At 63.3% G+C, this 55,779-nt stretch carries 55 protein-coding genes, 1 tRNA gene, 1 other RNA gene and 1 pseudogene (3 of these 58 cut by a window edge); 27 read left to right on the forward strand and 31 right to left on the reverse strand.

Annotated features, from left to right (window positions below):
- A pseudogene (gene purN / locus J3474_RS13245) lies at positions 1–438 on the forward strand (phosphoribosylglycinamide formyltransferase); its annotated part reaches 135 nt to the left of the window's first position; the annotation flags it as partial.
- 293 nt (positions 439–731) lie between these two features.
- Here the strand turns inward: purN and ndk are convergent.
- The 3 genes from ndk to J3474_RS13260 form a co-directional block, all read right to left on the reverse strand.
- Complete coding sequence (ndk, locus tag J3474_RS13250) at positions 732–1,154, reverse strand: nucleoside-diphosphate kinase (RefSeq protein WP_013833239.1); 423 nt, start codon at positions 1,152–1,154, stop codon at positions 732–734.
- 81 nt (positions 1,155–1,235) lie between these two features.
- Positions 1,236–1,673 carry a DNA polymerase III subunit chi gene (locus tag J3474_RS13255; RefSeq protein WP_207094505.1) on the reverse strand — a complete coding sequence of 146 codons (438 nt, stop codon included), beginning with the start codon at positions 1,671–1,673 and terminating at the stop codon, positions 1,236–1,238.
- A gap of 24 nt (positions 1,674–1,697) precedes the next feature.
- Positions 1,698–3,161: a leucyl aminopeptidase gene (locus J3474_RS13260; RefSeq protein WP_207094506.1), complete on the reverse strand. Its 1,464-nt coding sequence runs from the start codon at positions 3,159–3,161 to the stop codon at positions 1,698–1,700.
- A gap of 107 nt (positions 3,162–3,268) precedes the next feature.
- On the opposite strand from J3474_RS13260, the gene J3474_RS13265 reads away from it, so the two are divergent.
- The 4 genes from J3474_RS13265 (at position 3,269) to rsmA (ending at position 8,990) form a co-directional block, all read left to right on the forward strand.
- The gene (locus J3474_RS13265) at positions 3,269–5,548 is read left to right on the forward strand and encodes an LPS-assembly protein LptD (RefSeq protein WP_207094790.1); all 2,280 of its coding nucleotides are present in this window, start codon (positions 3,269–3,271) and stop codon (positions 5,546–5,548) included.
- A 240-nt stretch (positions 5,549–5,788) separates the two neighbouring features.
- Positions 5,789–7,147 carry a peptidylprolyl isomerase gene (locus J3474_RS13270; protein ID WP_013833235.1) on the forward strand — a complete coding sequence of 453 codons (1,359 nt, stop codon included), beginning with the start codon at positions 5,789–5,791 and terminating at the stop codon, positions 7,145–7,147.
- Between the two features lie 20 nt (positions 7,148–7,167).
- The gene (gene pdxA / locus J3474_RS13275; protein WP_207094507.1) at positions 7,168–8,172 is read left to right on the forward strand and encodes a 4-hydroxythreonine-4-phosphate dehydrogenase PdxA; all 1,005 of its coding nucleotides are present in this window, start codon (positions 7,168–7,170) and stop codon (positions 8,170–8,172) included.
- Positions 8,169–8,990, forward strand: a complete 822-nt coding sequence (gene rsmA, locus J3474_RS13280; RefSeq protein WP_013833233.1) for a 16S rRNA (adenine(1518)-N(6)/adenine(1519)-N(6))-dimethyltransferase RsmA — start codon at positions 8,169–8,171, stop codon at positions 8,988–8,990. Before pdxA ends, rsmA begins: the two co-directional genes overlap by 4 nt.
- Before the next feature lie 93 nt (positions 8,991–9,083).
- On the opposite strand, the gene J3474_RS13285 is transcribed toward rsmA, so the two are convergent.
- Both J3474_RS13285 and J3474_RS13290 read right to left on the reverse strand, forming a co-directional pair.
- Positions 9,084–9,566: a hypothetical protein gene (locus J3474_RS13285; protein WP_242528398.1), complete on the reverse strand. Its 483-nt coding sequence runs from the start codon at positions 9,564–9,566 to the stop codon at positions 9,084–9,086.
- 67 nt (positions 9,567–9,633) lie between these two features.
- A complete protein-coding gene (locus tag J3474_RS13290) occupies positions 9,634–11,748 on the reverse strand; it encodes a malate synthase G (protein WP_207094509.1) in 2,115 nt (704 codons plus the stop codon).
- Positions 11,749–12,028: 280 nt separating this feature from the next.
- On the opposite strand from J3474_RS13290, the gene J3474_RS13295 reads away from it, so the two are divergent.
- Positions 12,029–12,313 (forward strand): hypothetical protein, encoded by a 285-nt coding sequence (locus J3474_RS13295; RefSeq protein ID WP_013833230.1) that lies wholly within the window; start codon positions 12,029–12,031, stop codon positions 12,311–12,313.
- 49 nt (positions 12,314–12,362) lie between these two features.
- Here the strand turns inward: J3474_RS13295 and ssrA are convergent.
- Both ssrA and mscL read right to left on the reverse strand, forming a co-directional pair.
- Positions 12,363–12,745: a transfer-messenger RNA gene (gene ssrA, locus J3474_RS13300) on the reverse strand.
- 33 nt (positions 12,746–12,778) lie between these two features.
- On the reverse strand, positions 12,779–13,222 hold the full coding sequence (gene mscL, locus J3474_RS13305) for a large conductance mechanosensitive channel protein MscL (protein WP_041559361.1): 444 nt from the start codon (positions 13,220–13,222) through the stop codon (positions 12,779–12,781).
- Positions 13,223–13,368: 146 nt separating this feature from the next.
- Between mscL and J3474_RS13310 the strand changes: the two genes are divergently transcribed.
- Genes J3474_RS13310 through J3474_RS13330 form a run of 5 tightly spaced genes read left to right on the forward strand, consistent with a single transcriptional unit; the run spans position 13,369 to position 16,243 of the window.
- Positions 13,369–13,989, forward strand: a complete 621-nt coding sequence (locus J3474_RS13310) for a LemA family protein (RefSeq protein ID WP_007011322.1) — start codon at positions 13,369–13,371, stop codon at positions 13,987–13,989.
- Positions 13,990–14,038: 49 nt separating this feature from the next.
- Complete coding sequence (locus J3474_RS13315) at positions 14,039–14,815, forward strand: YgcG family protein (protein WP_013833227.1); 777 nt, start codon at positions 14,039–14,041, stop codon at positions 14,813–14,815.
- An 11-nt stretch (positions 14,816–14,826) separates the two neighbouring features.
- Positions 14,827–15,510, forward strand: a complete 684-nt coding sequence (locus J3474_RS13320; RefSeq protein WP_207094511.1) for a TPM domain-containing protein — start codon at positions 14,827–14,829, stop codon at positions 15,508–15,510.
- Positions 15,507–16,043, forward strand: a complete 537-nt coding sequence (locus J3474_RS13325; protein WP_207094512.1) for an NUDIX hydrolase — start codon at positions 15,507–15,509, stop codon at positions 16,041–16,043. The genes J3474_RS13320 and J3474_RS13325 overlap by 4 nt, the downstream gene beginning before the upstream one ends.
- Positions 16,044–16,048: 5 nt before the next feature.
- Positions 16,049–16,243 (forward strand): hypothetical protein, encoded by a 195-nt coding sequence (locus tag J3474_RS13330; protein WP_007011326.1) that lies wholly within the window; start codon positions 16,049–16,051, stop codon positions 16,241–16,243.
- A gap of 6 nt (positions 16,244–16,249) precedes the next feature.
- Here J3474_RS13330 and mmsB read toward each other — a convergent pair whose 3' ends face one another.
- The 6 genes from mmsB to J3474_RS13360 form a co-directional block, all read right to left on the reverse strand.
- A complete protein-coding gene (gene mmsB, locus J3474_RS13335) occupies positions 16,250–17,119 on the reverse strand; it encodes a 3-hydroxyisobutyrate dehydrogenase (RefSeq protein WP_013833224.1) in 870 nt (289 codons plus the stop codon).
- Positions 17,120–17,225: 106 nt separating this feature from the next.
- Positions 17,226–18,008, reverse strand: a complete 783-nt coding sequence (locus J3474_RS13340) for an enoyl-CoA hydratase-related protein (RefSeq protein WP_207094513.1) — start codon at positions 18,006–18,008, stop codon at positions 17,226–17,228.
- Entirely contained in the window at positions 18,005–19,048 is a 1,044-nt protein-coding gene (locus tag J3474_RS13345) for an enoyl-CoA hydratase/isomerase family protein (RefSeq protein ID WP_013833223.1), read from the reverse strand. The genes J3474_RS13340 and J3474_RS13345 overlap by 4 nt, the downstream gene beginning before the upstream one ends.
- Positions 19,048–20,190, reverse strand: coding sequence for an acyl-CoA dehydrogenase family protein (locus J3474_RS13350; RefSeq protein WP_207094514.1), 1,143 nt, complete (start codon positions 20,188–20,190; stop codon positions 19,048–19,050). Before J3474_RS13350 ends, J3474_RS13345 begins: the two co-directional genes overlap by 1 nt.
- A gap of 48 nt (positions 20,191–20,238) precedes the next feature.
- Positions 20,239–20,673 (reverse strand): hypothetical protein, encoded by a 435-nt coding sequence (locus J3474_RS13355; protein WP_041558931.1) that lies wholly within the window; start codon positions 20,671–20,673, stop codon positions 20,239–20,241.
- Positions 20,674–20,744: 71 nt separating this feature from the next.
- Positions 20,745–22,169: an aldehyde dehydrogenase family protein gene (locus J3474_RS13360; protein ID WP_207094515.1), complete on the reverse strand. Its 1,425-nt coding sequence runs from the start codon at positions 22,167–22,169 to the stop codon at positions 20,745–20,747.
- Between the two features lie 388 nt (positions 22,170–22,557).
- On the opposite strand from J3474_RS13360, the gene J3474_RS13365 reads away from it, so the two are divergent.
- Entirely contained in the window at positions 22,558–23,049 is a 492-nt protein-coding gene (locus tag J3474_RS13365; protein WP_207094516.1) for a flavin reductase family protein, read from the forward strand.
- 26 nt (positions 23,050–23,075) lie between these two features.
- On the forward strand, positions 23,076–23,870 hold the full coding sequence (locus J3474_RS13370; protein ID WP_013833218.1) for an alpha/beta fold hydrolase: 795 nt from the start codon (positions 23,076–23,078) through the stop codon (positions 23,868–23,870).
- Here the strand turns inward: J3474_RS13370 and J3474_RS13375 are convergent.
- On the reverse strand, positions 23,867–25,057 hold the full coding sequence (locus J3474_RS13375) for an acyltransferase (protein ID WP_013833217.1): 1,191 nt from the start codon (positions 25,055–25,057) through the stop codon (positions 23,867–23,869). The two genes, J3474_RS13370 and J3474_RS13375, sit on opposite strands and share 4 nt — an antisense overlap.
- Before the next feature lie 152 nt (positions 25,058–25,209).
- Here J3474_RS13375 and J3474_RS13380 point away from each other — a divergent pair, with 152 nt between their 5' ends.
- Positions 25,210–26,226, forward strand: a complete 1,017-nt coding sequence (locus J3474_RS13380; RefSeq protein WP_207094517.1) for a LacI family DNA-binding transcriptional regulator — start codon at positions 25,210–25,212, stop codon at positions 26,224–26,226.
- Between the two features lie 12 nt (positions 26,227–26,238).
- Here J3474_RS13380 and J3474_RS13385 read toward each other — a convergent pair whose 3' ends face one another.
- Positions 26,239–27,021 (reverse strand): enoyl-CoA hydratase-related protein, encoded by a 783-nt coding sequence (locus J3474_RS13385; RefSeq protein WP_207094518.1) that lies wholly within the window; start codon positions 27,019–27,021, stop codon positions 26,239–26,241.
- Positions 27,022–27,242: 221 nt separating this feature from the next.
- Between J3474_RS13385 and htpX the strand changes: the two genes are divergently transcribed.
- A complete protein-coding gene (gene htpX / locus J3474_RS13390; protein WP_173364731.1) occupies positions 27,243–28,139 on the forward strand; it encodes a zinc metalloprotease HtpX in 897 nt (298 codons plus the stop codon).
- A gap of 29 nt (positions 28,140–28,168) precedes the next feature.
- Here htpX and J3474_RS13395 read toward each other — a convergent pair whose 3' ends face one another.
- From J3474_RS13395 to J3474_RS13410, 4 genes are all read right to left on the reverse strand, one after another.
- Positions 28,169–28,984 (reverse strand): LysR family transcriptional regulator, encoded by an 816-nt coding sequence (locus J3474_RS13395; protein ID WP_013833213.1) that lies wholly within the window; start codon positions 28,982–28,984, stop codon positions 28,169–28,171.
- A gap of 117 nt (positions 28,985–29,101) precedes the next feature.
- Positions 29,102–29,500, reverse strand: coding sequence for a Co2+/Mg2+ efflux protein ApaG (apaG, locus tag J3474_RS13400; RefSeq protein WP_007011340.1), 399 nt, complete (start codon positions 29,498–29,500; stop codon positions 29,102–29,104).
- Positions 29,501–29,603: 103 nt separating this feature from the next.
- A complete protein-coding gene (locus tag J3474_RS13405) occupies positions 29,604–30,959 on the reverse strand; it encodes a PAS domain S-box protein (protein ID WP_308632911.1) in 1,356 nt (451 codons plus the stop codon).
- Positions 30,956–32,164, reverse strand: a complete 1,209-nt coding sequence (locus J3474_RS13410) for a PLP-dependent aspartate aminotransferase family protein (protein ID WP_038576495.1) — start codon at positions 32,162–32,164, stop codon at positions 30,956–30,958. The genes J3474_RS13405 and J3474_RS13410 overlap by 4 nt, the downstream gene beginning before the upstream one ends.
- A gap of 131 nt (positions 32,165–32,295) precedes the next feature.
- On the opposite strand from J3474_RS13410, the gene J3474_RS13415 reads away from it, so the two are divergent.
- Positions 32,296–33,576 (forward strand): phospholipid carrier-dependent glycosyltransferase, encoded by a 1,281-nt coding sequence (locus J3474_RS13415; RefSeq protein WP_207094519.1) that lies wholly within the window; start codon positions 32,296–32,298, stop codon positions 33,574–33,576.
- Between the two features lie 103 nt (positions 33,577–33,679).
- Here the strand turns inward: J3474_RS13415 and J3474_RS13420 are convergent, their stop codons facing one another.
- From J3474_RS13420 to J3474_RS13450, 7 genes are all read right to left on the reverse strand, one after another.
- Positions 33,680–34,855, reverse strand: coding sequence for a glycosyltransferase family 2 protein (locus J3474_RS13420; protein ID WP_013833208.1), 1,176 nt, complete (start codon positions 34,853–34,855; stop codon positions 33,680–33,682).
- A 46-nt stretch (positions 34,856–34,901) separates the two neighbouring features.
- Entirely contained in the window at positions 34,902–35,945 is a 1,044-nt protein-coding gene (leuB, locus tag J3474_RS13425; protein WP_013833207.1) for a 3-isopropylmalate dehydrogenase, read from the reverse strand.
- A gap of 26 nt (positions 35,946–35,971) precedes the next feature.
- The gene (locus tag J3474_RS13430) at positions 35,972–36,571 is read right to left on the reverse strand and encodes a DNA repair protein RecO (protein WP_207094520.1); all 600 of its coding nucleotides are present in this window, start codon (positions 36,569–36,571) and stop codon (positions 35,972–35,974) included.
- Positions 36,572–36,617: 46 nt separating this feature from the next.
- Positions 36,618–37,166 (reverse strand): hypothetical protein, encoded by a 549-nt coding sequence (locus J3474_RS13435; protein ID WP_207094521.1) that lies wholly within the window; start codon positions 37,164–37,166, stop codon positions 36,618–36,620.
- Positions 37,163–37,417, reverse strand: a complete 255-nt coding sequence (locus J3474_RS13440) for an accessory factor UbiK family protein (RefSeq protein WP_013833204.1) — start codon at positions 37,415–37,417, stop codon at positions 37,163–37,165. Before J3474_RS13440 ends, J3474_RS13435 begins: the two co-directional genes overlap by 4 nt.
- Before the next feature lie 41 nt (positions 37,418–37,458).
- Entirely contained in the window at positions 37,459–38,013 is a 555-nt protein-coding gene (locus J3474_RS13445) for a TspO/MBR family protein (RefSeq protein WP_207094522.1), read from the reverse strand.
- Between the two features lie 79 nt (positions 38,014–38,092).
- The gene (locus J3474_RS13450; RefSeq protein WP_013833202.1) at positions 38,093–38,875 is read right to left on the reverse strand and encodes a TlyA family RNA methyltransferase; all 783 of its coding nucleotides are present in this window, start codon (positions 38,873–38,875) and stop codon (positions 38,093–38,095) included.
- Between the two features lie 48 nt (positions 38,876–38,923).
- On the opposite strand from J3474_RS13450, the gene J3474_RS13455 reads away from it, so the two are divergent.
- The 4 genes from J3474_RS13455 to J3474_RS13470 all read left to right on the forward strand — a co-directional run bounded on the left by J3474_RS13455 (position 38,924) and on the right by J3474_RS13470 (position 42,897).
- Positions 38,924–39,472 carry a hypothetical protein gene (locus J3474_RS13455; RefSeq protein WP_207094523.1) on the forward strand — a complete coding sequence of 183 codons (549 nt, stop codon included), beginning with the start codon at positions 38,924–38,926 and terminating at the stop codon, positions 39,470–39,472.
- A gap of 1,118 nt (positions 39,473–40,590) precedes the next feature.
- Complete coding sequence (locus J3474_RS13460; protein WP_207094524.1) at positions 40,591–41,691, forward strand: branched-chain amino acid aminotransferase; 1,101 nt, start codon at positions 40,591–40,593, stop codon at positions 41,689–41,691.
- Between the two features lie 197 nt (positions 41,692–41,888).
- Positions 41,889–42,737, forward strand: coding sequence for a glutathione-dependent disulfide-bond oxidoreductase (gene yghU, locus J3474_RS13465; protein WP_207094525.1), 849 nt, complete (start codon positions 41,889–41,891; stop codon positions 42,735–42,737).
- An 85-nt stretch (positions 42,738–42,822) separates the two neighbouring features.
- Positions 42,823–42,897 (forward strand) — tRNA-Gln (locus J3474_RS13470).
- 200 nt (positions 42,898–43,097) lie between these two features.
- On the opposite strand, the gene J3474_RS13475 is transcribed toward J3474_RS13470, so the two are convergent.
- The 4 genes from J3474_RS13475 to J3474_RS13490 form a co-directional block, all read right to left on the reverse strand.
- Positions 43,098–43,349: a hypothetical protein gene (locus tag J3474_RS13475; protein ID WP_041558926.1), complete on the reverse strand. Its 252-nt coding sequence runs from the start codon at positions 43,347–43,349 to the stop codon at positions 43,098–43,100.
- Positions 43,350–43,743: 394 nt separating this feature from the next.
- Complete coding sequence (locus J3474_RS13480) at positions 43,744–45,942, reverse strand: TonB-dependent receptor (protein WP_207094526.1); 2,199 nt, start codon at positions 45,940–45,942, stop codon at positions 43,744–43,746.
- A gap of 328 nt (positions 45,943–46,270) precedes the next feature.
- Positions 46,271–47,062, reverse strand: coding sequence for a helix-turn-helix domain-containing protein (locus tag J3474_RS13485; RefSeq protein ID WP_242528399.1), 792 nt, complete (start codon positions 47,060–47,062; stop codon positions 46,271–46,273).
- Between the two features lie 157 nt (positions 47,063–47,219).
- Entirely contained in the window at positions 47,220–47,882 is a 663-nt protein-coding gene (locus tag J3474_RS13490; protein ID WP_242528400.1) for an isochorismatase family protein, read from the reverse strand.
- A 174-nt stretch (positions 47,883–48,056) separates the two neighbouring features.
- Between J3474_RS13490 and J3474_RS13495 the strand changes: the two genes are divergently transcribed.
- Positions 48,057–49,094, forward strand: coding sequence for an SMP-30/gluconolactonase/LRE family protein (locus J3474_RS13495; RefSeq protein WP_207094529.1), 1,038 nt, complete (start codon positions 48,057–48,059; stop codon positions 49,092–49,094).
- Here the strand turns inward: J3474_RS13495 and J3474_RS13500 are convergent.
- On the reverse strand, positions 49,091–50,377 hold the full coding sequence (locus J3474_RS13500; RefSeq protein ID WP_013833194.1) for a Xaa-Pro peptidase family protein: 1,287 nt from the start codon (positions 50,375–50,377) through the stop codon (positions 49,091–49,093). The genes J3474_RS13495 and J3474_RS13500 overlap by 4 nt on opposite strands.
- Before the next feature lie 162 nt (positions 50,378–50,539).
- Between J3474_RS13500 and J3474_RS13505 the strand changes: the two genes are divergently transcribed.
- Positions 50,540–51,925 carry an MFS transporter gene (locus tag J3474_RS13505; RefSeq protein WP_013833193.1) on the forward strand — a complete coding sequence of 462 codons (1,386 nt, stop codon included), beginning with the start codon at positions 50,540–50,542 and terminating at the stop codon, positions 51,923–51,925.
- 5 nt (positions 51,926–51,930) lie between these two features.
- On the forward strand, positions 51,931–52,242 hold the full coding sequence (locus tag J3474_RS13510; RefSeq protein WP_083835213.1) for a hypothetical protein: 312 nt from the start codon (positions 51,931–51,933) through the stop codon (positions 52,240–52,242).
- A complete protein-coding gene (locus tag J3474_RS13515; RefSeq protein WP_207094530.1) occupies positions 52,235–53,353 on the forward strand; it encodes a class I SAM-dependent methyltransferase in 1,119 nt (372 codons plus the stop codon). Before J3474_RS13510 ends, J3474_RS13515 begins: the two co-directional genes overlap by 8 nt.
- Positions 53,353–54,186: an alpha/beta fold hydrolase gene (locus tag J3474_RS13520; RefSeq protein WP_013833190.1), complete on the forward strand. Its 834-nt coding sequence runs from the start codon at positions 53,353–53,355 to the stop codon at positions 54,184–54,186. Before J3474_RS13515 ends, J3474_RS13520 begins: the two co-directional genes overlap by 1 nt.
- Before the next feature lie 320 nt (positions 54,187–54,506).
- Positions 54,507–55,779, forward strand: the 5' portion of a protein-coding gene (locus tag J3474_RS13525) for a M24 family metallopeptidase (RefSeq protein ID WP_207094531.1). Its footprint extends 8 nt past the window's final position; only the first 1,273 of its 1,281 coding nucleotides appear in the window; the start codon lies at positions 54,507–54,509; its stop codon lies beyond the right edge, outside the window.
- A protein-coding gene (locus tag J3474_RS13530) for an alpha/beta fold hydrolase (RefSeq protein ID WP_207094532.1) crosses the window boundary here: on the forward strand, positions 55,771–55,779 show its 5' end (the start). Its footprint extends 810 nt past the window's final position; the window shows 9 of its 819 coding nt (coding positions 1–9); the start codon lies at positions 55,771–55,773; its stop codon lies beyond the right edge, outside the window. The genes J3474_RS13525 and J3474_RS13530 overlap by 17 nt, the downstream gene beginning before the upstream one ends.

Raw genomic sequence — 55,779 nt, forward strand, 5'->3', positions numbered from 1 at the left:
CTCGTCCTCGCCGAAGCAGAAGGCGTGCCCACCTTCGCCCTTTCGCACAAGGGCATGGCGCGCGCGGAACATGACAAGGCAATGGACGCCGCGATCCGCGAATCGGGTGCGCAGTGGGTTGCCCTGGCCGGCTACATGCGCATCCTCACCCCGGAATTCGTCGCGGGGTGGGAGGGCCGCATGGTCAACATCCACCCGTCCCTGCTGCCCAAGTACACCGGGCTGCACACCCATGAGCGCGCCATCGAGGCGGGCGATTCGCATGGCGGCGTTACCGTGCACCTTGTCACCGCCGAACTCGACGACGGCCCGATCCTGGGCCAGACCCCGGTTGCGATCATTCCCGGGGATACGCCCGACAGTCTGGCCGCCCGCGTCCTGATCGCCGAGCACCAGCTCTACTCACGCTGCCTCGCGCGCCTCGTGACGGTCGAGCAGAGCGCGCAATAACCGCCTTTTGCGGCTCGGCATGAGCCTAACGCATGGCGACAAGTTGAAGCAATTGCACCGGCGCTGTGCCCGCGCTGATCTGCGCGGCGCCCGAGGTTATCACTGCTGCGATGAACGATGCGCCGGCTACAATGATGAATGTCCTGCCGATCAAAGCAAACCTCCTACAATTCGAATTCAATTAGCTAACACTTGATTAACCGAACGACAGGACGTGCCGCAAAGAAAAAGGCCGCCCAATTGGGCGGCCTTCATCCATCTTGCGAAGAATTAACCGTCGATCAGCCGACGATCTCTTCCGGCTTGAAGAAGTAGGCGATCTCGATCGCGGCGTTCTCATCCGAATCCGAACCGTGGACCGAGTTGGCTTCGATCGATTCGGCGTAGGTCTTGCGGATGGTGCCTTCGGCGGCATCGGCCGGGTTGGTGGCGCCCATGACGTCGCGGTTGCGCTTCACGGCATCTTCACCCTCGAGGACCTGGACCACGACCGGGCCCGAGATCATGAACGAGACGAGGTCGTTGAAGAACGGGCGTTCCTTGTGGACGGCGTAGAAGCCCTCGGCCTGTTCCTGGGTCATCTGGATGCGCTTGGAAGCGACGACGCGCAGGCCCGCTTCTTCCAGCATCTTGGTGACGCCGCCGGTCAGGTTGCGACGGGTGGCATCGGGCTTGATGATCGAAAAGGTGCGGGTAACCGCCATGTCTGGTTCCTTGCGAAGTATGGTATTTGGGAAAGTTGCGCGCGCCCCTAGCGGGGTTTCGGTTGCGCCGCAAGCACGCCTTTATCCGGCCTGGACCCAGCGGCCGCCTTCCTGCTTCCAGTAATAGTGCTCCACGCCTTCGCGAGAGCGCAGTTCGCGCCAGACGCCGCGGGCCTGCTGAACCGTCGATTCGTCGAAGAGGTAGAAGGTGCGCGCAAACGGTTCGCTGCCTTCACGCCACTGCCCGTCGGCGATGGCCATGAACTTCGCCCCGTTAGCCGGTTGCGGCGCATCGGACAGGAGGATCGGCTGGCGTTCCTCCTGTCCATCGCCAACCTCGCCATTGGCAAGGAACGTGTCGGGCGCGGCAGACCACAGGGCCTGCCGGATCCGCTTGCGCTGCTCGCCGTCAGCGGAGACCACCAGGAGGCGCTCGCCCGACCCGATGACCTTGCCCGCGATCAGCGGCAGTGCGACTTCGGCTGGATCGCGGCTGAGCTGGTAGAAATCGACCCGCATCGGCCGCCTCCCTCCCCTTGCCTATCAGGCTTCGAGCGTGTCGCGAACGAATCGGTCGAGCAGGCGCACACCGTAGCCGGTCGCACCCTTGTCCCAGGTCGCGCCGGGCTTGTCGGTCCAGACGGTACCGGCAATGTCGAGGTGTGCCCAGGGCGTATCGTTCTCGATGAAGCGCTTGAGGAACTGCGCCGCAGTGATCGAGCCGCCGAAGCGCGGGCCGACGTTCTTCATGTCGGCGATCTGGCTGTCGAGCATCTTGTCGTAGCTGGGGCCCATCGGCATGCGCCACAGGCGGTCGCCCGAGGCATCGCCGGCTGCGGTCAGCTCGGCGGCAAGCTCGTCGTTGTTGGAGAACAGGCCCGCATACTCATGAGCCAGCGAGAGGATGATCGCGCCGGTCAGCGTGGCAAGATCGACGATCCTGGCCGGGCTGTACTCACGCTGCACCCAGGTCAGCGCATCGCACAGCACGAGGCGACCTTCGGCGTCGGTGTTGATGACTTCGATGGTCTGGCCCGAAAGCGAAGTGACCACGTCGCCGGGGCGCTGGGCATTGCCGTCTGGCATGTTCTCGACAAGGCCGCAGATACCCACGACATTGGCCCTGGCCTTGCGCAGCGCGAGTGCGAGCATGGTGCCCGCAACCGCGCCTGCTCCGCCCATGTCCCACTTCATGTCTTCCATGCCGGCCGCAGGCTTGATGCTGATACCGCCGGTATCGAAGGTCACGCCCTTGCCGACGAAGGCGACGGGCTTGTCGCCCTTGGCGCCGCCCATCCATTCCATCACCAGCAGGCGCGCGGGGCGAACAGAGCCCTGCGCCACTCCGAGCAGCGAACCCATGCCAAGCTCGGCCATTTCCTTGTCGTCGAGCACGCGGATCTTGATCCCGGTGCCGGCCATGCGCTTTTCGCAGCGGGCAACGAAGCTTTCCGGATAGATCGTGTTGGCAGGCTCGGTCACCAGTTCGCGGGTGAAGGCAACGCCGTCCGCCACGGCGGTTTCCACGTCCCAGTTGGCAGCAGTGCCATCGGGAGCGCCGATCACCGAGATCGCTGCCAGAGTGGGCTTCGCTTCGTCGGACAGCTTGGTGCGATAGACGTCATGACGCCAGGAACGCAGCACCGCGCCGAGCAGCGCGCCAGAAGTTTCCTCGGCGGAGAGCCCTGCCCCGGTTACATCGAGCGCCAGTGCGGTCTCGCCACTGGTCAGGTACTTGGCAACGACGGCCGCACCGGCCTTTTCGATGGCAGCGCGGCGATCCTTGGCCGACGCGGCGCCAATGCCCGCCAGCACAACACGCACGACCTTGCCGTCACGCTCCACGAAACCTTCGAAGACCTGCCCGGGCTTGCCGGTGAAACGCGACTGCTTCGCTCCCTCTGCAAGCACCGGTTCGAGATCGGCAGGCATCGCATCTTGGTTGACGAGGCGGGCCACGAGGCGTTCATCACTGGGAGTAGCCGCATCGAGGAACTGGATATTCATGGATTCTCCTGAATTTTCTCATGCGATGGCGCCGTTGGTTTCACAACTTGTGCGGTTCACCGCATCACTGGATTGCAGTTAGGCACCGGCGATGCGATAGGCAAGTGATGCTCCCCGCCGCGCAGATACCGCAGCAAGCCAGTCATCGCCGCTTGCGTCCCGTTTCGCTGGGCATCCTCGCCGCAGGAATCGCCACGTTCACGCTTGCCCCAGGGGCATATGCACAGGATGCGGCAACGGCAGCCGATGCCGTGGCGCCGGCCAGTACCGAAGAAAAGCTTCCGATCGCCTTCGAGGCCGATACGGTAGAGTACGACCAGAACGCGGATTCGGTGACCGCCAGCGGCAATGTCGTGTTGCGACGCGAGCAGCAATCGGTCCGCGCCGATACGGTCACCTGGAACCGCCAATCCGGGCAGATCGTCGCGAGCGGGAATGTCCGCCTCGTGGATCAGGACGGCAACCAACTCTATACCGACCGCATCGAGTTGACCGACGAACTCAAGACCGGTGCCATGCAGAACCTGCTGCTTGCCATGCGCGAAGGCGGCCGGCTCGCCGCGGCAGATGGTGAGCGCCTGCCCAATGGCGACGTCATTCTCAACAAGGCCGCCTACACCGGCTGCGACGTCGTGGGCAGCGACGGCTGCCCCAGGAAGCCCAGCTGGCGCATCGTCGCCAAGCAGGTGATCTACTCCGAGGACCGCCAGCGCATCCGCTTCAACGATGCGCGTCTCGAACTGTTCGGCGCAGTCCAGCTGCCCCTGCTTGGCCTGACCGTCAGCACCAATGGCCAGGCCGTCTCCGGCTTCCTTGTCCCCGATTTCCGCCTTTCGCCCTCGAACGGCGTCGAGATCAGCGAATCGTACTACTGGAAGATCTCCGAGAACCGCGACCTCACCGCGACGGCCTATGCCTATACCAAGGCCGCGCCGATGGCCTCGATCGAGTATCGCGCCCTTACCGAGAGCGGCGCCTACCAGATCACCGGTTATGCCACGTCCAGCAACCGGATACCTATCATCGGAACGACAGTAGGCACCGAGGGCGAAAGCGCCTTTCGCGGCTACATCTTTGCCAACGGCAGGTTTCAGCTCGACGATAACTGGAGCGTCACAGCTTCGATCAGGCGCGCGAGCGACCGCACTTTCCTGCGCCGCTACGATATCAGCCGTGACGACCGTCTGCGCTCCATCGTCAACGTGGAGCGGATCGATCAGGACAGCTATCTCTCCTTCGCGGGATATGCGACGCAAACCATGCAGTCGAGCCGCGACCAGGGACAGATCCCCGTCGCCTTCCCCGTCCTCGATTATCGCCGGCGCTTCGACGATCCCGTTCTGGGCGGCAAGTTCGAGACCCAGATCAACACCCTGGGCATCACCCGCACCAACGGCCAGGACACCCAGCGCGCCTTCGCCAGCGCGCAGTGGTCGCTGCGCAAGCTGACTTCGATGGGTCAGGAAGTCACGCTGACCGGCCTCGCGCGCGGCGACGTCTACCACTCGGACGAGAACGACAAGACAAGCACCGCGATCTATCGCGGCGATCCGGGTTGGCAGACCCGAGGTATCGCCACCGCCGCGCTCGACGTGAAATGGCCGCTGGTCGGCAAGGTCTTTGGCGGAACGCAGGTCCTCACCCCGCGCGTGCAGCTCGTCGCCACGCCGAAGGTGAAGAACCTCTCGATCCCCAACGAAGATGCGCGAGCGATCGAGCTGGAAGACAGCAACCTGTTCTCGCTCAACCGTTTTCCCGGCTACGACCGGATCGAAGACAGCGTGCGCTTCACTTACGGCCTCGACTGGCAGTTCGAAATGCCGCGCTGGCGGATCAGTTCGACGGTCGGCCAGTCGATCCGCCTGAGCAACAAGCCGACCCTGCTGCCCGATGGCACCGGCCTGACCAACAAGACTTCGGACATCGTCGGCCGCACCGAAGTGCGCTACCGCAACTTCCTCAAGGTGATCCACCGCTTTCGCGTCGACAAGGACAGCCTCGCGGTTCGCCGCAACGAGTTCGATGCGGTGGTGGGCAACAACGAGACTTATCTCGAACTGGGCTACACCAAGCTCAACCGCGACATATCCAGCGACATCGAGGATCTTCAGGATCGCGAGGAAGTGCGCGCAGCGGGGCGCGTCGCCTTTGCCAACTACTGGTCGGTGTTCGGCTCCGCAGTCGTCAACCTGACCGATCGATCGGAAGACCCGATCTACGGGTCCAACGGCTTCCAGCCCCTGCGTACCCGCCTTGGCGCCGCCTACGAGGACGACTGCATGCAGATCGCCTTCACCTGGCGCCGCGACTACGAGGCCACCGGCGACGCCCGGAGGGGCAACTCCTTCCAGCTTCGCTTCAGCCTCAAGAACATCGGCTTTCGATGAAGCAGACCTGCCCTTGCCCGTCGGGGAAGACGTCCCTAAGCGGAACTACGGGGAATTCCTCTGAATTGCGGGTGTACAGGCGTTGGCAGGCCCGAGCAAAGCCGCTATCGGGTTGGCTCATATTCGGTTAAGCCGCAGCACGGCAGGAGCAAATTCTGGTGCGGCGGGCACGTGCGACACCTGTCCCTGCCCCCGGAACACATCCGGTTAGGTCCGGTCGAAAACGGGATTGAGATTACGGTGCAAGCAATCAATCGCAGCAAGTTCATCAAGCAGGCGCTCCGTTCGATCGGCGCTGCCATCGTCATCTCGGGAAGTCTCGCCGCCTCTGCGGCCAATGCTCAGTCGGCACCGCAAGGCCAGATCGTCATTCCCGATGACGTGAAGATGTTCGGGAACGACAATCCCAACATGCGCCGCGCGACTGCGGTGGTGAACGGCTCGGTGATCACGGGGACCGACGTCGACCAGCGTCTCGCGCTCGTTCTCGCCGCCAACCAGGGCAAGGTTAGCGACGAGGAAAAGAAGCGCCTGCGCCTACAGGTACTGCGCAACCTGATCGATGAAACCCTGCAGATCCAGGAGGCCAAGGCTTCGGATATCGACATCGCGCAGGCCGAGATCGACCAGTCCTATGCACGCGTCGCCGCGCAGAACTTCAACCAGAACACCGATGCGATGGATGCCTATCTCAAGCGCATCGGCTCTTCGCCGGAATCGCTCAAGCGCCAGATCCGCGGCGAGCTGTCCTGGCAGCGCCTGCTCCAGCGCAACGTCGCGCCGTTCATCAACATCTCCGAGGACGAAGTGAACGAAGTGCTCGACCGGCTGAAGGCCTCGAAGGGCACCGAAGAATACCGGCTCGGCGAAATCTACCTCGCAGCGACGCCCGAATCGCACGACCAGGTCGCCCAGAACGCGATGCAGATCGTGCAGCAGCTGCGCGAAGGCGGCAGCTTCGTCGCTTACGCCCGCCAGTACTCGCAGGCTTCGACTGCGGCAGTCGGCGGCGACCTGGGCTGGATTCGCCTTGCCCAGCTGCCCAACCCGCTCGCTGCTGCCGCCCGCGAGATGCAGACCGGCCAGCTGGTCGGCCCGATCGAGGTGCCCGGCGGTTTCTCGATCATCTACCTGATCGACAAGCGCCAGGTCCTGACCGCGGACCCGCGTGACGCGGTTCTCGCGCTCAAGCAGATCTCGATGGACTTCCCCAAGGGCATCAGCGAAGCGCAGGCCGGCGCGAAGGCCGAGGCCTTTGCCAAGGCGATCAGCGCGGCCAAGGGCTGCGGCGATGTCGACAAGGTCGCCGCCGGGGTCGGCGCTCAGGTCGTCGCCAACGACCAGGTGCGCGCCCGCGACCTGCCCGGACCGATTCAGAACGCCATTCTCCAGCTTTCGCCCGGCGAAACGCTGCCGCCCTTCGGGTCGGTCGAGGACGGCGTGCGAATCCTCATGCTTTGCGGCCGCGACGATCCGCAGGTCGACAGCGGCCCAAGCTTCGACCAGCTCATGTCGCAGATGGAAGACGAGCGCATCAACAAGCGCGCGCAGATGTACCTGCGCGACCTTCGGCGTGACGCGATCATCGAGTACAACTGACCTGCAACGGAGCGGCTGACATGGCCCTTGCGGCCCCGCTCGCGATATCGCTGGGCGACCCTGCCGGCATCGGCCCCGAGCTGATCGCCGAAGCCTGGATCAGGCGCGAGACCGCGGGCCTCGCCCCGTTCTTCGTCGTCGGCGGAGCCGAAGTGCTGGCGGCCGCTGCACGCACGCGCGGCATCGACTTGCCCGTGTCACGCATCGCAGAACCTTCGCAGGCCGATGCGGCATTCGCCCTCGGCCTGCCGGTTCTGGGCGATGAAGACTGCAAGCCGACCTTCGGCTCGCCCGACATGGCGGGCGCGCGCCTCGCCCTCCATTCGCTGGGGGCGGCGACCGCGCTCGCCCGTTCGGGCAAAGCAGGCGGCGTCGTGACCGGCCCGATCGCCAAGTCGAAGCTGGCCGAAGTCGGCTTCACACAGCCCGGACAGACCGAATTTCTCGCCGATGCTTGCAGCCTGCCGCATGAGGACGCGGTGATGATGCTCGCCGGTCCGTCGCTGCGCACGGTGCCGCTTACCGTCCATACCGCCCTCTCGCAGGTTCCCGCCCTGCTGACGCAGGAGCTGATCGTACACCGCGCCCGGATCGTGGCCAGCTCACTGGCCCGCGATTTCGGCCTTGCCCGCCCTCGCCTGGCGATCACCGGCCTCAATCCCCACGCAGGGGAAGACGGCCGCATGGGCGACGAAGAGCAGCGGATCATCCGCCCCGCCATAGAGACGCTCAAGGCCGCGGGGCTCGCCGTAACCGGCCCCCACCCGGCCGACGCGCTCTTCGCCGCACACGAACGCGGTGGCTATGACGTGGCCTTGTGCATGTACCACGACCAGGCACTGATCCCGATCAAGACGCTCGACTTCGACCAGGGCGTCAACGTCACGCTCGGCCTGCCGATCATCCGCACCTCGCCCGATCACGGCACGGCCTTTGCCATTGCCGGAGACAACACCGCCAGTGCGGGTGCGATGATCGCGGCGATCCGCATGGCCGGCGAATGTGCGGCGAGGCGCGCGGCATGACCACCCTGCCTCCCTTGCGCGAAGTCATCGCCAGGCACGGCCTCTCCGCCTCCAAGGCATTGGGCCAGAACTTCCTGTTCGACGAGCAGCTGCTCGACCGCATCGCTGCCATTCCCGGCGCGCTTGAAGGCCACAACGTCCTTGAAGTCGGCCCCGGCCCGGGCGGCCTGACCCGCGCACTTCTGCGGGCCGGGGCGCAGGTCACCGCGATCGAGATGGACCGCCGCTGCCTTCCTGCGTTGGCCGAAGTCGAGCAGGCCTTCCCGGGCAAGCTCAAGGTCATCGAGGGCGATGCGATGAAGATCGCCCCTGCCAGCCTGTTCGACGGCCCCTATCACATAGTTGCGAACCTCCCTTACAATGTCGGCACCGCGCTGTTCACCGGCTGGCTTTCCGGCGAGGAATGGCCGCCGCAGTGGCAGTCGCTGACGCTGATGTTCCAGGAAGAAGTCGCGCGCCGTATCGTTGCCGAAGCCAATACCTCCGCCTATGGCCGCCTCGCCGTTCTGGCGCAGTGGCGGTCGAAGGCGAAGCTGGCAATGAAGGTGCACCGCAGCGCCTTCACCCCGCCTCCCAAGGTCATGTCGGCCATCGTCCACGTTACGCCGGGCACCGCTCCCGAAGGTGTTTCGATGCGCGTGCTGGAGCGCGTGACCGAAGCGGCCTTCGGCCAGCGCCGCAAGATGCTGCGCCAGAGCCTCAAGGGCTTGCCCGGGGCACTGGCGGCGCTGGACAGGCTCGGGATCGATGTGCAGCGCCGCGCCGAAACTCTCAGCGTGACCGAATTCGTGGCCATTGCCCGCGAATTGACGCCTTAGCTCGCCAGACTTGCCATTGTCGGTCGGCCGTCATCCCGGACTCGATCCGAGATCACGATTGGAAGGGCATCGAAACCGGCAGGCGAGAGCCGCCTAGTCCCAGTCGCGGGTGGAGAGTGCGAGGTCGGTGGTGTCGCTTGCCGCTTCGCCGCTGCCCAACCGCGCGATCACGAAGGTGCTGCCGCCCAGCAGCGCTGCTAGCAGGATCAGACGGACGGCGCGCGACTTGCCGAAGGACTTCCAGCGCGGCCCTGCAGAAATGCCGATGACATCCCGCTCCGTCATCCGCGATACCGGAACCGCCATGCCCTGCACGAGGTCGGGCACCCGGACTTCTTCCTTGAGTGCGATGCCGCAGCGGTCGCCATGCGACCAGCGGACGCGGCCTGCCAGCAAATGATCGCCGATCTCGATCTTGACCCTCCCGCCCTTGGCCGGCGGGTCGGCCATCATCGCCATGAGGCCGCGCGAAGAGGCGTTGCCCACCATCGCATCGCAATCGCGATCGTTGACGCGGACACGCACCATCAATGCGGCGGGCTCTCGACCCTGCACTCGTTCCTTGCGGAAGAACATGATCCTCCCCCCATCTTGCACCATCAGGCAGGATGGGGGGAATCGCTTAGGATTTCGCTAAGGCGATCTAGGCAGTCACCAGAGCCGATTTCTTCTTCAGGCGCCAGGCATGCAGCAGCGGTTCGGTATAGCCGCTGGGCTGCTCGACACCCTTGAAGACGAGATCGCAGGCTGCCTTGAAGGCAAGGCTGGTGTCCCAGTTGCCCGCCATCGGTTCATAGAGCGGATCGCCGGCGTTCTGGGCATCGACCTTTTCAGCCATCCGCTTCAGCGCGTCCATGACCTGCGCCTCGGTGCACACGCCGTGAAGCAGCCAGTTGGCCATGTGCTGGCTGGAAATGCGCAAGGTGGCGCGGTCCTCCATCAGGCCCACGTCATTGATGTCGGGAACCTTGGAGCAGCCGACGCCCTGATCGATCCAGCGCACGACGTAGCCGAGCAACCCTTGTGCGTTGTTCTCCAGTTCCTCGCGCACTTCGTCCTCGGACCAGTTGGCGCCATCGGCCAGCGGAATCTGCAGCAGCAGGTCGAGGCCCGGGATTTCCTCTGCGGCGATACCTTCACGCAGGCCGAACACATCGACTTCGTGATAGTGCATCGCATGGAGCGTCGCGGCGGTGGGCGACGGGACCCATGCGGTGTTCGCACCGGTCCTGGGATGGCCGACCTTCTGCTCCATCATGTCGCGCATCATGTCGGGCGCAGCCCACATGCCCTTGCCGATCTGGGCGACGCCCGAAAGACCGTGCCTGAGGCCGATGGCGACGTTGCGCTTCTCGTAGGCGGCGATCCAGGTCGAGCCCTTGATGGCGCTCTTGCGGATCATCGGACCGGCCCGCATCGAGGTGTGGATCTCATCGCCGGTGCGGTCGAGGAAGCCGGTGTTGATGAAGACGATGCGGTCCTTCACCGCGTGGATGCAGGCGGCGAGGTTGGCCGAAGTGCGGCGCTCCTCGTCCATGACACCCACCTTGACGGTGTTGCGCGGCAGCTGGAGCAAATCCTCAACTGCGTCGAACAAGTCATTGGTAAAGGAGCACTCTTCAGGACCGTGCATCTTCGGCTTGACGATGTAGATGCTGCCCTTGCGGCTGTTGCCGTAGCGGGTCATGCCCTTGACGTCCTGCGCCGAAATCGCGCTGGTGATTACCGCGTCCATGACGCCCTCGGGGATCTCGCTGCCATCGGGCAGGAGAATCGCAGGGTTGGTCATCAGATGGCCGACGTTGCGCACGAACAGCAGGCTGCGGCCGGGAAGTTCCTGCGCCTCGCCGGTGGGGACGGTCACGACCTTGTTACCCGCCAGCTCGCGCGTCAGCGTCTGGCCGCCCTTCTCGAAAGTGTCGGCCAGGTCGCCGCGGATCACGCCGAGCCAGTTCGAATAGGCAAGGAGCTTGTCCTCGGCGTCGACGGCCGCGACCGAATCTTCAAGGTCGACAATGGTGGTCAACGCCGCTTCGAGAACGATGTCGGAAATGCCGGCCTTGTCAGTCGCGCCGACCTGGCTCGAGGGATCGACGACGATCTCGATGTGCAGGCCGTTGGACTTGAACAGGCAGCCCTTGCGGGTCTCGCCGACGCACTGGTCCGGATCGGCGAGGGTGACTTCCAGGCTGTCGACGTCGGCCCAGCTTCCCGATGCCAGCGGCAGCGCCTTGTCGAGGAACTTGCGCCCCTCGGCGATGACGGCGGCGCCGCGAACCGGGTCGTAGCCCTTGCCCTGCGCCGGCGCGGCGTCGAGCGCATCGGTGCCGTAGAACGCATCGTAGAGGCTGCCCCAGCGCGCGTTGGCGGCATTGAGCAGAAAGCGGGCGTTGAGCAGGGGCACGACGAGCTGGGGCCCGGCCATCGTCGCGATCTCGGGATCGACGTTCCGGGTTCCGATCGAGAAGCCTTCCGGCTCGGGCACGAGGTAGCCGATGTCCTGCAGGAACGCCTGATATTCGCCCTGCTCGATCGGCCTGCCCGCGCGCGACATGTGCCAGGCATCGATCTGCGACTGCAGGTGGTCGCGCTTTTCCAGCAGTTCCCGATTGCGTGGAGCAAAGCGCGCCAGCAGCTGCGCAAAGCCGCTCCAGAACGCATCCGTATCCTGCCCGATGGGCGCAAGGACCTTCTCCTCGACGAAAGCCGCCAATCCGGCGTCGATCTGGAGGCCCGAACGTTCAACCCTTTGCGTCATCTTTCCTCACACTTCCTGGACGCACGCGCGAAACCAATGCGCCGTGCGATCATTGTAGATTACCAAGACTGTCCTGGGGAAGGATGCCCTGCCCTATGACGCATGAGCCGGCGATTGGCAACAGGGACTATCGTGTCAACCCCTGCGCCTCCAGCGGCTTCCAGCCTTGGGGATCGCGTCGGAATCACTTACACTTCAGATTCCGGTAACCATCGCAAGGACCGGAAACCGGGGACTGGCACAAAGGTTGCTAAGAGGTAAACGAGAAAAGAGGATCGAAATGTTCAGGAAAATCGCCCGCCTCTTCGTGATCAAGACACGCTGGGAAGCGTACATGATCATCTATGCGCTTGCGCTGGGAGCGATCGAACGCGGCAGCGTATACCTGACCCGGTTTCCCGGATTCGGCGGCAAACTCCTGTTCCTCGCCTGCACCGGTTCGGTGTTCATGGCCGGCGCGAAAATCCTCGACTGCCTGAAATACGAAAAGGCACAGCGAGAGGGCGAAGCCGCGCAGGCTACGCCGCCGCTCGCCCTGCCCGAAGACCAACGCGAGGCGGCCTGACCACGCGAGCCTCGCTGCCCTGGGCAATTTCCTGATCCGATCTGCATGAAGTGGGGTGTTTCTGTTGCCAGGTACACCCCGAACCCCTGGAATCCGCTTCTGTTGACCGGTGGGTCCAACCGCGTTCTAGCTTTGTAACTTCAGGCCGTTAGGCCCTAGAATTACGCGGCGAGAGCAAGTGCTTCGTTGTCGTTGGCACTTATGAGTTTTGAGCCTTGAACGGGTTACTCAGCCCGGACGAAAACACCGCTTTTCAACACACGTCGATCCTAGTTCGGCCCCGTCATCAACGCCGCCTTGGCGAGGTTGGTGGTGGAGCCGCCGGGTACCGCCCCCGGGTCCGCTGTGCCTATTGCACGCCGCAATTTATCGTCATAGCCGACCGAAGCCGGCAATGACCCATATAGGCGATCAAACGTGAATGTGAAGTGAGCAAGCTGCGGGAAACGCGAAGTTCCCCACCATTCAGCCGCGCTTCTTCAATTCGTCGCGAATTTCGGTGAGCAGTTCGATCTCGCTCGGACCCGAGGGCGCAGGCGCCGCCTCTTCCTCTTTCTTTTCAACTGCTTCCATCAGACGGTTCACATAACGAACCATCAGGAAGATGATGAAGGCAAGGATCAGGAAATTGATCACCGCAGTGACGAAGGCGCCATAACCGATCATCGCCGCCCCGGCTTCCTTGAGCGCGGCATAATCGTCCATCGCGCCCGCATAGCCGTCGGGCGTGCTGAGCAGGATGAAGTGGTTGGAGAAGTCCGCACCGCCGAAGATGGCCCCGATTACCGGCATGATCACCTCGTCGGTCAGCGACTTGACGATCGCACCGAAGGCCGCGCCGATGATGACGCCGACCGCCAGGTCCATGACATTGCCCTTGGCGATGAATTTCTTGAATTCCTGAAACATCCAGACCTCCTCGGTGCGGTTTTCGCAGGATCCTGTCATCGCAACCGGTCATTACGCCGGTCAAGTCCTTGAACCGCCACTGTGCACCGCTACATTCCCCCCGTGATGACCGCTTCCGCAGCGGTCGGCGAGGAGTAGGGAACACCATGTCAGCTTCGAATACCCCGGCCGGGATGCTCTCGCGCATCGGCCGCTATGCGCTCGTGACGCTTGCCGCGATGAGCCTGGCCGCCTGCGGCTTCAACTCTGTCCCGACCAAACAGGAGGCCGCGAAGGCCAAGTGGGCCGACGTGCAGGCCGCGTTCCAGGAGCGCGCGAATCTCGTGCCGAACCTCGCCGCCGTCGCCAAGGGCGCCGCGGAGCAGGAGAAGGCGATCCTCACAGGCGTCGTCGAGGCTCGCGCCAAGGCCACCTCGATCCAGGTCAATGCCGACGACCTCAACGATCCGGCCAAGATGCAGCAGTTCCAGCAGGCGCAGGCCAATCTCGGCGCGAACCTGGGCCGGCTGCTCGCCAGCTTCGAGGCCTATCCGGACCTCAAGTCGATCACCAACTACCAGATGCTGCAGAGCCAGCTGGAAGGCCAGGAAAACCGCATCCGCATTTCCGTGCGCGACTACAATGCGGCCGTGCAGGACTATAACACCGAGGTCCGCACCTTCCCGACGATGATCGGCGCCAAGCTGCGCGGCGCGGATCCGCTGGTGCCTTATCAGGCGGCAACCCCGGGCGCCGAAGTCGCCCCGAGCCTCGAAGGCAAGATGTGATCCGGTGAATCGCTTGCGGCTCACCGCCCGGACACTCGCCCTCGCGCTCATGCTGGCCTTCAGCGCCCTGCTCGTCCCACAGGCGAGCGAGGCGCAGGAGTTTCCCAAGCTGACCGGCCGCGTCGTCGATGACGCCCAGATCATTCCCGATGCCGAAGAAGCGCGGCTGACGCAGAAGCTCGCCGCGCTGGAAAAGCAGTCGCAGCGCCAACTCGTCGTCGTGACCCTGCCTAGCCTGCAGGGATACGACATTGCCGATTATGGCTACCAGCTCGGGCGCAAGTGGGGCATCGGCCAGAAGGGCGACGATAACGGCGCCCTGCTCATCATTGCCCCCAACGAACGCAAGCTGCGCATCGAAGTGGGCTACGGGCTCGAGCCGGTTCTGACCGACGGGATGAGCTTCCTCATCATCAACAAGGTGATCGTGCCCAAGTTCAAGGCCGGCGACATGGCCGGCGGCATCGAGGCCGGCACCGACGCGATCATCAAGCAGCTCACGCTTCCGCCCGAGGAAGCCCAGAAAATCGCCGCACAGGCCGATGAGCAGCGCGAAAGCAGCGGCGGGCCTCCACTCGGCGTCATCGTGTTCATCATCGTCGTCACGGCAGTCATCGTCATGCCGATGGCGAACGAGGCGCGCGGCTTCGGACGGCGTCGGCGCAGCGGCATGGGGCCGTTCATCTGGCTACCGGGCGGCTTCGGCGGAGACGACGATCACTGGGGCGGCGGCGGTGGCTTCGGCGGTGGCGGCTTCGGCGGCGGAGGAGGTTTCTCCGGCGGTGGCGGCAGCTTCGGCGGCGGCGGGTCGAGCGGAAGCTGGTAGCGGAGATAGAAATGCCCTCACCCACCTACCTTTCCGAGCAGGACCACGTCCAGATCAGCGCCGCCGTGACGCAGGCCGAACTGCAGAGCGCCGGCGAGATCGTGACAATCCTGGCCGACCGCTCCGACGGCTATACCGACATCGCGCTGGCATGGGCTGCGCTCGCGGCACTGCTCGCGCTTTCGGCGCTGGCGATCGCGCCCGATTTCTACATCGGCCTCTACGACCGGCTCATCGCCGACTGGGGCCACCAATGGAGCCCGCGCGCGCTATTCACGCTGGCGGCCGGGATTGCGACGCTCAAGTTCGCCGCGGTCCTGCTCATCCAGTTCTGGCAGCCGCTCAAGTTCTGGCTGATCCCCCCGCCGGTGAAGACCGCGCGGGTGCATGAACGCGCAATCCGCGCTTTCCGGATCGGCGCGGAACGCCGCACAATGGGTCGTACCGGCGTGCTGATCTATCTCTCCATGCGCGAACACCGCGCCGAGATCGTCGCCGACGAAGCGATCGCCACCAAGGTCGATCCCGAAGTCTGGGGCGAGGCGATGAGCGCGATGCTCTCCCATGTGCGCGAGGGCCGCATTGCCGAGGGAATGTGCGCAGCGGTCGAGAAGGTCGGCGCGATCGTGGCCCCGCACTTCCCCCGCGCCGATGACGACATAAACGAAATCCCCGACAGGCTGATCGAAGTATGACTGCAGATGCCGATGCCCCCGAAGAGATCATGTGGGAGGGGCGCTTCATCACCACCAAGCGCCGCGGCCGCTGGGAATACGTCGGACGCGCCCGCGGCATCCATGCGGCCGTGATCCTGGCCGTCGACGAAGACGATCACGTCATCCTCGTCGACCAGTACCGCGTTCCCCTCGGCCGGCGTTGCATCGAACTTCCCGCCGGTCTCGTCGGCGATCATGACGAACACGAGGGCGAAGATCCTTCCGTTGCCGCTGCCCGCGAACTGGAAGAGGAAACCGGCTATCGTGCGGGCCGCATGGAGAAGATCGGCGAGTTCTTCTCGTCACCCGGCATGGTGAGCGAAAGCTTCACGCTGTTTCGCGCGCACGATCTGGTCAAGGTCGGTGAAGGCGGCGGCGTCGACAGCGAGGACATCGTCGTCCACCGCGTGCCGCTGCCGGGCATCGAACAGGCCATCGCCGCTTATCGCGAGGATGGCTATGCCATCGACGTGAAGATCCTCTCGCTGCTCGGCCCGAAACTGCTGGGCTGATCGCGGTGCGCACTCGCCTGGGCATTTGCCGGCGCAAGGCCCGCTACTCCAACGAGGAGGAAGCGCTGCGCGTGGCAGAGAAGGCACCCTTCCCACTGCGCCCCTATCGCTGCGAACTGTGCCGGCAATTCCACCTTACCAGCCGCACCAAGGGGATGCGCCTGCCGCGTTTCGAAATCGAGCGGCGGCAGGCGAAATAAGTCAGGTCAAAGCGTCGTAAAAATGGCGCCGAAGTCCTTGCCGCCGTTTCCGGCTTCCACGAAAGCCTCGTAGATCGCCTTGGCGTGCTCGCCCATGGGGACGCTGGCCCCCGCGGTCTGTGCGCCTTCCATTGCAAGGCGCAGGTCCTTGAGCATCAGGGCCGAAGCGAAGCCGCCCTGATAGCCGTTGTCGGCCGGACTCGTCGCCCCGACGCCGGGCGCGGGGGTATAGTCATTGAGCGACCAGTTGTAGCCCGTCGACTTCGAGCTGATCTCATAGAACTTCTGCGGATCGAGCCCCGCCTTCTCGGCCAGGGCAAGCGCCTCGCAGGTGCCGATCATGTGGATCGCGAGCAGCATGTTGTTGCACATCTTGGCAACCTGCCCGCTGCCGATCGCACCGGCATGGATCACCGCCTTGGCCATCGGATCAAGAACGGTCTTCGCCTTCTCGAATGCTGCATCGCTGCCGCCGACCATGAACGTGAGCGTGCCGCCGTTTGCGGCCGCGATACCGCCCGACACCGGCGCATCGACCATCTGGTAGCCCGCCGCCTCGGCGAGGCCGGCGACTTCGCGGGCAGTGGCAAGATCGATCGTCGAGCAGTCGAGGAACAGTGCGCCTTCAGGGGCCTTGCCGATCACGTCCTTGGTATAGACGCCCTTCACGATCGCGCCGTTGGGAAGCATCGTGACGACCGCATCGACACCGGCGACGGCCTCGGGAACCGCCGAATAGGTCGCGCAGCCATGCTCTGCCGCCTTGGCCAGCGCCTCCTCGGACAAGTCGAAGGCGTGGACTTCGTGGCCCGCCTTGACGAGGTTGGCGGCCATGCCGCCGCCCATGTTGCCAAGGCCGATGAATGCGATCTTCATGTCATGCTCCCAAAACTGCACGTCCCGGCATCTAGCGCCGGAAGGCCGCGCGGACAGCTAGCCAGAGTGCTGGTCCGCACGCCTCTTTCCCAATGGCCGATCGGACTTACTTGCCCTTCCAGACGCCCGGCCGCTTCTCGACAAATGCGGCCATGCCTTCGGCCTTGTCCTCGGTCGCGGTGAGGACCTGGAACATGCGGCGTTCCATGACGAGCCCGGTATCGAGCGTCGTCTCGAACGCGATATTGACCATTTCCTTGTTCATCATCGCGGCGAGTGGCGGCATCGAGGCGATGACCTGGGCCGACTTCATAGCGACGTCGAGCAACTGGTCGGCGGGGACCACCTGGCTCACAAGGCCCGAACGCTCCGCTTCGGCGGCATCCATCATGCGCCCCGTGAGGCACATGTCCATCGCCTTGGACTTGCCCACGGCGCGGGTCAGGCGCTGCGATCCGCCCATGCCGGGCGCGACGCCGAGCTTGATCTCGGGCTGGCCGAACTTGGCGTTTTCCGACGCGATAATGAAGTCTGCCATCATCGCCAGTTCGCAGCCGCCGCCCAGTGCGAAGCCATTGACCGCCGCAATCCATGGCTTGCGGGTAGTCTTGACGATCTGCGCCGTCCAGCCGGCGAAGAAGTCCTCCGAATAGAACTCCGCGCTCGGCTTGTCGGACATCTCCTTGATGTCGGCGCCTGCTGCGAATGCCTTGTCGCCCGAACCGGTGATGACCGCGCACAGCTGCGAGGCATCGGCTTCGTATGAGGCGAAAGCATCGATCAGCTCCGACAGGACCTGGGAGTTGAGAGCATTGAGCGCCTTCGGGCGGTTCAGCGTGATCAGGGTGACTGCACCCTTCTGTTCGACCAGGATCGTTTCGTAGCTCATAAAGGCTTCCATTCCTCTTCAGTGGGGAGCGGCGCGAAGATCGCGTCCAGCATCGCTTCGGTCACACCGGCAGGCGTCGCCGGGTTCCATTTAGGCTCGTTGTCCTTGTCGACAATCACCGCACGCACGCCTTCGGCAAAATCGGGCAGCGTCAGGACCCGCGAACCGATGCGGTATTCCATCGCCATGTTCTGGGTGAAGGTCGAAAGCTTGAGCGATTCGGCCAACTGGCGCAGCGAGACCTTGCAGGACTGCGGGCTCTTGGTCCTGAGCGCGGCCAGTTCCTTGGCCGCCCATTCGCTGTCGTCGCTTTCCAGCGAGGCCAGGATCTCTTCCAGGGTATCGAAGGCGAAGTGCTTGCGGATGAAGGCTTCGTCGGCGGCAAGCTGAGAGGCCGGCGGCGAGACCGAAAGAGCGCTGAGCACATTGGCGATCTCGTGCCCGGCGGCGATGCGGCGCTTGGCTTCTTCCAGCGCATCGCTGGGCAGATAGTGGGTGGCAAGGCCAGCCCAGAGGCAGTCCTCGCCCTTCAGGCGCGCGCCGGTCACCGCGAGGAACTGGCCAATGCGCCCTTCCAGGCGCGAGAGGAACCAGCCCCCGCCCACGTCGGGGAACAGGCCGATGCCGGTCTCGGGCATGGCGAAGCGAGTGTTCTCGGTCGCGACGCGGAAGCGCGCCGGCTGCGAGATGCCCACGCCCCCGCCCATCGTGATGCCATCCATGAAGGCGACGATCGGCTTGGCGTAACTGAAGATCTGGTTGTTGAGCTGGTATTCCTCGTAGAAGAACCGTCGCCCCGAAATGCCGCCGTCGTTGAGGGCCGACTTGCGCAGCAGGTTGATGTCGCCGCCCGAGCAGAAGCCCCTGCCCTCGCTGTGATCGATCATGATCGCGCCGATATTGTCGTCATCCGCCCAGTCGGCCAGCGCCGAGGACATGCCCCGGCACATGTCGAGCGTCAGGGCATGGATCGCCTTGGGGCGATTGAGGGATATGTGACCGGCGACGCCATCGTGCCGGATAATCAGTTCGTCCGTCATCACTTGAGCAGGTCCCGTCCGATGATCATGCGCATCACTTCATTGGTGCCTTCCAGGATGCGATGCACGCGAAGATCGCGCCAGAAGCGCTCGATGGGATAGTCCTTGAGATAACCGTAGCCGCCGAATAGCTGCAAGGCGCGGTCGACGACCGAAGAGCCGGTATCGCTGGCGATCATCTTGGCCATGGCTGCAAAGCGCGTCTTGTCGGCCGTCTTGGCCGTGACTTTCACCGCCGCCAGGTAGAGCAGCGCGCGGGCGGCCTCGAGATCGGCGGCCATCTGTGCGAGCGTGAACTGGGTATTCTGGAACTCCCCAATTGACTGGTCGAACTGCTTGCGCTCCTGAACGTACTGGATCGCCTCGTCGAGGCAGCGCTGCGCCCCGCCCAGCGAACAGGCCCCGATGTTCAGGCGCCCGCCGTCGAGCCCGGCCATGGCGAACTTGAAGCCATCGCCTTCAGCGCCCACGCGGTTCTCGGCCGGGATGCGTGCATCCTCGAAGACAACCTGCGCGGTAGGCGAAGCGTTCCAGCCCAGCTTCTTTTCGGGCGCTCCGAAGCTAACGCCCGGAGTGTCCTTCTCGACGAGGAAGCACGAAATCCCACGGGACTTGTGATCGCTCGTGCGCGCCATGACAAGATAGACGTCATTGACGCCGCCGCCCGAGATGAACTGCTTTGTGCCGTTGAGGACGTAGTGATCGCCGTCGAGGCGCGCCGAAGTCTTCAAAGCCGCAGCGTCGGACCCCGACCCGGGCTCGGTCAGGCAATAGGAGGAGATCTTCTCCATCGCCACCAGATCGGGCAGGTAGCGGTCCTTGAGCTGCTGGTCGGCGAAGCTGTCGACCATCCATGCACACATGTTGTGGATGGAGATGTAGGCCGAAGTCGCCGGGCAGCCATAGGCCATGGCTTCCATGATCAGAGCCGCGTCGAGGCGGCCGAGACCGATGCCGCCGCCTTCTTCCGACACGTAGATGCCGCCGAAGCCAAGCTCACCGGCCGCCTTCCACACGTCGACAGGATAGTGGTGCTTTTCGTCCCACTCCGCCGCGAAGGGCGTGATCATGTCGGCGGTGAACTTGCGCGCGGTTTCCTGGATCGCGACCTGATCCTCAGTCAACCCAAACTGGTCAGTCATGTCAGCCCCTCGGTATCGTCATCTGGGCCCGGTTCACCCGGGCTGCCCTCATGGGCATTTCTTGTAGGTAAGCGGTTCGGGTGAGGCGTCCGGTCCGGTATCCTCGCGAACGAGGGTCTTGCCGCCATCGGGGGTCGACAAGGCCACTTCGCGGATCCAGCTCTGGCCCTCTCCGGTGAATTGATAGGAAGCGCTGATGCTGTCGTCGCCGACTTCCTTGATGGGCCCCAGTTCCGCGGCCGATTCGTAGAACTTGAGGTTGTCCTCGCCGACGGTCATCAGGCCCTTTGCATCCCCTGCCGTGCTGGTGCAATCGGCAGGCACGAGACCCCAGCGCCCGCGCAGCACCTCGGGAATCTTCATCTCTTCCGCGACTGCAACCTGCGTGGCCGTCTCGCTTGGCGCCGGCGCCGGCTGCTCCTGGGAACAGGCGGCCAGTGCCATGGCAAGGGCGGCAGCGCAAATCAGGGAAGTCTTGCTCATCGGTATGCTCCTCAGACGGTTCGTACAGGACCGGGAACGCGCCCCGATCCCGTACGGTTGCCGCAAAAGTGTCAGCCGATCGTCTCGATGATGTCCTTGCCGAACAGTTCCTCGTCCGACGGGATTGTCTTGGTCTGCTCGAGGGGCTTGGAGACCCAGGTCTCATTGATGAGATCGCGCCAGGTCACGTTGTTGTTGGTGCCGTTGCCGCCCCACGAGCCGCAGCCCAGCGAGAAGGTCTGGCGCATGCCGTTCCACAGGTTGCCCGAGTTCGATGCCGCCTGCGGCTGGTTGACCATGACGCGGCTGGTCCGCGTGCCCTTGGCCAGCTTCATGATGTTCTCGTCCGAACTGGAGTAGATCCCGCAGGAATGGCCCTGGCCCTGGTAGGCCTGGATGGCGTTGGTCAGCGCGATCGCCTCGTCGATGTCCCTGGCGCGGTAGAGCGCCATGGTCACGGTCATCTTCTCGCCCGAGAAGGGATGGTCCTTGCCTGCGCCGGTTTCGGGCACGATGAAGAACTTGGTCGCCTCGGGGATCTCGAAGCCGGCATAATTGGCGATGAACTGCGGCGACTGCGCCACGACCTTGGCGTTGATGTGCTCGCCGTCTTCCCAGATCGCCTTCTGCAGCTTGCCCTTCTGCTCGTTGTCGAGGACGAGCCCCCCCTTCTCCTGCAGCTTGGCGAGCATCTTGTCGTAGATGACATCGAGCAGGATCACCGAGTTGTCCGACGAACAGGAGGCTGCATAGTCGAGGGTCTTGGAGATGAGGATCTTCTCAGCCGCATCGTCGAGATCTGCCGTCTCGTCGACGGTGATCACGGCATTGCCGACGCCCACGCCGAGCGCCGGAGTGCCCGAGCTGTAGGCCGCGGTCACCATGGCCGAACCGCCGGTGGCAAGGATGCGGTCGCACTGCTTCATCACTTCATTGGTCTTTTCGACCGAAGGCTGCTCGATCGGGATCACGAGGTCCGCCGGCGCGCCCATCTTGACCAGCGCTTCGCGCATCAGGTTGCAGATCTTCGCGTTGATCAGCTTGGCACGCGGGTGCGGGCAGATGATGATCGAGTTGCGGCCCTTGACCGCGCTGATCGCCTTGATGACCGGGGTCGCTTCCGGATTGGTCGAGGGCGAAAGCGCACCGATCACGCCGACCGGCTTGGCGATCTTGACGATGTTGCGCTCGCGATCTTCCTCGATCACGCCCACCGACTTGTCGTCGATGATATCCATCAGCGTGGCGCGGGTCTTCACGAAGATCTTCTTGAACTTGCCTTCGTAGTTGCCGAGCTGCGTCTCATCGACCGTTTCCTGGGCGATTTCCTCGGCCAGACCCGGCTTGCACACGGCATAGACCATGCCCCGGATCCAGTGGTCGACCTGTTCCTGGGTCGCATTTTCGATCTGCGCCTGGGCTGCGCGCGAGCGCGCAATCAGTTCCGCCACCTCGGCGGCGACAGGCGTTTCGGCGATCATTTCAGCAGTAGCCATTTTGCATCTTCCCTAGTGTAACCACACGAGCCTCCGACAGTCCGTTCCCGCGTGCGCACACCGTGCGCCGGCTGTCTGGCCAAAGCTCGTTAGGCCATGTGCCACAGGCTCGTCCCCTGCCCTTTTGGTGGAGCCAGATCAAGTTTCTTAATCGCGCGATTAAATATGGGGAGCTTGGCCTTTCAGTCAATGGGGGGCGTCACATTGCCGCTCGCCGGCATTGATGCATCTTTCCCCCCTTGTCCCTTCAGCCGCGAACAGGCAGGACGGCGCCGATGTCTTTGTGCGCTAGGCACCGCGACGGCTGGCCGCCGGTTCCTTACGCAGACGAACATTGGAAAATATCAAGTGCGGCGCCCGCACAAGCCGCGAGGAAGGATGTAATTGCGTGAGTGAGACAACGATCGACCCGGCCGATTTCCGCAAGGTCCTTGGCAGCTATCCGACCGGCGTCTGCGTCGTCACGTCCCTTGATGGAGACAAGGTCGCAGGCATGGTAGTGGGCTCGTTCACTTCGGTTTCGCTCGATCCACCACTGGTCGGCTTCTTTCCCGACAAGAAGTCGACCTCCTGGCCCCTGATCGAAAAGGCCGGACGCTTCTGCGTCAATGTCATGGCCAGCGACCAACAGGACGTGTGCCGATCGGCCAGCGCCAAGGGCGACGAGAAGTTCGTCGGCGTGGAATACGCGATCTCCGACCATGACCTGCCGGTGATTGCCAATTCCATCGCTTCCATCGAATGCCGACTCTATTCGGTGACCGAGGCGGGCGACCACTGGTTCGTCATGGGCGAAATCCTGCGCATGGAAACCGTGCGCGAAGATGACCCGATGCTGTTCCACCGCGGTCGCTACGGCGGTTTCGCCGAAAGGATGTAACAGGCACGAGAGAGGACAAGACGGCCATGCCCCTTGAGTCATTTTCCGTCGAGACCGATGACGGCGCCACGCTTGCAGGCGTCAGGCGCGATGGCGAAGGTACACCGCTCGTCCTCATTCACGGGTTCGGAGCATCGCACCGCGACTGGCAGGGCCTGATCGAAGACTTGCCCTCAAAGCTTGCGCTGATCGCCTACGACCAGCGCGGTTTCGGGGAATCGTCGGCGCCTGCGGGCAGGACCTATTCCCACGGCCACGATCTTCTCGCTCTCCTCGATGCGCTGGGCCTTGCACAGGTCGACCTTTGCGGAATGTCGCTGGGCGGAGCCACCGCCCTCAACTTCGCACTGGATCACCCCAACCGCGTGCGTCGCCTGATCCTGGTAAGCCCGCTGATGGTGGGCTGGTCGTGGTCCGAAGACTGGATCGAACGCTGGAAGCAGATCGGGCGCGCCGCACGTTCCGGTGACATCGCCAGCGCCCGAGAGCTGTGGTGGCAACACCCGCTGTTCGAAAGTACCCGCAAGGGCGCAGCCGCCTCTGCCCTAAAGGCCTCGATCGCAGCCTTCCACGGTCATCAGTGGATTGAGGATAACCAGCACCAGGCCCTGCCCGACCTCGATCGCCTGGGCCTCCTGGCCGTGCCGACACTTTTGTTGACCGGTGCGCTCGACACCGAGGATTTCAGGCTGATCGGCGATGCAATTTCGGCACTAGGTCCGCAAGTAACCCGGATCGACCATGCCGACGCCGGGCATATGCTGAACTTCGAGATCCCGGGCCGAATCGCCCGGGACATCGTCGATTTCCTGTCTGACTAGACCGAAGCGAGCGCCGGCTCGGCCGGCTGCACCCGCTTGACGGACTTCTGCCGCTTGAGCCCGATGAGCGGACGGAGCGGGCCGATTTCCCGGCCGATCAGGTAGAACATCCAGGACCCCAGCGCGACCGAACTGCACAGCAGCAGGAATTCGGGCAAGGCAGTCAGCCCCTTGTCGCGCAGCCAGTAGCTGACGAAGACCATGATCGTCTGGTGCGCGATGTAGACCGGGAACACGGCCTCGGCCAATGTCGCACGCCAGCGCGCATCGCGGTTCCAGAAGCGATCCGCGATCCCGAACAGGGCGATGATCGTGCTCCAGCTCTGGACGGCCTTGGCGAAATAGAGCGGCGCCTGCCATTCGCGCGGCGTCGGAATATTGCCGGGATAAAGATAGGCATTGCCTGCAGCCCAGATGAAACCGGCCGTGGCAAGTACCGCCGCGACCTTCCACTGCCGCGCGATCGCTTGCCTCACGGCGTCGGACTCTCGCAGCAGGAAGCCGAACAGGAACATCGCCAGGTAATGCAGGTGCGCGGCCCGGTCGACGAGGATGCTGTGCATGTCGGTCCAGCCGAACGGCAGGTACTCGCGCACCAGATAGACGAAGACGATCCCAAGTGGCAGCAGCATGGGACCTGCCAGCGCTTTCTCGGCAGCGGCATGGATCTTCGTACGAAGCGCTTCGGGCAGCACTGCGCGCAAACCGCAGAACAGCACGGTATAGGCGAGCAGGTAGACCACGAACCACAAGTGCATCACCCGGGGCACATATTCGTAGCGCACGGTGCGGAAGGAGAAGGCGTCGTGGAGCAGGTAGTAGAGATAGCCGTGCTCGTAGCCGGAATTGACCAGCCCCATGTAGGGTTGCGGCGGCACAACCACGATCAGGCCGAAGACCAGCGGAATACCCAGTCGCGCCAGTCGGCTCCGGAAAAATGCGCCGGTACTGCCGTCCTTGCCAAGCAGCGCCGCGCTCGCATAGCCGGAGATCGCGAACAGCAGAGAGAGCCGCCATGCACTCAGGCCCAGCAGCGGAATCTCAGCCCAGCCGACTACGCCGCGCGTGGGCGTCTGATAGCCCCAAGGCGTGAAATTGTAGCCGACATGGTAGAAGATGAGCAGGACGAAAGCGCCGATGCGCAGCCAGTCCATTCCATAGTGGCGTTGCGTCGAGGCAGGCTTCATCACGGTCCGATGCAATGGCAGAAACCGTGCGCCCTTACGCGCGATGGCGGGTTTCTGCAATCTTTCGCTTGTAACAGCCCCGTGCCAGATCCCAGTTGAAACCGCGATCCAGCGACTTGGTAACCGGTAACAATGGGTTATACACTCGCGCCATGCACATCCCCTCCTCCCGCATCACGATCAACGACATCGCTCGCTTGTCGGGCGTTTCTAAGAAAACGATCAGCCGCGTCATCAACCAGTCGCCACTGGTGAGCGAGGAAACCCGTACCAAGGTCGAGGCAATCATCGCCGAGACGGGTTTCGTGCCCAACGCGCAGGCGCGGGCGCTGGCCCGGGGGCGCAACCCGCTGATCGCCCTCGTCCACGACGGCTCGGATCGCGGCATCCTCGAAGCGGTCGAACGCGGAATGCTGCGCGGCATGGAGGGCAGCGAGTTCTCACTCGTTCTTCGCCCGGTCGAAGGCGATCCGCTCACCCGCCTGCGCAGCTTCATCGACCAGCACCGCCCCACCGGGATCGTCCTGCTGCCGCCCCTGTCCGAGAGCGAGGAACTGGCCCAGCTGTGTGACGAGACTGAAACGCGCTGCGTGCGCCTCGGCCGCGTGCGCGGGGAACATGGCCTTGCCTGCGACGACCGCTCCGCCATGTCCGGGCTGGTCGCCTGGCTCATCCGGCTGGGCCACACGCGCATCGGCCTGGTCAGCGGCCCGGAGTCCTCGCTGACCGCACAGCAGCGCGAACTGGGCTATCTCGACGCGATGGCCGACCATGACCTCGATCGCGGCCCCGCGCTCATCGCTGCAGGCGACAACTCATTCGAATCCGGAATGGAGGCGGGCCGCCTGCTGCTCGAAGTCAGCCCGCGCCCTAGCGCCATCATCGCCTGCAACGACGAAATGGCGGCCGGGGTCATCCAGACCGCCCAACACTCGGGCCTCATGGTCCCGGATGCCATTTCGGTTGTCGGATTCGACGACACGCCGCTCGCGGCGAAAATCTGGCCGGCGCTCACCTCCATGCACATTCCCTGGGCCGCCATGGCACAGGAAGCGGTCGCACGCATTCGCGGACCGGTTATGGAGGCCGAGGGCGCACCTGAGCTCAAGGCAGACCTGGTCATCCGCAATTCGGTACTCCCGCTCGAAGATAAGGCGGGAGCATCCTGAGGCGCGGAACGATCAGCGGCCCTTGAAGGCCGGCTTGCGTTTTTCGATGAAGGAATTGACGCCCTCAAGGAAATCCTCGGTGCGGCCTGCCGCGCGCTGGTTGACGCGTTCGGCCTGAAGCGCGCTTTCCAAACCGGAATCGAGGGCCTCCCAGGCCATCCGCTTGATGAGGCCGAGCGAGCGCGGACCTGCGGCAAGCTGCCGCGCAAGCTTCATCGCCGCCTCGTCCAGTTCCTCATCGGGCACCACCCTGGTCGCCAGCCCCCAGTCCAGCGCCGTCCTGGCGTCGACCTTTTCGCCCAGGAGCATCATCTGCGTGGCGCGAACCCGGCCCACCGCCTGACTTAGCAGGTAGGTGGCGCCGCCATCGGGCACCAGGCCCACATGGCAGAAGGCGCAGAAGAAGTAGGCATTTTCCGACAGCATCACAATGTCGCCTGCCGCTGCAAGACCCGCGCCGAAGCCTGCGGCGGGCCCCCGAATGGCGGTGATGACTGGTTGCTCCATCGACTTGATCGCCAAAATCACGGGGTTGAAGGCACGGTCGAGCTGCCCGCCGACATCGCGCATCGGGTCGGTCAACATGTCCTGCGCGGCCGTCAGGTTCGCGCCCGAACAGAAGCCCTTGCCCTCCCCGGTGATCACCACGGCCCGCGCATCCTGCGCGGCACGGTCGAGCGCGTCGACCATCTCGCGGCCCATGTCCTCAGTCACGCCGTTCATCGACTTGGGATCGTTCAGCGAGATCCGGGCTACGCCATATTCGAGGCTGAAAAGGATGTGCTTGTAGGTCATTTCAACTCCCAGTCTTGCAACCTGCGCATGGCTTTCAGGCTCTTCGCGATAGCCTGTCGCTCGGCAACTGTGCGATAGGGGAGGTCAAGGCAAGTGCGGATCGCCGTGAAGCGCGATGTTTCGGTGTTGCAAGACGATGTTTCCAAGGGGCTCGCGACATTGATTTCGCACCTGCCGTGCCTAGATCATCGGCAGGGTTTCAATGTCTGGAGACAGGTGAAGTGAACGGATTGAAAACGGCCATGCTGCTGGCGGCGCTGACGGCGCTGTTCATGGGGCTGGGCTACATGTTCGGCGGCAGCGGCGGGGCGATGATCGCGCTTGTCGCGGCGGCGGGCATGAACCTTTTCACCTTCTGGAACGCCGACAAGATCGTCCTGCGCATGCACAATGCGCGCGAGGTCGATGCGCGGTCGGCCCCGCAGTTCTACGGGATGATAGCCGATCTCTCACAGCGGGCCGGCCTGCCTATGCCGCGCGTCTATATCGTCGACAGTGCCAACCCGAATGCCTTCGCCACCGGCCGCAATCCCGAGAACGCGGCCGTCGCGGCGACGACCGGCCTGCTCGACATGCTGAACCAAGATGAAGTCGCCGCCGTCATGGCGCACGAGCTTGGCCATGTCCGCAACCGCGACACCCTGATCATGACCATGGTTGCCACAATTGCCGGCGCGATTTCAATGATCGCCAATTTCGGCCTGTTCTTCGGCGGGCGTGGAAACGACCGGGTCAGCCCCTTTGCCGCCATCGCCGCGATGCTCATGGCGCCCTTCGCGGCGATGATCGTGCAGATGGCGATCAGCCGCACCCGGGAATATGGCGCCGACCGCGCCTCGGCCGAGATCTCGGGCGATCCGCGCGCGCTCGCCTCGGCGCTTTCCAAGATAGCCGGCCCCGCCCGCGCGATCCCCAGCCATGCGGCGCAAGGCAACCCTGCCGCCGCTCAGCTCTACATCGTGCCCACCGGAATCTCGGACTTGTTCTCGACGCACCCGGCCACCGAAAAGCGCATTGCCGCGCTGATGGCGCTTGAAGGCTCCGGCCCGACGCCTGACCGCGTTGCAGCGACCACGCGCGGCTCGCGGTCCGCGCTCGACCCCAATCGGCGCGGCTGACATGTCGCGATCCGCAGTCGCGGTGAGACTTAGTCGGTCCCGGTAATCGCACTGACCAGAGCGCGCACTTTCTTCTGCCGCCACTGCGGCAGCGGCGCAACGAGCCAGTAGCCCCTGCGACACGGGGTGACGGTGTGGACGAGATCCTTGCGGCCCTGCCCGACGAGCCCTTCGGCCAGAAGCGCGGGAACCCGTGCCCGGCCCAGCCCGGCGACGGCGGCGGCCACGGCCTGCCCGGCATCGCTTACCGTGATCGGGGGCTTGTCCTCTTCGCTGTCCTTGTCCGCAATCTCGCCGTCGCTGCCGGGGAAAGGATCTCCCGGCCAGCCAATCCAGTCACCCGCGCCGATCTCGGCCCATTCCGCAGGCGCCAGCGCGATACCTTCCAGATCGCCCGGCCCGTCGGTCCAGCGCACCGCGAGGTCGAGATTGGCTTCGGTGAAATCGGTCATCTCGCCATCGACGATGACATAGCGCACTTGCGGGTTTGCTGCGCGGAACGCGGCGAGACGCGGCGCGAGCCAGGCCGCGAAGAATTCGCGCGGGGCCGCAATCGTATAGACGTGGCTCGACTGGCCCGCCTGCATCGTCTGCACCGCATCCTCGAAATGCAGGAACCCGGTGCGCAGGGCGGCAAGGCCCGATCCGGCCTCCTCAGTCAGTTCCAGGCCTTTGCTCGTACGGCGGAACAGAACGACGCCAAGCAGGTCTTCCAGCGCACGGATCTGCTGGCCCACGGCAGCGGGTGTAACCGCCAGTTCGTCGGCCGCGCGCGTGAAGGACAAGTGCCGGGCTGCCGCATCGAAGACTCGCAAGGCATTGAGGGGCAAGTGCGTTCGCTTCATGGAATGCTACCTATGCCTCGCAGGCGGCGGGGGCAATGAAGTTTGCGTAACGTCGGTCAAGGCAGGACTTTGCCACCAGCAAGTCAACCCGGATCGAAACGGACAGGCCCGCTTCGCTCAGCCCGCGGTTGCCGGTGCCGCAAGCGGGAAGAACGGGATCAGCGCCTTCACCTCGCGCCCGTCTGCGCCCTGGAAGACATAATGCCCTTCCATGCTCCCTTGCGGCGTCGCCAAAGGGCAACCCGAGACGTAATCGTGACTGCCGCCCGGCGCGATGACCGGCTGTTCGCCAACCACGCCATCGCCGTCCACGACATTCACTTCACCCTTGCCATCGGTGATGCGCCAGTGGCGGGTGAGAAGCTGAAGGGGCTGGTCCGAGTGGTTCTCGATCCGGATGTGATAGACCCAGAACCATTTCCCCGCCTCGATACGCGATTGTTCGGGCAGGAAATTGACGGCCACGCGAACGGTGACGCCATCGGTTATTGCCGTATGTTGGAACAGTTCCTTCATGACAGCCGCCAGCCTAACGGCGAATGATCGCGGAGACAACTGCCTGACCGGCGTTTCCTGCAATGCACTGCCTGCCCCGCGCGGCCTGCGCCCCGCCCCAAAATCAGCTAATCGAAGCGAAGCCGCAGTCGAGCGACCAGCGAAACCCCTCCGGGCGATAGCTCGTCTCGATCTCGGCATCGAGCTTCACGCGCGGCACATCGACGATGATACGCGATCCGAAGCCGTGGTGCGCGGGTGGCGACACAGGCGGCCCGCCGCTCTCCGTCCAGGAAATGCGAAAACGCGCGCCCTCTCCCGCCCCTTCGACCTGCCACGCGATCAAGACCTGCCCGTTGGGCACCGAGAGCGCACCGTACTTCATGGCATTGGTGCACATCTCGTGCGTGGCCATGGCCAGCGCCTCGGCTGCACCGGGAGAGAGCATGACCGTCTCTCCCTGGCAGATCACCTGCGAGCGCGCCTCCCCCAGTGACCGCAACTGGCCCTCGACCATTTCCAGCACCGGAACGTCCGACCACGAACGCCGGACAAGGACATCCTGGTTCGCAGCCAGCCCCTGGATGCGCTGTTCCAGCTTCCTGACGAAATCCGGCCCATTGGCATCGCCGCGACGAGCGAGGGACTGGATGATCGCCAGCATGTTCTTGGAGCGGTGATTGACTTCCTGCAGCAGCAGTTCGATCCGCTGCTCGGCATCGCGCATTTCGGTAACGTCGGTGTTCGTGCCGAACCAGCAGATGATCCCGCCGCGCTCGTCGCGGATCGGCACGGCGCGGGACAGGAACCAGCGGTATTGGCCGTCAGCCCCGCGCAAGGGGAAGGTGTCCTCCCAGTCCTCTCCGGTGTCCCAGCTGTGCTGCACGCGCTCGACCACGCGATCGACATGGTCGGGGTGGTGAACGGCCTTCCAGCCCCAGCCCTGCATGGCCTCCAGCGTGGTCCCGGTGTAATCGAACCAGCGCTTGTTGTACCAGAAGATCCAGCCTTCGCTGTCAGCGATCCAGGCAAGCTGCGAGATGTTGTCAGCCAGCAGGCGGAAGCGTTCTTCGCTTTCCTGCAACTGCGCCATCATCATCTTGCGCTCGGTAATCTCGCGCGCGATCTTGCTCGCACCAACGACATTGCCGCCCGCATCGTGCACCGGCGAAACCGTCACCGCGACGTGAACATCGCTGCCGTCCTTGCGCAGGCGAACCGTCTCGAAGGTGGGAATGCGCTCACCCCGGGTGATCGCCGCGATGATGCGGTCTTCCTCACCCTGCCGATCTGCCGGGATGAGCGTGCGCACGTTGCGGCCGACAATCTCCTCGGCTTTGTATCCGAAGATACGCTCGGCCGCGTGATTCCAGCTCAGGATGCGTCCCTCCAGCGACTTGCCGACAATCGCGTCGTCAGTCGATTCGACGATCGCGGCGAGCAGTGCCGCCGGATCGGCGCCGAGGGACAGCGGGCTCAGAGCCCTGCCTTGGCCAGGGCCTGGTCGAGGTCCTCGATCAGGTCGTCGGGATCTTCCAGCCCGACATTGATGCGCAGCATGCCTTCCGAAACGCCCATGGCCTCCCTGCCTTCCGGCCCCATGTTGTGATGGGTGGTCGAGGCCGGGTGACACATGAGCGACCGGGAATCGCCGATATTGTTCGAAATATCGATGAGCTCCAACGCATCGAGCAAGGCATGGGCCTGCTCTCGGCCGCCATCGAGCACGAAGCTGAAGATCGGCCCGCAGGCATCCATCTGCTTGTGCGCGAGAGCCTGGCCCGGATGGCCGTCCAGCCAGGGATGCAGGATCTTCGGCACGCGTCCGGCAACGAACTCGCCGACCTTGAGCGCATTCTCGCTCTGCTTCCTGGCACGCATGTCGAGCGTCTCGAGACCCTTGAGCACGACCCAGGCGTTGAACGGCGAAAGGTTCGGCCCGGTGTTGCGCTGGAAGGGCAGCAGCTTCTCGTTGATGAATTCCTCGCTGCCGCACACGGCGCCCGCCAGGACGCGGCCCTGCCCGTCCATCAGCTTGGTGGCCGAATAGGCAACGACGTCCGCGCCCCATTCCAGCGGACGCTGCAGTGCAGGCGTGCAGAAGGCATTGTCGATCACGGTAGTGATCCCGCGCGAACGGGCGAGGCCGCAGATGTACTCGAGGTCGGCGACGTCCATCGTGGGATTCGCGGGCGTCTCGAAGAAGAAGACCTTGGTGTTCGGGCGGATTGCCGCTTCCCATGCGGCATTGTCGGTTGCGTCGATCACGGTCACGTCGATGCCGAAGCGCGGCAGCAGGCTGTCGCCCAGCCAGCGGCACGAACCGAAGGCCGCGCGGGCCGAGACCATGTGATCGCCCGCCGAGAGCTGACAAAGCAGCGCAGCGGTCATCGCCGCCATGCCCGATGCCTGTGTACGGCACGCCTCGGCCCCTTCGAGCAACGCAATGCGTTCCTCGAGCATCGCCACCGTCGGGTTCTGCAGGCGCGAGTAGGTCATGCCGTCCTGCTCACCGGCGAAGCGCGCGGCAACCGTCGCGGCATCGTCGTAGCAGTAGCCCGAGGTGAGGAAGAGCGCCTCGCTCGTCTCACCCATTTCCGAGCGCCATGTACCGCCGCGAATCGCGCGGGTGGCGGGACGCCATTGAGAGGTCTTGGCTCGGTCCATTCCGGTAGTGCGTTTCATGGCTCCTGCCTCTAGATTCGCGCAAGGCGCAGCGCAAGCGAATGCAGCGCTCCTGCAGCGTGCCTTCGTCCACCGCACAAGTTCGGCGTCCCCTTGAAGGAGGGGAAGTTCCCCCCTATCCCGCAAAGCCGATGCCGCTCACCCCCCGCAAAGACCGTGATCCGCTCGGCTGGTGCCTCTTCATCACGCTCGGATTCCTTGCCCTGTTGCTCTGGCGCATCGACCTGCCGGGGCGATACTATTTCGACGAGATCCACTACGTTCCGGCCTCGCTCAAGCTGCTGGAACTGATCCCGGCGAACCGCGAACATCCGATGTTCGCAAAGGAAGTGATCGCCACCTCTATCCACTTCCTGGGCGACCGTCCGATCGGGTGGAGACTGCCCTCGGCGCTGTTCGGCGCATTGGGCCTGCTCGGGTTCGGCCGCCTGATGTGGCACGCCTCGCATCGCCGCGCAGCGACGCTGGCGGCGATGATGCTGCTGGCGACCAATTTCATGTGGTTCGTCCAGAGCCGCATCGCCATGCTGGACATGATCGAGGCGGGCCTGTGCATGGTCGGCCTGTGGCAGTTCGCGGCAGCCCTGCGGTCCGGTTCGAAAGCCGCCGGGCGCTTCAGGCTGCTGCTTTCAGGGCTCGCCCTGGGCCTCTCGATAGCAGCGAAGTGGACGAGCGCGCCGGCCGTCATGCTGCCGGGCCTGTGCTTCCTCATCCTGTGGATTCGCGAAAACGGCCTGACCTTTGCCGGACGCCCCAAGGGTGGACCGGTCAAGGGCATCTCGCTGATCGAGGCGGCCTTCTGGCTCGGCCTGTTCCCGCTCGCGGTCTACTGGGCCACTTACGCGCCGGCGATGTTCTACACCGACCGTCCGGTCTCGCCTTTCGGCTTCCTCAAGCAACACGAGTACATGCTGCGCTTGCAGGAAAGCGTGAAAAAGCCCCATCCCTACCGCAGCGTGTGGTACCAGTGGGTCGGCGACCTGCGGGTGATCTGGTACCTGTTCGAGACCATGAAGGATACGCAGCGCGGCATCGTCATGCTGGGCAATCCGTTCTCGATGATGGTCGGCCTGCTGGCCCTGCTCTGGGGTATAGGCGCCGCGATCTACCAGAAGCGCCACGACGTGCTGGCCTTCGTCCTGCTCTATGCCGCGACGCTGGGCGTGTGGATCTACAACGCCAAGCCGGTGCAGTTCTATTACCACTACCTGCTGCCCGGTGCCTTCCTGATGGGGGTTCTGGCGCTTGCCCTCGATGCCATGTGGGCCAGCAAGGGACGCTGGCAGCGCGTGGGCACAGGGACTTTCGTCCTCGCCCTCGGCTTTTTCGTCCTGTTCTTCCCGATCCTCTCGGGGCTGCCCCTGCCAAAGGACGTCTACAACTTCTGGATGTGGCTGCCCGGCTGGCGCTGATATCGCGGGTCACAAAGAAGGCCCCGCCGATTGCCGCGCGGAGCCCTTGTTTGCCCGACCTTTCGCTAGGTCGGTTATGCGCTTGGGAAGCCCCGTACTGCGATCAGTACTTGCCCCAGACGAACTTGGACGACAGCGCGAAGTTCCAAACCGAGCCGAGGATGATGCCGGTCACGACGGCGACAACGTCATGGAAGCCCATCGTCTTGAGCATGGCGGCCGAACCGATATTGGTCAGCAAGCCCAGCGAACAGGTCACGCCGAACTGCGCCCAGCCGCGCATCAGCGGCACGAAGCCGCGCAGACGCTTGTCCGAATAGGTCAGCTCGTTGTTGAGCACGAAGTTGAATGTCATCGCGACGACGGCGGCGATGGTGTTCGCCACGTTGAACGTCGCGCTTTCCGACCAGTTGCCGTAGACGAAACGCTCACGGAACACGACGTGGAGCATCATCCACAGCGCCGCTAGCTGGACGACCACGCCCATTGCGCCGACAGTGCCGAACAGCGCGAAGCGGGTCGGAATGATGCGGCCGAGCCATTTGTCGTAAAGACCAATGAGAAATTCGAACACGACGGTCTGATCCAGCTTGCTTTCGCCTTCCGCGCGGGCGGCGAAGTGGAGGGGGAATTCCTTGACCCGAAGCGGCCGATCGACCGTGGCAAGGATGTCGAGAAGGATCTTGAAGCCCACACCCGAAAGGCGGTGGGCGTCTGCACGCAAGGTTTCCGTGCGCAGCATGAAATAGCCGCTCATCGGGTCGGTCAGTTCGACGCCGGTCACCTTGTTGGCGATCCTGTTGGCAATGCCCGATGCCTTGACGCGGTCAGGCCTTCCCCACGCCTCGGTGCTCGCCCCTTCCGCAAAGCGTGAGGCATAGGCGAGATCGTACTCGCCCGACTGCACGGCCTTGAGCATCTGGGGCAGCAGTTCCGGATCGTGCTGGTGGTCGGCATCCATCACCGCCACCACCGGGGCTGCGGTGGAACACATGCCCTCGATCGCTGCGCTCGCCAGGCCGCGACGCCCGATGCGCTGGATGCAGCGCACGCGCGGGTCTTTCAACGAAAGGCGACGGGCCTCGTCGGAAGTCCCGTCCGGGCTGTTGTCGTCAACGAAGATGGCTTCCCAGACCACGCCCTTGAGCGCGGCATCGAGCCGCTCGACCATGCCGGCAACGTTGCCGCGTTCATTGAACGTCGGCAGCACGATAGCCAGCTCGAGCGGCTGCGCGGCAACGTCCACGGCCTGAGCAAGATCGGAACGAGTAATGTTCATGCGCCCCATGTTTCTTATGGACTACCTTGGGTAAGTCCTGCGCCTGTTACAACCGTTCGACGACGGCGTCACCGATTTCCCGCGTTCCGGCGCTGCCGCCAAGATCGCCGCCCTTGATGCCGTCGGCAAGCGCCCTGGCCACGGCGGCCTCGATCCGCGCCGCTTCGGCCTCGAGGCCAAGGCTATGGCGCAGCAGCATGGCCGCGGAAAGGATCGTCGCCATCGGATTGGCAAGGTTCTTGCCTGCGATGTCCGGCGCGGAACCGTGGATCGGCTCATAAAGGCCGAAGGAGCCTTCAGCCAGCGATGCCGAGGCGAGCAGGCCGATCGAGCCGACGCACATGCTGGCCTGGTCCGACAGGATATCGCCGAACAGGTTGCCGGTGACGATGACGTCGAACTGGCCCGGATTCTTGACGAGCTGCATTGCCGCGTTGTCCACGTACATGTGGCTCAGTTCGACTTCGGGATACTCGGCCGAAACCTCGATCACCACGTCACGCCACAGCTGCGAGGTTTCCAGCACGTTGGCCTTGTCGACCGAAGTCAGCTTCCTGCCGCGGGTCATCGCGGCCTTGAATCCCGAATGGGCGATGCGGCGCACCTCGTCCTCGGCATAGGACATCATGTCCCAGCCCTGGCGGCGGCCGTCTTCCAGCGTACGCATGCCCTTCTCGCCGAAGTAGACGTCGCCGTTGAGTTCGCGAACGATGAGCAGGTCGATGGTCTGCGCGACTTCGCGGCGCAGCGTCGTCAGGTCCTCAAGGCCCGGGAAAACGCGTGCCGGGCGCAGGTTCGCGAACAGGCCGAGTTCCTTGCGCAGGCCGAGAATGGCCTGCTCCGGACGCAGGTGACGTTCAAGATTGTCGCAGGAAAAATCGCCCACGGCGCCGAACAGGATCGCATCGCTCGAACGGGCAATGTCCAAAGTCTGCTGCGGCAACGGGTGTCCGTGCTTGTAATAGGCCGCGCCGCCGACATCGCCTTCGACCAGTTCGAGGCCCGGCAGGTCCAGCGTCTCGAGCACGCGGACCGCCTGTTCGGTGACCTCGGGGCCGATTCCGTCTCCTGCAAAAACCGCGATGCGCATGGCGTCTCCAGACTCGTCTTGTAGCTTCAGATACGTGCCAGCCGCTCACGCAGCAGGTCGCGCGCCGCCATAACGTCTCTGCGCCGATCAGCAAGCGGATACCTTGCCAGTTCACGTCCCAGTCTGTCGAAAGTGTCGAGAACGGCGACCCAATCCTCGTCCTGTGGCCGGGGCACGGGCACCCCGTAGCCCAGTTCGCGCAGCAGCAGCACTTCGAAGGATAGCAGCGGCAAGGCCCAGCCGCGCGCGGACGGCGCCACGCAAATCGCATCGAGCAAGGCCTCGAGCGCATCGTAAAGCGCGGGATAAGGATGCCGCTCGGGCAAGGCGATCGCGGTGAGCGCGGTGACCCAGGAAATGGCGGCAGAAGGCAAGGGCTCGGTCAGCCAAGGCCCGCGACTCTCGACAAGCTCGAGCCGCGCATAAGGCAACTGGCTTTCCGATCGTGCTCGGATCTCGGCATCGACCAGGTTGCCCGGAATGACCACGGGCCGCAGGTTGCGCCCCCTGCCTCCTGCCACGTAAGCCGCAACGATGCCGCTCTCCTGTGTCAGCAGGCGCGCAATCACCGCCGTTTCGCCGTGCGGCCTCGTGGAACAGACTATGGCGGGAGCGCGAAGCTGCATGGCTTCCCTGTGCTACGGTTGATCGGCCGGGGCAAGCCGAGCGCGATCACCTTCGCCGCAAGGACCAGGGCGCGAAGAGCCCCGCACGGCCAAGCGCGCCCCACAGGAAACCGCAGATGGCCAGACTTGCCGGAACCTGCGCGGCAATCAGCAGGTCATGCCAGTCCCGGCGCGCGGCGATGACTTCTCCCACGAGAGGCACTGCCTGCGCCGTACCGAGAAAATAGAGCAAGGTCGCCAGCCCCGGAAACAGCGCTGCGAAGGCAGGCAGGCGCCGCGCGATGAGGATAGCGAGACCCCAGAGGCCAAGGACTGCGAATGGCAGGCCGAACGCCAGCGCTTCCAGTTCGGCAGCCGCGCCGCTGCGGTCCATGATGCCGGACACCGGAGCGACGAAGTCGGAAATTCGCCGGAAATGCCAGGAAAGCGGCAGGAGACCGGGCACGAGCACGGCCGCCGGCATCCAGCGCGGCATGGCGTCCGGCCAGCGCAGGCGCGCACGACGGCCAAGCGCCAGTCCAAGGACCAGCGCAGCGATGCCGTACAAGGTCAGGTAAAAGGCGGGCACCGGATCTGCGTCCGATGGACCGATCAACCCTTGGCGGAGAGCTTGGCCTCGAGCGCCGCGACCTGCTTCTTCAGCGTCTCGGTTTCCTCGCGCGCCGTCGCAGCCATTTCCTTGACGGCGTCGAATTCCTCGCGACTGACGAAGTCCATGTCGCCCATGAGCTCCTTGAAGCGCTCCTTGGCGGTATCACGGGCCTCACGCGTCATGCCTGCAAACGTGCCGGCGGCGCTGTTCATCATCTTGACGAAGTCGGCGATGAAGGGATTTTCGCTTTGCATGGCCCTATGATGGTGCGCACCGAAACGCGGCGCAAGGGGGGTCAGATCTCGAAACGCTCAACCGCAGGCGCAACATCGACGCCGTCCAGCTTGGGATTGGCTTCGAGAAACGCGTAATTGAGGTAAGTCGCGAAGAAAATCCAGGCGAGATACGGCACCAGCAGTGCCGCCGCGATCGGCCGGACCCGATAGAACAGGACTGCCGTAAGCAGGACCAGCACGTCGAGCAATGCAATCACGATCAGCCCGCCGGTAATCTGATGTGCACCGAAGAAAATCGGAGACCACGCAAGATTCAGCGCGAACTGCACGGTGAAGACGAGCACGGCAATACCGCGTCCCCGCGCTCCGCGAGCCGCAGCCACCATCGCCAGCGCAAGTCCCATCAGGACGTACAGTATGGTCCAGACGATGCCGAAGGCCGCCGGTGGCGGATAGACCTCGGGCTTCACCAAGGCGGCGAACCATGGATTGTCCGGCCCGCTCTGGGCCATTTTGCCGGAAAGAAAGCCGAGCAGCACAAGTGCCGGCACGAAGACCAAAGCCCATCGCGCAAAACTGGCACGCAACTGACCTGACGAAGCAAGCAGGTTCATCCCCGCATTCACCCCCGAATCACCAAGAGACCATGAAGATTAGGCAATTTGTGTAACGGCTGGAGCAAAGGTGCAATCGTTAGACGCCCCTGCGTGCCGAAACGAGAAACTCCACATTGCCTTCCGGCCCCTTGATCGGGCTTTCGACAATGCCTTCTACTTGCCAACCTTCACCCTCCAGCCAAGTGCGCACTTCGGCGCAGACACGTTCATGCAGGGCTGGGTCCCGGACAACGCCGCCCTTCCCCACTTCGTTGCGACCGACCTCGAACTGCGGCTTGATCAGGGCGACGAGCCGGCAATCGGGGGCTGCGAGGCGCAAGGGAACTTCCAGAACCTTGGCAAGTCCGATGAAGCTGGCATCGCAAACCACCCAGTTGCAGGGCGCATCGATAAGCTCAGGCGTGAGAATGCGCGCGGAAGTCTGCTCCAGGACAGTCACCCGCGGGTCCTGCCGCAGCTTCCAGGCGAGCTGGTTGGTCCCGGAATCGACCGCAAAGACCCGGCTCGCCCCATTCGTCAGCAGGACGTCGGTGAAGCCGCCGGTCGAACTGCCAATGTCCATCGCCACCGCATCGGCTGGATCCAGGCCGAAATGCTCGATGGCATGGGCAAGCTTGATGCCACCGCGCGAAACCCAGGGGTGATCGCGGCCGCGTACTTCCAGCGGCATGTCGCCGCGCAGGCTCTGCCCCGGCTTGGCAATCTTGGTTTCCCCGGAAAAGACGAGCCCGGCCAGTACCAGCGCCTGCGCGCGGGTGCGACTCTCCGCCAGCCCGCGGTCGACCAGCATCTGATCGACGCGCGCCTTGGGGGCGGGCTTTGGTTTTCCGACAGATAGTTGCGCAGATGGGTCAGTCATCGGGCCTGGGTACTTGAGATGGAGCGATTGTCATTCCATACCGGGAGCATGAAGGCAAATCCGCGCCTGCGCTCCACCTCCGTTTCGCTTCGCCTCCTTTCGGTCCTGACCGGGGCCCTGGCGCTTGCCGGCTGCATTCCGCAAGTGGCGGCTCCCCCGCCCCAACCGGCGCAGCGCCCCACGCCCACCCCGGCAACGACACCGACGCCCCTGCCACCTCCGGCTAGCGACTGGCGCGACGCACCGGCGACGCCAGGCGACTGGCAATACGCCCCCGGTTCGGCCGGCTCTTTCGCCAGTTTCGCCGGCGGCCAGTTCATCCTGCGCTGCGAGCGGCAGCAACAGAAGGTGTCGCTGACCCGCGCAGGCGTAGCTGCGGGTCCCGTTTCGATGGCGATCCGCACCACCGAAGGCGAACGCACCCTCGTCGCCAATCCGCTGCAGGGCGGCGTTTCGACAAGCCTGGCCGCCCGCGACCCGCTGCTCGATGACATGGCCTTCAGCCGCGGTCGCTTCGCAGTGCAAGTTCCGGGCATGGCAGCGCTCTACATTCCGAGCTGGACCGAAGTTTCGCGCGTCATCGAAGACTGCCGTTAACCCGGCCGCCGCCACGAATCGATCTTCGCATTCAGCTTCGCCGCGCCATTTTGCGCACGAGGCATGACAAGGCGGCCTCGTACCGGCCTCCACGGGATCGCCACGCGGCTGCAATTCCGAATCGACCATTAGTCACAACGCCATATCGGCTTTCCCGAAGAGAGCGGATTCGACCGCAAGCGGCTGATTCGATTTGCCGATCCCCTGCACTAGACCGCGGTAAGGTATTGCCCAAGAGCTGGGTCGCCTCTCCATGGAGACGAATCACAAGCCGTCCAAACGGCGATTCGGACTTCAAAAGCGGGTGAAAAAGCGCTGATTTCGGTAAATTCCGGCTCTCTTCAGGCCGCACTCAGCGGTGCCCCGAGCGGTGGGTCGAAATCGACCTCCAAGCTGGGGAAAACTGGCCGAAGTCATCATAATGACCGCAAAAAAAACGAATGCAAGACTTGTTGTGCGATGCGGAATCGGACACAAAAATACTCAAGACCGAAGGCCCCGGGAAACGCGCCCAGGACGACCTGAAGTCCCAGCCGCGAAAGCGGTGATCTTTGGCTCAACAGCGCGAAAGGAGGTGATCCGATGTCTCATGGTTCAGCAGAGAGGTCGGCAATTTCCGTCGCGAGGCATTATCGCTGAATTCTGATCAGGCGATAAAGGCTTTCGCTGGCGGCACTTCCGGCCGCTGACCATGCGAATGGCCGCACCGGTTTTCCGGTGCGGCCATTCTCATTGAGCAAACAATTCTCATTCAGCAAACAATCGAGGTCGTCCCGACTCGCGGGCACGGCCTTTTTTTCATGCCCAGCGCCCTGGAGCAGCGCGGCCCTGAAGCAGCCGAGCGCCCATGCGTGCCGGCAACACCGGACTCGCGCAGTCCGATGCATCCATCCCTGCTCCTCGAATTGAGAAGATGAGGCTGGAAAATCGCCGGTAAGACGCCCATTGGCATCACTTGCTTTCAGCCGTTGCGGAAGACACCGCGCGCGCAGCAATTTGCCTCGCTGCGGCGACATGCTAATACATTACGGCTAAGTATCAAAATTTCTTTTCGGTTGCACTGAGCGCAATTTTTGTTCAACAGCGCGCCGCACGTACAATGATGAGGACCTAGTTCGATGGCGACGCTCGCCGATGCCGGCCTGACCTTCACTTCCCTGCCCCACCCCTCGCCGACCGGCGCGGATCAACGGGCTGCAATTCTTGCCAATCCGGGCTTCGGCACGAACTTCTCGGACCACATGGTGGTGATCGAGTGGACCGAGGGCCAGGGCTGGCACGATGCCGTGATCGGCCCGCGCCAGCCGATCGCACTCGATCCGGCCGCCTCTGTCCTCCACTACGCGCAGGAAATCTTCGAGGGCCTCAAGGCCTACAAGCAGGCGGACGGCAGCATTGCCCTGTTCCGCCCCGAAGCCAACGCCGCGCGCTTCAACCGCTCGGCCGAACGCCTCGCCATGCCCGAACTGCCCGAAGCGCTCTTCGTCGAATCCATCGAGCGCCTGGTGCAGGCCGACCGCGACTGGATCCCCGAGGCCGAAGGCGCGTCGCTCTACCTGCGCCCGTTCATGATCGCGACCGAGGCCTTCCTCGGCGTGCGTCCGGCCAAGCAGTACAAGTTCATCGTTATCGCCAGCCCGGCGGGCAACTACTTCAAATCGGGCGCCCCGGCCGTCTCGATCTGGGTCAGCGACTATACGCGCGCCGCTCCTGGCGGCACCGGTGCAGCCAAGTGCGGCGGGAACTACGCCGCCAGCCTCGTGCCGCAGGGCGAGGCGATTGCCCGTGGCCACGACCAGGTCGTCTTCCTCGATGCCGCCGAGCACAAGTGGATCGAGGAACTGGGCGGCATGAACCTGTACTTCGTATTCGACGACGGTACCCTGCTCACGCCGGAACTGACGGGAACGATCCTGCCCGGCATTACCCGCGACAGCCTGCTCACCCTTGCCCGCGAGGAAGGGCTCACCGTCACCGAAGGCCGCTATTCGATCGACCAGTGGCGCGAGGATGCAAAGTCGGGTCGGCTCGTCGAGACTTTCGCCTGCGGCACCGCGGCCGTTGTCACCCCGGTCGGCAAGGTTTCCGGGCGCGACGGTGAATTCACCGTCGGTTCGGGCGGCCCCGGCCAGCTCACCCAGAAGCTGAAGAGCCGCCTCGTCGCCATCCAGCGCGGGCAGGAAGCCGATACCCACGGCTGGATCCGCAAGATCGGCTGATCGAGCCGCATCTCGGTCACGGGATTTCGCAAAAAGGCCCGGCAACGCATGGCGCTGCCGGGCCTTTTCTCGTTGGACGAGCAATCGTCCGCTCCGAACCGACGCCCTGCCGCCCAGGACCTTGTCCCCGGACAGGGCCGATCCTACCTACCGGGCCTGTGCCCCTATCCCTTACAGCGAAACAGGATGCCCCCCGCATGACCGATCTCACCTACACGCCGCCGAAAGTCTGGACATGGGATGCGGAAAACGGCGGCCAATGGGCCAAGACCAATCGCCCGATCGCCGGGCCCACGCATGACAAGGAACTGCCGCGCGGCCAGCACCCGTTCCAGCTCTATTCGCTGGGCACGCCCAATGGCCAGAAAGTCACGATCATGTTCGAGGAACTGCTCGCGGCAGGCATAAGCGATGCGGAGTACGATGCCTGGCTGATCTCGATCGGCGATGGCGACCAGTTCGGATCGGGATTCGTCTCGATCAATCCGAATTCGAAGATCCCTGCTCTGCTCGACTGCTCGGGCGATGAGCCGATCCGCATCTTCGAATCGGGCGCGATCCTCGTCCACCTCGCCGAGAAATTCGGCAAATTCCTTCCCACCGCACCTGCCGCGCGCGCCGAGTGCATGTCATGGCTGATGTGGCAGATGTCCACGGCCCCGGTGATCGGCGGCGGCTTCGGGCACTTCTACGCTTATGCGCCCAAGAAGTACGAGTACCCGATCAACCGTTATGCCATGGAAACGAAACGGATCTTCGATGTCGCGGACCGGCGCCTTGCCGAGAACCGCTACCTCGCCGGGGAGGAGTACACGATCGCGGACATCGCCACTTACGGCTGGTTCGGCGCATTCCTTCGCGGTGACGCCTATGACGACGGAGCAACCTTCCTGGACATTCCCAGTTACAAGAATGTCGTGCGCTGGGGCGAGGAAGTGGGCAACCGCAAGGGAGTCCAGCGCGGCCGCATCGTCAACCGCAACAGCGAAGGCTTCGTAAGCGAACGCCACAGCGCTGCCGATATCGACGCAGTCCTTTCCGCCTGATCGCATGGCGGGGGGCCAATTGTCCGAAACATGCGATTGGCCCCTTTTCAGCCCGAACATTAGCCGCTAAGCGCGCATTCCCTGCTGGGGCGTCGCCAAGTGGTAAGGCACCGGTTTTTGGTACCGGCATTCGCAGGTTCGAATCCTGCCGCCCCAGCCAGCAGCTTTCTGCGAGTCCTGCCCTGTCAGCGTCACGGGCACAGAACGCGTACCGCAGATCAGCCTCGGTGAAGCTCCAATTTTGCCACCGCAGAATCGCCTGGCGCGACGACAGCATAGGATCGGGCTCGTCCTGGTCATGTTCAGGCTCATCAACATATTGCTAATTGAACCTGCGCCAGCCCGTGGCTGCTGACGTAGCTACTGGCCGGTACCTTTTTCATCGGTCATGCGCTGGACGAGCAATTCGATCTCATCAGGGTTGAGGACCCATGTTCGTGTCTTCTGACCTGTTCTGAACACCGGTCGTGTCAACAGGATGCGCGCTTGTTCCTTGGCGAAAGGCTTGAAGAGCGAGAAGTGCATCACGCATTCCAGGATCGTTCCAATGACCGGCGTTTTGCCGTCCAGATCTATCAGCGTCGCAGGCTGGTCCCAGGGTATGTTCATCATCGCCCCCGATTATCGTGCAACACCTCGGCTGCAAAGCGTCAAACACCCGACCCAGCGACCTTATTGGCGAGGAATGAGATCGCCTAGCGCTGTCGATGCCCAAACCAGGGCGCTGATTCCCGACCACGCGAGGTAGATTTTCGCGAGGCAATCAACGCCGTGCGCGACCTTGCTCGGTCACCCTATAGCCGGTGCCAGGAACTGGCGCGCAGGTTATCGGGACGGGTAGCCGTTGCGGAGGGCTTCCTCACCCTGCCCTCTCCGCTCTGACGGGCATTGCTTTCAGCGGCACACCATCTGCCCTTGGAGTCTGTCTGGCATGGCACACGAAAAAGGAGCGACCGCAACGCGCGATCGCCCCCTTCCCCTGCCAGCTTGCTGACAAACGTATTGATCAGAACTTGTAGGAGCCCTTGACCCCGAAGGTGCGGGGCTGCGGCGGCGCCACGATCAGCGTATTCTGGCCTTCACCGGCTCCAAGACGCGGGTTGGAGCTGCGCAGGATGTTGGTTGGCGTCTTGTCATCGAACAGGTTAGTGACAAAAAGTTCGACCGAGTAGTGCTCGCTGCGCAAGCCACCGCGCAGATTGAAGCGGTTTGCCGGATCGGTATAGGCAAGGTTCGCTTCGGTCGCGTACATCCGTCCGGTGTAGGTGTAGTCGAGGCGGGCAAAGCCGTCCCAGGTCGCATTGATCGGGCGATCATAGTAGACCGAGGCCGATCCGCTGAACTCTGCGTAACGCGGCATAAGGTTACCTACCGGATTGCGATTGCCGGTGATGAACACGCATTCTGCGCAGTCGGTATACTTGATCTCGCTTCCCGCCCAGTTGAACGTGCCCTCGATCGTGAGGTAGTTGCTGGCTCGCACCGTTGCTTCAAGTTCGAGACCGTAAAGATCGGTCGAACCGTTGGCGAGAGTGACCGTCGTCGTCTGCAGCGTGGGCGTGCCGCCGACGTCGATGGTATAGGGAATGTTCTGATTGATCTGACGACCACGCCATTTCATGTAATAGGCGGAGGCCAGAAGCCGCAGGCGCTTGTCGAAGAATTCGCCTTTAACGCCAGCTTCGAAGTTGGTGAGCTTCTCTTCAGGCACTGCAAGCGGGACGTCCTGAACCGCAAGAACGGCATCTATCGTGGTCTGCGGCAGGGAGAAGAAGTTGGTATTGAATGTGCCCGGGCGGGTGCCGCGCGAATACGATGCATAGACATCGACGTCGGGCGTCACGTGGAAGTTCGCGATCAGGCGCGGACTGAAGGACTTGAAGGTCTTCTTGGCATCCGCGGCTATGTTGTAATGGTGAACTTCGTCCCACTGGTAGCGGCCTTCGGCACTGATCGTGACGATCTGACCGAAATCGTAGCTGAGCGAACCGAAGATACCCGTCGTCCTTGCATCGTAATTTGTCGGGCTTCCGAGATTGATGAATGTGCCGTTGATGTCAGCACGAACGCCAAAGTAAATGCCTTCCTCGTAGTAGTTCGCGCCCACAAGGAACTGCAGAGGTCCTTTCCCCGAAGTGCCGAAGCGTAACTCGGCCGAGGTATTGTCGATGTTATAGGGCAGATAGACCGCACGGAAATAACTAGGGTCCGGCCTGTTATAAGTCTCGGTCAGCGCGCCCCAGTCGTTTTTGTTGTGCCCGAAGTTGCCCGAGATCGCGTAATCGTCGAGGTCGTAATTGAAGGAGCCGATGATCTGGTAGGCTTCACGCTCGAGACCGAGATGATCGATGAAACCATCCTTGAGAACGCCGTTGTCTGTAATGAGCGAATAATCGGTGAGACCACCGAGCAGGGTGTTCTGCGAAATCCACTGCTTCGGGGCCGAACCGACACCACCGCAGATATAGTTGTTGCCGTCAACCGCCCGGCCCGTTCCGCCGGGATTGCAGTTGTAATGGTCCTCCGCAAGCAGGGCCTGTGCCGATGCACCGTCGGAATCTTCCCACATCGTGCCGTACAGGCGAACGTTCAGGCGGTCGGTGGGCTGGAAGTTGATGGCCAGCGATGCGGCGCGGGTTTCGCGCGAGCCCGCCTTGCCCGGGTAGCCGAAATTGTCGTAGGCGCCATCCGTCTTGTAGTAATAACCACCGACGCGCACCCCCAGCACGCCCTTGACCACCGGGGCTTCCACGGAGGCATTGAGCGTAAGCGTATCGAAGCTTGCGTAGGAGGCATCAATCTTGCCGCCCCATTCCTCGAGCGAGGGTGCGCGGGTCACGAAATTGATCGCGCCGGCAAACGTCGAACGGCCGAAATATGCGCTCTGCGGCCCCTTGACGACCTCGACACGCTCAACATCGCCGAGGCCCGGAACGGCGCCGGTCGGGATGGCGACGCCATCGACGAATACGGTTACGCCCTGCCGGTTCGGAGAATCGCCCGGATACATGCCACGCATGGAGAAAGTGCTGAAACCGCGATCATTGCGGTTGGCGGAACTGTTCTGGTAGCGCAAGCCAGGCACGAAATCATTGAGTTCATTGAAACCCTGCACACCCCTGGCTTCGAGACCTTCACCGCTGATCGCCGAGATAGACAGCGGAACGTCGAGAATGCTTTCGTCGCGCTTTCGCGCGGTGACCACAATGTCACCCGAGAATTCGGCTTCCGCGGACGCTTTGTCACCGGAACCCGCAGTCTGCGCGATCGCCGAAGATCCGGCACATACCGCAACAAGTGCCGTAGTAACCTTAAGTCCACTCTTGATAATTTTCAAGTAATTGCCAGTCATGTTAGATGCCCTCATCAACGCCATAGCAAGTGCTTCGCCCTGCCCCACATTTTCTTGATTTATTTATTTAGTGTGATGCAAAATTTGCCATGACCCCAGCCTGCAAGCGCACACTATCCACTGCGTGAGAAAAAACTACGACGCAAAAAGCTGTAAATGCGTCATCCTTATGACAAAGAATTCAATGCCTTGTCTCTACATCGCGCAGCGATTGTGCAATATTCGTGGCCGTTTCCTGCAAGGGCCGAACAAAGCTGGCTTCAGCCTGATCCATCTTCGCGGCCCTGACAAAGAAGGCGAGGGTCAGTGCGCCGACAACCTCTGCATCACGCAGGATCGGCACTGCAATCGACGATGTCTTGCCCGGATTAGCCGTGAACTGATTGAACATGCGAGCCGCGTAACCCTCCGTGCGAATACGGCTGGCCAGTTCCTCCTTCTGAAACATCTCGAGGATTCCCGGGGACTCGATCTTAGGCAAGAGCTTCATGCTTTCCAGCAGCTGCTCGCGGTCCTCATCGCTCATGTAGGCGAGCGTCGCGTGACCTGCAGCGGCCTCCAGTATCGGCATCGAATAGCCCGGATGATAGGTATTGAAGGTCAGCGCCGTGATCGAATGCGTGGAATCGCGAATGACCATCGAATGGCCGACCCGGGTCGAAAGCGTGATCGGCCAGCCCACGCGCCGCGTCAGGTCGATGATATGAGGCCGGGCCGCCTGGATGAGGATGCCGTCGCCCTGGAAGCCGTTGGAGAGCGTCTGGACCAATGCGGTCGGCCGGTAGCGCTTGCGGTCGGGCTCCTGCTCGATCAGTCCTTCGTGCATGAGCGAATGAACCAGGCGGCTCGCCGTGGGATAGGGAACCTGTGAAGCCCGGGCGATCTGCATGAGGGTCAGCGAACCGCCTCGGTTGATGGCCTGAAGGACAGCCAAACCTCGACTGAGGGCGCGGATCGGTTTGTCATTGTTCATGCTGCGGATATTCCGCATTTCTGAATGCCATGCGGATAAACTTATAGCCCTTTGATCGCCTGGCGGATAAAACCCTTACAGTTTCTTCATTTCATCGGCGGGAAAGCCCGGCGCCGCGGCCGATTTTCTCGGCTCACGGAGCAAACGGATCGACCGGCTACCGCGACTCAAGCCATTCGATCACCTCGCTGACCGGCAGGACATCGGCATATTTCAGCTGCAGATCGGTAAGGTTCGCATAGTGGAAACTCTCGTGCTTGTCGGCACAGGTCTCGATCGGAACGATCGTCCGGTACCCCCGGCTCAGCGCGTCGACTGCAGTAGCGCGAACACAGCCCGAAGTGGAGCCACCGGTAACGACCACGGTGTCGACATCGTGCGACGTGAGATAACTTCCCAGCGGCGTTTCGAAGAATGCGCTTGGCATGCGCTTGTCGAAGATCGCATCGACCGACGGATCGATCTCGCAGCGCACATCGAAGTCGTGACGCCTGCTGCCGCGCTTGATGTTCTCGAGACTGTCAGGCGTATTGGTCCGCCGTCCCCAGATCCCGGCATCGGCGCCGGTTCCCATGTAAGCCACTTGCGTCCAGACCACCGGCATCCCGCATTCACGAGCGAGGTGGGAAATCTGATTGGTGAATTCGATCTGCCGCGGATCGGCTTCGTAAGCGGTGCTGAACTCGTCGATCCGCGTGTAGGCATTCTGGAAGTCGACATTGACCACGGCCAGCTTGCGCCCAAAGCCGAAGCGGGCGCGTTGCGGATCGGCCATGACGCTTTCGAAGATCTCCTTCGCGGTGCGCGTGTCACTGGCCATTTTCGTGCCGCGTGGCATCGTATCGCAATCTCCTGATCTGATGGCGCTGACGCCGCCGCCTACCCTACTCGCTGACATCGGATCTGCGCGGGACGAAGCCATAGAATGTCCACAGGGTGGAGAGGGACGCTGCCCTCCTCCTCAAGCGAGCCCCCAGGCTGCTAGGATACCGCGATGACAGGACGCTTCCTTGGATCATGTGCACAAGCGCGGGCAGGCGTCCGTTCGCTGACCCGCAGATCGGTGCTGGCAAGTACAGCTTGCCTGCTTGCCGCCGCAGGCGCGTCCCGGCGCGGTCTTGCGCGGGAAGCTCTGCCTGACGGGGTCAGGACGATAGCGAAGGGGCTCCAGTTCCCCGAAGGCCTGTTCACATATCCCGACGGCGCAATCGGCTGCGTCGAGATTGCCGGCGGAACCCTGCTGCGCATCGACAGGAGGGGAAGGCAGGAGATCACGGCCCGACCGGGCCCCGGGCCAAACGGCGCGGCGCTGCTGCCGGACGGATCGGTCCTCGTGGCAGACAACGGGGGCATCGCCTTTCGCCGGACGGAGCAAGGCTTGCGTGTTGCCGGATTACCTGTCGACCTCGCCCCCGGCCGCATCGTGCGGGTCGCGCCGGACGGTGCAGTAGAATCACTGTATACGCAGTGCGACGGCGCTGCGCTCAACGGCCCGAACGATCTCATCCTCGACGGCCTCGGTGGCTTCTGGTTCACAGATACCGGCAAGTTGCGCCCTACAGGCCAGGACCCCGGTGCGCTTTATCATGCACGGCTGGATGGAAGCCGCATCGAGCGAGTGCTCCACCCGCTCGATGCCCCGAACGGCCTATGCCGTACGCCCGATGGCGATCTGCTCGTCGTCCTGTCCAAGGCGCGCACGGTGCTCAAGTTGCCGGCGCGCGGCGACACGCTGGGGCCGGCTGCGGTCTTCGCGCGGCTGCCGGGAGCGATGATCCTCGACAATATCGTGTGCGACGAGGATGGAACCACGCTGATCGGCTGCGTCAGGCCAGGGGGGATCGCGGTGGTTTCACCGGGTGGGATCTTGCAGGCGCTCATCGCCCTGCCCGATTTTGCAGTGACCGCCCTGGCCTTCGCAGGAGAGGATCGACGCGAGGTCCTCGCCTGCCTCTCCAGCACCGGGCGGATCGTCAGCCTTGCATGGCCGCGGCCTGGACTGGACCGCGCAACGGTGCCCGGAACAGCCTAGACCGGCTTTACCCGCAAGGCGGTATCCATCGAAGTAATCGCCTCGCAGCCATCCTTGCGAACGATCATCATGTCCTCGACATGCGTCGTGCCCCAGCCGAATTCGTGGTAGGGCATGTCCAGCGTGAAGACCATGTTCTCCTCGAACGTGAGGTGATGATGGCCCGGCATCTCGGCCCCTACCGAGACCGGATGATCGGTATGCTCGAGGCCGACGCTATGCGGCCCGGCGATGACGAAGCCGGGGAAACCCTCCGCGTGAACGGTCTTGAGCGTGAGGTCGACGATTTCCTTGAAGGTCTTGCCCGGCCGGATGTTCTCATAGGCGACCTGCAGCCCGCGATTGACCGCCTCGAAACGCCGCAGCATCTCCGCGTCCGGCTCACCGAACAGCACTGAACGTCCGACATCGCCGCGATACTGCTTGTAGCTGGTCACGCTGTCGAGCTTGATGAGTTCGCCTGCTTCCACTTTCCCGGTTGCGAGGCCGCGGATGTTGGCGATGATCCACTCCGAACGGCAGCCGTGTTCTGCAGCAAGGCGGGCATGGATGTCCGAGAGCGCCTCGAGCGGCATGCCCACTTCCATCCGGTCGATCACGCCGTTCAGGACGGTCTCCCCGACCCGGCCTGCAGTGCGCAGAAGTTCGATCTCCGCAGGACTCTTCACCATACGGATCTCCTTGAATACGTTGAGAGCGTCCATGCCCTCAAGGTCTTCAAGACCGATCTCGTGGAGCCAGCCGAGCACGCGCGGATCGTCGAAGCCCAGGCGCTTGTCGGCCAGTCCAGCTTCGCGAATGGCGCGGGCCAACGCGCGCGTCGCAGTCGTCTCGGAGCTTCCCTGGTGCGCGGCATAGCGATCGAGCAATTGCCGGTCACGCGGTGCCATCGCTGCATTCTCGCGCGTGGGAAAGGGCGTAAGCGGCGTGTTCCTGTCGATCGTATCTGCCGAGACGACCTGGTCCAGATCGAGTTCTTCGGTTGAAAACTCGTAGTCGCGCGCCTGGGTCTTGGGCGCGACGCGGGTGATGAAAGTCGCGACGTTGGGCATCCAGGTCGGACAATGTTCGAGGTGATAGACTCCGGTTCCCGGCATCACCAATGCCGCCGGAGCATTCTCGTCGCGCGGCAGCAACGCGTAGAGCGTGTAGTTGCGCGACATGAGGAACATCGTGCCCCAATAGTCGGAAAGATAGTAGATATTCTCGCGAAAGGCGGCCACGAGTCCGTCCAACCCGTGACGGTCCATGACCTGATTGGCACGTTCGCGATTGAGTAGCATGATCCGGACTCTTTGCTGCTGATGTACGGCCCCGGGTCTAGGTGGGATCTTGCCCGCTACAACGCGCAGCCGCAGTCATTATCCGCAGCGTGGATAGGGCGGCAAGGCCTCTATGCCAGTGGGCGCCGTGATGGCCTAACCGGAAGCGATGGAAATTATGCAATGAAGCACGAGGCCACTTTCGGGCAGCAGGATCAGGCGGCGCCGCTGCCCCTTGGCATCTACTTCGGATGGGGTCTGGGGACGCTCGGCATCACCGCATACATGGTGGGCAGCTATCTCCTGCTACGCTTCATGACCGACTACATGGCCGTCCCCGCCGAGGTCGCGGGAACGATCTTCGCACTGGCCAAGATCTATGACGCCGTAGCCGATCCCCTGATCGGTTCGTGGAGCGACCGCTTCAATTCGCGCTGGGGCCGCCGGCGCCCCTTCCTGATGGCAGGTGCATTCGGCTGCGGGCTGATCTTCATGCTCGCTTTCAACATGCCGGTTGTGCCTACCGAGGGCGCTGCGATTACCATGCTGGCGGGACTGCTGCTGCTCCACGCAACGTCCTATGCGATCTTTGCCGTACCCTACATGACGATGCCGGCCGAAATGACCGACAACGCACACGAACGATCGAAGCTGATGTCGTTTCGCGTCGTCAACGGATCGCTTGGCAACATGCTGGGGGGGTTTGCGACGGCCTCGCTGATTGCCTATTTTGGCGGCGGTCTGGCCGGTCACCGCGCGATGGGCGTGATCATGGGCATCGTGATATTCGCGATCCTGATGGGCTGCTTCTTCATGACTTCGCGGGCGCGCCTGCGGCCAGTCGATGCGCGCAAGCACATTCCCTACCGCCAACAGCTCAAGCTTGCGTCGCGCAACCGGCCCTTCGTCATCCTCCAGATCGCCAAGCTGATGCTCCTGAGCGCTGCGGCGCTGCATACCGCATCGGCCCCGTTCTTCGTGCAACGCAGCCTGGGCATGTCCGACGAATGGCTCGGCACGATCTATCTCACCCTCACCATCGGGACGGTGATCGCGCAGCCGGGCTGGTTATGGTTGGCCCGGCGGGTCGGCAAGCGTACGGCCTACACTTTCGGCGGCGTGTTCACGGCTTGCGTCTGGATCATGTGGTTCCCGCTCGGCCACGGCACGCCGGAATGGATGGTGATCGCCATCGGCCTGCTGGCCGGCCTCGGCAACGGCGGAATCGTGATGATCAGCCAGTCGATGTTGCCGGATACCATGCAGTTCCAGTATCTGCGCACCGGCAATCGCATCGAGGGCAGCTTCGCGGGGCTCTACATCATGGTCGAGAAGCTGGGGCAGGCGATCGGCGCCTCGCTGACCGGCATCATCCTCGGCCTGTTCGGCTATATCGAAGCCAAGGGCGGCATCACGGTTGCTCAGCCGCAAAGCGCGGTCCTTGGCATTGCACTGTGCTACAGTATCTTTTCGACCGCCTTCCTGGTCTTGAGCATCGTTGCGATGCGTTTCTATCCGCTGGACGAGCGCACGATGACCCTTCGCGGCGAACCAACTGCGGGAGACTGACATCCATGGACCGACCGTACCAACGCCGCCTCGCCGTCCCGGGCATGAGCCAGGGAGAAGACCGCCTGCTCGGCATGATCGTAGCGCTTACCTCACAGGTTGCGGCGATGCGTGAGCGTATCGATACACTCGAAGTCCTGCTCGAAGCGTCTGGCATGCTCGATGCGGATTCGGTTGAGCATTTCGAACCGAACGAAAACGACGCAGAACGTCGCGACGGTCTGCGCGCGGATCTCATCGCCAAGGTAATGCATCCCCTGCGCGATGCAGCCGCACGCGAGGCCGAGCAAGCCCGGAAAGGATCGCCCCATGACTGAAGGCCATGCAATGCTTGCGCGCACCAATCATGACGAAAGGGCCGAACAGCTCTTCGTGCGCGACCTGAAGACCTACATCGCCGGCACACTGGAGCCCTCGATTGCCAAGAGCGCCGAGTGCCTCGATCCAGGCGAAGGCCACAATTCCCGTGCGGAAACGACATACCGGCTGCTGCAGGAAAGCGAGAGCTTCGGCGGCTACCTTTCCTTGCGCAGGGCCAGCCAGGAACTGCTCTGGTCGCTTGTCGGAGCAAGCGTGGACAGGCAGAGAGGCGACCTCGACGCAGCGGCGCGATCGGCACCGGTCCGCGGTTCGTTGACCCTCGATCCGCAGACCAACCAACCCGAGTACCTGGCTGATCGCGACGTACATCTCATGCCGGGCGGTTACGGTGCGGACATCGAAGGCGTCGCCCAAGGAGCGCTGATGGATCGCGGCGGAGCGGTCTACATGCTCGGACGCAACGGCGGTCTTCTCAACGACGGGCGCGGATGGACACTCGCCTCGCACCTCAAGACACGCTGGCCCGGACGCGCCCCCAAGCGCATCCTCGAACTGGGTTGCGGGATCGGTGCCTCGGCCGTCCCGCTTGCAAAGGCATTTCCACAGGCCGAAGTTCACGCGCTCGACGTCGGCGCCTCGATGTTGCGCTATGCCCACGCGCGGGCCGCATATCTGGACGTCGACATTCACTTCACGCAGGGCAATGCCGAAAGAGCCCCCTACGAAGACGAAAGCTTCGACTGCGTCTTCACTTGCGTCGTTCTGCACGAGACAAGCCCTGCCGGCATCGAGGCGATCATGGCCGAATGTGCCCGCCTGCTGAAACCCGGCGGTATCGTCGCACATCTCGAGGTGCCCCAACGATACGACAGTGTGCCGCTATGGACGAAAGTGCGTGGCGAGATCGAACACGAATACAATAACGAGCCCAACTGGAAAGTCGCAATCAGCGCCGACTACGCTGCGCAACTGACGCGCGCGGGTTTCATCGATATCGAAACCGGCTTCCAGGACGCTGTGCGCGACGCTTCGCCAGGATCTTTCGACCAGGTGAGCAAGGGGGTGTTTCGTTCGTGGTTCCTCGCCTCTGGCGTCAAGCCGCAATGATGGCGCAAGTCGATCGCGCCTTTGCCCGGATCGATGAAGGGCTGGTACATTATCGTCATGCCGGCATCGCCGATGGCCCGGTCCTGCTGATGCTCCACGCCTCTCCGGGCTCATCGCGTGGGCTCGAGCCCCTCATGGCCGCGCTTACAGGTGCCAAGCCGGACCTGCGCCTGATCGCCCCCGATACGCTGGGCAATGGCGATAGCGCGCCGCCCGCTCCGGATGAGCCCGAAATCTCCTATTTCGCAGACCGTCTGCTCGCGTTTCTCGACAGGCTCGGGATCGACCGTGTCGCGATCTACGGCACCCACACCGGCGCCCGCATTGCCGCGGAATGTGCGCTCCAGGCACCGCGACGGATCAGCCACGTGGTTTTCGATGGCATCGGCGATTACGACGAAGAAATGCGCGCGCTCCTGCTCGACCGTTATGCGCCTGAAGTCACGCCCGGCGAATATGGTGAGCACCTGATCTGGGCTTTCAACTTCATCCGCGATCAGGCGCTCCACTACCCCTGGTTCCTGCGCGATCCCGAGCATCGGTTGATGACCCGCGCCGTTCCCGGCGGCCAGGAAATGCACGAGCGGGTCGTCGAACTGCTCAAGAGCATCAGCAGCTACCACAAGTCCTACCGCGCCGCCTTCGCCTATCGCGCCAGCGAGCGCCTGCCGCTGTTGGAAACCCAGGCCACGTTCCTCGACGGCCAGGCGGAACTGCCCGTACTCAAGGAAAAGCTCCGCAAGCTCGCTGCTTCGGTCCGCGGCGCGCAAGTCGTCGAAGTCGAAACCAGTCCGCAAGGCAAGGCCGCGGCCATCGCGGCGACACTCGACTGAAGCCGGGTTCCCGCGCGTTCAGTCCTTCCGGATTCCAGCCTGGCGCTGACATGGCCAAGCGCGGAATGGCCAAGCGCGAAATGGCCGAGCGCGGAATGGCGGCGGGCGATGGCATGAAGCTCTTCGAAGCCGTCGCCACGGGGCCGAGATGCCTATGTCATCCTCCGTGTCTCATGCGCAGGCCCAATCTGCCTCCTGACAACAGGCCGCGTAGCAGTGAGCACCCGAATTGCTCACTGTGCAGATAATCGGCGCGGCAGCCCTGCCCCGTTACCCGCAATGGACGCATCACCTGACCGACCAGTGCGAAGGGAAAGACAATGCTTCTCAACCGCGAACGCGCCAACCGGATCATGGACCGCGAAGGGCTCGACGCTCTCGTCGCCGTCGCTCCGATCAACGTGTACTATCTCTCGGACTATTGGGGGGCGCTGATGCGCATGCGCCGCTCGTTCTACAACTACGCGGTACTGACACGCGACGAGAGCAAGCCATCCGCCCTGATCGTCACCGGCGTCGAGCACTTGCGCTTCTTCCATAACCCGGCCGCGACCTGGATGGAAAATCGGATGCCCTACGTCCACCCGATATACCAGGACAGGCGCGATTTCGATCCGGACGTCGAAGATCCCGAAGCGGTCGAATACGGGATGAAATGGCCGATCTCGCACGACACGTTGAGCCCGCGCGACAAGGAATACCTGGCCTACATGGAGGCGCATCGCGGCAAGGCATCGGTCAATGCACTTTATGCTCTGAAGAAGGGCTTGCAGGAAGCCGGACTTGAAAGCGCTCGGATCGGTTCCGACGATCCACGCATCGGGCCATGGCTGCATGAAATTGGCTTGCCCGGCGTAAAGATCAGCGAGGCGACCACTCTTTTCCGCGAAATCCGCATGGTAAAGACCCCGCGCGAAATCGAACTGATGCGGCAGGTCGCCCGGATGAACGAGGAAGCGCTGGAGGCCGTCATCGATTCACTGCGGGTGGGAATGCCGCGCACCGAGCTGGAACGCATCTACAACGTCGAAATCGCCAGGCGCGGCGGACGCGGCCTGTATCTGGCGACCGGACAGCACGGGACCAACAATAACCTTGGCGGCGTACTGGAAACCGAAACGATCACGTTCGACGGCCTGTGCGAATACCAGAACTACCATGGAGATCTCGGTCGCGTTGCGGTTTGCGGGAGCCCGCGCCCCGATGTCGTGGAGCGCGTGAAAGCGCTGGAAATCGGCTGCGAAACCCTGCTCAAGACGATTCGTCCCGGCATAACCGCAAACGAGGTGACATCGACGGTAATCGAAGCCGTGCGCAAGGGCGGCTTCGAGGGATTCTTCTTCGCCACACCGCACAGCATCGGCCTGGAACATTCCGACCACATGATCCCGATCGGCCCCACCCTCCCCGGCGGCAATGGCGAATTCGTGTTCGAAGAAAACATGATCTTCTCGCTCGACATGCCCTATTACGAAATCGGTTGGGGCAACCTCCATGTCGAAGACCAGATCCTTGTCACCGCCAACGGCGCCGAACCGTTGACGAACTGTGACGTTTCCCTGCGCGTGCGACCAGCCACGCCCTATGGCGCGG

Source organism: Novosphingobium sp. PY1 (assembly GCF_017312445.1).
Taxonomy (GTDB): domain Bacteria; phylum Pseudomonadota; class Alphaproteobacteria; order Sphingomonadales; family Sphingomonadaceae; genus Novosphingobium.

Coding starts and splice junctions, on each gene's coding strand:
- ndk (WP_013833239.1), bottom strand. CDS start 1,154: ATGGCGGTTACCCGCACCTTTTCGATCATCAAGCCCGATGCCACCCGT.
- J3474_RS13255 (WP_207094505.1), bottom strand. CDS start 1,673: ATGCGGGTCGATTTCTACCAGCTCAGCCGCGATCCAGCCGAAGTCGCA.
- J3474_RS13260 (WP_207094506.1), bottom strand. CDS start 3,161: ATGAATATCCAGTTCCTCGATGCGGCTACTCCCAGTGATGAACGCCTC.
- J3474_RS13265 (WP_207094790.1), top strand. CDS start 3,269: ATGCTCCCCGCCGCGCAGATACCGCAGCAAGCCAGTCATCGCCGCTTG.
- pdxA (WP_207094507.1), top strand. CDS start 7,168: ATGGCCCTTGCGGCCCCGCTCGCGATATCGCTGGGCGACCCTGCCGGC.
- rsmA (WP_013833233.1), top strand. CDS start 8,169: ATGACCACCCTGCCTCCCTTGCGCGAAGTCATCGCCAGGCACGGCCTC.
- J3474_RS13285 (WP_242528398.1), bottom strand. CDS start 9,566: ATGTTCTTCCGCAAGGAACGAGTGCAGGGTCGAGAGCCCGCCGCATTG.
- J3474_RS13290 (WP_207094509.1), bottom strand. CDS start 11,748: ATGACGCAAAGGGTTGAACGTTCGGGCCTCCAGATCGACGCCGGATTG.
- J3474_RS13295 (WP_013833230.1), top strand. CDS start 12,029: ATGTTCAGGAAAATCGCCCGCCTCTTCGTGATCAAGACACGCTGGGAA.
- mscL (WP_041559361.1), bottom strand. CDS start 13,222: ATGTTTCAGGAATTCAAGAAATTCATCGCCAAGGGCAATGTCATGGAC.
- J3474_RS13310 (WP_007011322.1), top strand. CDS start 13,369: ATGTCAGCTTCGAATACCCCGGCCGGGATGCTCTCGCGCATCGGCCGC.
- J3474_RS13315 (WP_013833227.1), top strand. CDS start 14,039: ATGCTGGCCTTCAGCGCCCTGCTCGTCCCACAGGCGAGCGAGGCGCAG.
- J3474_RS13320 (WP_207094511.1), top strand. CDS start 14,827: ATGCCCTCACCCACCTACCTTTCCGAGCAGGACCACGTCCAGATCAGC.
- J3474_RS13325 (WP_207094512.1), top strand. CDS start 15,507: ATGACTGCAGATGCCGATGCCCCCGAAGAGATCATGTGGGAGGGGCGC.
- mmsB (WP_013833224.1), bottom strand. CDS start 17,119: ATGAAGATCGCATTCATCGGCCTTGGCAACATGGGCGGCGGCATGGCC.
- J3474_RS13340 (WP_207094513.1), bottom strand. CDS start 18,008: ATGAGCTACGAAACGATCCTGGTCGAACAGAAGGGTGCAGTCACCCTG.
- J3474_RS13345 (WP_013833223.1), bottom strand. CDS start 19,048: ATGACGGACGAACTGATTATCCGGCACGATGGCGTCGCCGGTCACATA.
- J3474_RS13350 (WP_207094514.1), bottom strand. CDS start 20,190: ATGACTGACCAGTTTGGGTTGACTGAGGATCAGGTCGCGATCCAGGAA.
- J3474_RS13355 (WP_041558931.1), bottom strand. CDS start 20,673: ATGAGCAAGACTTCCCTGATTTGCGCTGCCGCCCTTGCCATGGCACTG.
- J3474_RS13360 (WP_207094515.1), bottom strand. CDS start 22,169: ATGGCTACTGCTGAAATGATCGCCGAAACGCCTGTCGCCGCCGAGGTG.
- J3474_RS13370 (WP_013833218.1), top strand. CDS start 23,076: ATGCCCCTTGAGTCATTTTCCGTCGAGACCGATGACGGCGCCACGCTT.
- J3474_RS13375 (WP_013833217.1), bottom strand. CDS start 25,057: ATGAAGCCTGCCTCGACGCAACGCCACTATGGAATGGACTGGCTGCGC.
- J3474_RS13380 (WP_207094517.1), top strand. CDS start 25,210: ATGCACATCCCCTCCTCCCGCATCACGATCAACGACATCGCTCGCTTG.
- J3474_RS13385 (WP_207094518.1), bottom strand. CDS start 27,021: ATGACCTACAAGCACATCCTTTTCAGCCTCGAATATGGCGTAGCCCGG.
- J3474_RS13395 (WP_013833213.1), bottom strand. CDS start 28,984: ATGAAGCGAACGCACTTGCCCCTCAATGCCTTGCGAGTCTTCGATGCG.
- apaG (WP_007011340.1), bottom strand. CDS start 29,500: ATGAAGGAACTGTTCCAACATACGGCAATAACCGATGGCGTCACCGTT.
- J3474_RS13410 (WP_038576495.1), bottom strand. CDS start 32,164: ATGAAACGCACTACCGGAATGGACCGAGCCAAGACCTCTCAATGGCGT.
- J3474_RS13415 (WP_207094519.1), top strand. CDS start 32,296: ATGCCGCTCACCCCCCGCAAAGACCGTGATCCGCTCGGCTGGTGCCTC.
- J3474_RS13420 (WP_013833208.1), bottom strand. CDS start 34,855: ATGAACATTACTCGTTCCGATCTTGCTCAGGCCGTGGACGTTGCCGCG.
- leuB (WP_013833207.1), bottom strand. CDS start 35,945: ATGCGCATCGCGGTTTTTGCAGGAGACGGAATCGGCCCCGAGGTCACC.
- J3474_RS13430 (WP_207094520.1), bottom strand. CDS start 36,571: ATGCAGCTTCGCGCTCCCGCCATAGTCTGTTCCACGAGGCCGCACGGC.
- J3474_RS13440 (WP_013833204.1), bottom strand. CDS start 37,417: ATGCAAAGCGAAAATCCCTTCATCGCCGACTTCGTCAAGATGATGAAC.
- J3474_RS13445 (WP_207094522.1), bottom strand. CDS start 38,013: ATGAACCTGCTTGCTTCGTCAGGTCAGTTGCGTGCCAGTTTTGCGCGA.
- J3474_RS13450 (WP_013833202.1), bottom strand. CDS start 38,875: ATGACTGACCCATCTGCGCAACTATCTGTCGGAAAACCAAAGCCCGCC.
- J3474_RS13455 (WP_207094523.1), top strand. CDS start 38,924: ATGAAGGCAAATCCGCGCCTGCGCTCCACCTCCGTTTCGCTTCGCCTC.
- J3474_RS13460 (WP_207094524.1), top strand. CDS start 40,591: ATGGCGACGCTCGCCGATGCCGGCCTGACCTTCACTTCCCTGCCCCAC.
- yghU (WP_207094525.1), top strand. CDS start 41,889: ATGACCGATCTCACCTACACGCCGCCGAAAGTCTGGACATGGGATGCG.
- J3474_RS13475 (WP_041558926.1), bottom strand. CDS start 43,349: ATGATGAACATACCCTGGGACCAGCCTGCGACGCTGATAGATCTGGAC.
- J3474_RS13485 (WP_242528399.1), bottom strand. CDS start 47,062: ATGAACAATGACAAACCGATCCGCGCCCTCAGTCGAGGTTTGGCTGTC.
- J3474_RS13490 (WP_242528400.1), bottom strand. CDS start 47,882: ATGGCCAGTGACACGCGCACCGCGAAGGAGATCTTCGAAAGCGTCATG.
- J3474_RS13495 (WP_207094529.1), top strand. CDS start 48,057: ATGACAGGACGCTTCCTTGGATCATGTGCACAAGCGCGGGCAGGCGTC.
- J3474_RS13500 (WP_013833194.1), bottom strand. CDS start 50,377: ATGCTACTCAATCGCGAACGTGCCAATCAGGTCATGGACCGTCACGGG.
- J3474_RS13505 (WP_013833193.1), top strand. CDS start 50,540: ATGAAGCACGAGGCCACTTTCGGGCAGCAGGATCAGGCGGCGCCGCTG.
- J3474_RS13510 (WP_083835213.1), top strand. CDS start 51,931: ATGGACCGACCGTACCAACGCCGCCTCGCCGTCCCGGGCATGAGCCAG.
- J3474_RS13515 (WP_207094530.1), top strand. CDS start 52,235: ATGACTGAAGGCCATGCAATGCTTGCGCGCACCAATCATGACGAAAGG.
- J3474_RS13520 (WP_013833190.1), top strand. CDS start 53,353: ATGGCGCAAGTCGATCGCGCCTTTGCCCGGATCGATGAAGGGCTGGTA.